Origin of the sequence: Streptomyces sp. NPDC005533 (assembly GCF_042871845.1) — a bacterium.
Lineage (GTDB): Bacteria > Actinomycetota > Actinomycetes > Streptomycetales > Streptomycetaceae > Streptomyces.
The window spans coordinates 167476-223882 of the sequence record NZ_JBIAJH010000005.1; the positions used below are offsets into that span (position 1 = coordinate 167476).

Below are 56407 nucleotides of genomic sequence, written 5' to 3' on the forward strand. Positions count from 1 at the left end.
CGCCGGTTGGCGTCGGCGAGGGATTCGCGGCCCATGCCGAGCCCGCGGTCCTCGACCTCCAGGACGTAGCCGGCGCCGACGGGTTCGCCGCTGACCCTGACCTTGGTGTGCGGAGGGGAGAACTGCGCGGCGTTCTCGATGAGTTCGGCGAGCAGGTGGGTGAGGTCGGCGACGGCGCCCCCGACCACGGCGGCCTCGGCGAGCTGGCGGACCTCGATGCGCGGGTACTCCTCGATCTCGGAGACCGCGGCCCGTACGACGTTCGTGAGGGGGACGGGCATCCGCCAGGCGCGGCCCGGCGCCGCACCCGACAGGATGATCAGACTTTCCGCGTGCCGGCGCATCCGGGTGGTGAGGTGGTCGAGGCGGAAGAGGTCGCCGAGCTCGTTCGGGTCGTCGGCGCGGCGTTCCATCGAGTCGAGCAGGGTGAGCTGCTTGTGCACGAGGACCTGGCTGCGGCGGGCGAGGTTGACGAAGACGCCGGAGACCCCGCTGGCCAGCTCCGCCCGCTCGACGGCGGCGCTGAGCGCGGCCCGGTGGACGGTGCCGAGCGCCTCGCCGACCTGGGTGATCTCGTCGTCGGCGGGCGGCCCGGGCGGGGTCTCGGCGGTGACGTCGATCTCCTCGCCGGCGCGCAGCCGTTCCATCGCCTGCGGGAGTTTGCGGTGGGCGATCTCCAGGGCGGTGTTGCGCAGGGAGACGAGTTCCACGACCAGTGCGCGGCCGATCCGCACGGAGATGACGAGCGAGGCGGCGACGGCCGCGAGGCCCAGCAGTACGGCGGCGCCGGCCGGGCTGAGTCCGCCTTCGGCGAGCGGGTCGGCGCGGTCGGCGGCCGCGGCGTGCGCGGTCTCCTCGATCTCCCGCATCGAGGCGCCGATGCCGGTGTGGGCGGCCTCCCAGCCGGCGGGCGCCCCCCGGCTGTCCTTGGAGGTGCCGGCGGCCAGGGCGCGGTCCTCGGCGCCGGTGAGGTCGGCGTAGGCGGCGCTCTTGGCCACGGACTCCCATGCGGCCTGCTGGGCGGCGGGGAGGTCGCGGGCCGCGGAGTCGGTGAGGGCTCGGCGGGTCTCGATGGCGCCGGTCAGCAGCCGAAGCGTTTCGGCGCTGCGCGGGCCCGGTACGGCGAGCAGGGCGTCCTCCCGCGACAGGAGTTCTCCGGCGCGGGCGAATTCGAGCAGGACCCGGGCGTCCGGGCCGAGTTCGGCGTCCTGGCCGCCGGTGAGTGCGCCGCCCACGGCGAAGGCGGAGTCGACCACGCGGGTGTAGATCTCGTACGCCGCCTCGGGGGTGGCTCGGCGGTCGGTGATGTCCTTGCGGGCCGATCCCAGGGCCTCGGCGGCGACCACGAACTCGCCCAGGCGGACCACGATGTCGGAGCGGTAGTCGCCGGAGTCGGCGACCGTGTGGCGGTCGCCGAGCCGCAGCCTTCGGACGGCGCTGTCGGTACGGCCGGCCTGCTGGTCGAGGGTGCCCGGGTCGGCGGCGGGGTCGGCGAGGAGGCGGACGGCGGCCCGCCGCTCGGCCTGGAGTTCGGTGACGGCGGCGGCGACGGGCGTGCGTATCTCCGCGTCGGCCTGGTGGATGCGGCTGAGGCGGGCGATGCCCTGGGCGGTGGTGACGGTGGCGAAGCCCCAGAGGGCGAGGAGCGAGACGACCGGGACCATCAGCAGGGAGACGATCTTCGCGCGGACGGTGGCGGGGCGCAGCCGTGGGCGGAACCCACCGGCGCGAGGGGCGGCCTGGGCACCCGGGAGGGGCTGGTGGTTCCGGTGCTCCGGCGTTTCCTCGGCCGGCGGTCCGGCGTGGGCCCGGCGGCCGCGTGCCGGGGGCGCGGGCAGCCGCGGCGCCGCTGCTTCCGGTTTTCTGCGGGGTGTTCGCATGGGCTCCTCGTTCCGGGCGGTGCCTACGGGTGCGGCGACGGTGGTTCGGTGCGGGTGAAGCGGCGGCGGGGCCTGCGGGCCGGTGCCCGCGGGCGTGCGCGGGGGCAGGAGAGCGGGAAGCCCGGCCCGTTCAGTGGGTGGTCACGGCGTGCTCCCCGAGATGCCGGGCGGCCGAAGCGGACGCGGCCCGTTCGTCGGCCGTCGGGGAGAGGGCGACGAAGGCGGCGGTGATGAAGAGGTAGGAGCCCAGGCCGACGGCGAGCGGGAAGATGAACTGCATGGCCGTGGCGCCGGGCAGGGCCGCGTCCGAGGGGCTGACGCCGACCGCGACGGCCATCATCCCGGTGTAGTGCATGCTGCTGACCGCGGCGCCCATGACGAGCGAGGCGACGGCGACGGCCACCGGTGACTTGATGTTGAGCGCGGCCCACAGGGCGGCGGTGGCCGCGATCACGGCGATGGCCACGGAGAGGGCCACGGTGAGCGGATCGTAGGAGACCTCGCCGTGCAGCCGCAGGGCCGCCATGCCCAGGTAGTGCATGCTGGCGACGCCCAGGCCGGTGGTGAGGCCGCCCAGGACGAGCGAACGGCCGCGGGCCTTGCCGTAGCCGACGGCGAAGACCCCGGCGCCGACGACCAGCACGGCGACGAGCAGGCTGAGGATGGTGAGCGGCACGTTGTAGTGGATCTCGGTGCCGTTGACCTCGAAGCCGAGCATCGCGACGAAGTGCATGGTCCAGATGCCGGTGCCGATGGCGGAGGCCGCGGTGAGGAGCCAGTTGCGGCGGGAGGCGCCCGTGGCGGCGAGCGCGCGGACGGTGCAGCGCAGCCCGAGGGCGGCGCCGATCGATGCCATCACGTATGACAGCACGGGTGTGAGCCACCCGTAGGCGGCGTGGTCCAGATGTCCCAGGTGTCCCATGGCCACCGGACGCTAGTCCGGGTGAGAGCGCGAACAGGGGGCGCATTTCGAAAGACGCTGTAACTGCTGGAATATGACAGAGCTACGTTCATCTTCGATCACACCACGTGCCACCTTGCGCACGGTCCGCAGGCACGCGGGCGCACGCCGGTGCGGGATCATGGGCGCATGAGCGAAGACCACACGCACGTGCAGGAGTTCTTCGGGGCGCGCGCCGCCGACTGGGACCGCAAGTTCCCCGGCGACGGGCCCGCGTTCACCACCGCCGTGGCCGAGTTCGGGCTGCGGCCCGGGGACCGCGTGCTCGACGCGGGCTGTGGCACCGGCCGGGCCCTGACCGCGCTGCGGGCCGCCGTGGGACCGGCCGGAACGGTCCTCGGCGCCGACCTCACCCCGCAGATGCTGGCCGCCGCGCAGCGGGCCGGGCGGGGCGCCGAGGGTGTCCTGCTGCTCGCCGACGTGGCCCGGCTGCCGCTGCGGGACGGGGTCCTGGACGCGGTGTTCGCCGCCGGGCTCATCGCCCACCTGCCCGACCCCGGGGCGAACCTGCGCGAGCTCGCCCGGGTGGTCCGCCCCGGCGGCCGGCTCGCCCTCTTTCACCCGATCGGGCGAGCCGCCCTCGCCGCGCGCCACGGTCGCGAGCTGACCCCGCAGGACATGCGGGCCGAGCACAACCTGGGCCCGTTGCTGGCGGGTTCGGGCTGGGAGATGACCTCGTACGCCGACGAGGACGACCGCTTCCTGGTGCTGGCCGTGCGCCACCCGTGACAGGCGTGCGTACGTCGCCTCCGCGCCCGGGACCTGCGGACGCCCCCGGGATCAGGTCGGAGGCTGTGCCTCCGCTCCGGCGGGCCGGCGGGGATGCGGAACGGGGCAGCCGCCCGAGCCCGGCACCGGGAACGTCCCGAGCTCACCGACGTCGTAGCCGTCGGGGTAGCCCTTGATCTCCGGGTTCTGGCGGGCGTAGTGCGGCTCCCGGCGCGGCGGCAGCAGCCGCACCGCGCGCCCGCGCAGCCGCAGGGCGCCGCGGACCAGCCGCCGGACCCGGGGGCGCGGCGCCTCGTACCGGAAGGCGCCCAGCAGCGGCTCGTCGAGGAGGGCGAGGCTCGCGCGGCGGACGGCGGGGGCGAGCGGGGCCGGGTACCACGAGGCCATCAGGTCCAGCGTGGAGTCGGCGACCTTGCGGGCCCCCTCGTCCCAGCCGAAGTGGGCCTCTTCGTAGGTGTTCAGGGCGTCCTCGAACTCCTCGTAGGAGTCCGGGATGTCCGTGATGCCCAGGTGGCGGCCGAGGGTGGCGTAGTAGTTCGCGCAGGCCCGGCGCTCGTGGTGGGTGAGGGGGCGCCAGCCGTAGGCGTCGAGCCAGCGCGCCGGGATCACCACGAAGGTGGACAGGACGTAGCGCATGTCCTCGTTGGAGATGTCGTAGCTGCGGTGCATCTGGTTGACGCGGCGGATCGCGGTGCGCGCGGTGTCGCTCTCGAAGCCGTGCTCGACGACCGCGTCGAGGAGCAGCGCCGTGTCGTCGTACCGCTTCTGGGTCCGGTCGGTGAACTCTGCGGTCTCGGCCAGCAGACCGCCGATGCTGGGCACGGCATATGTCCGGAAGAGGGCGAGTTCCAGGGCCCGGGTGAAGTCCCAGGGGAACTCGTAGGTGGCGGTGAGCCGGTAGATGGCGAGGAAGTCCTTGTCGGGGTCGAGACGGAGGATTTCCCTCAGCCGGTCGTAACGCTGCACCGGGTGTCCCTTTCTGTGGCGGGTTCCCAACTCTACGTGCAGGTAGCAGCCTTGGAAATCGACGCCCGCCAGCTCTCGACGCACGGGTTACCCGCTGGTTAAGGTGCGCCGACGAAAGAGCTACCAGGAGGCCAGGTGTCCGACGACGAGGGTGGCGGCTCCCTGTACGTGCTGACCGCCGTACTGCTGACGCCCGCGCAGTTCCCCAGCATCCTGGGCGACGACTTCCCCGAGGCCTGCTCCCTGCTGGGCGTGCCCCCGGGCGGGGACGGGTACGGGCTGGTGCTCGGCCAGGACGAGGAGGGCGCGCGCTGGACGGTCGTCGTGGACGACGTCTCGCTCGTGGCCACGGCCATCGCCTCCTGGGACTGCGGGATGGAGTACGACCTGTCCCCCGACGAGCGGTCGATCGTGGTCTCGCTGGCGGGCTGGCCGCTGGAGCTGTCGGTGGCGGCGGCCGGGATCCCCGAGCCGCACGATCCTGAGCAGGGTGCGGACGGCACGGGGCGGGTGCCGCTGGCGCCGCCCTCCGCCGAGGCCTGGGGGCCGGTGCAGCGCCGGATGGGCGCGGACCAGATCGCGCGGGAGTGGTCGGACTGGCGCGAGCGCGAGGCCACGGACGGCGGGGCGGCCGCCGCCGCGCACCCCGGGCTCGCCCGGGCACTGGAGGAGGCCCTGGAGTACACGCGGACCCCGCCGCCGCCGGGCCGGGTGCGGTCCTCCTTCGCCGGCGAGGGGGAGCGGACCCTGCGGGCGGACGGGCCGGGCTGGTCGCTGGTGGGGCGGACCGGCGGCGCGGCCTTCGTCCTGCTGGACGAGGAACCGAGCGAGGTGCTCGCGGTCCCCCGGGAGGGGGACCCCGGCCTGCCGGAGCTGCTGACGGCGCTGGACCGGGTCGCGGTCCGACCGTCCTGACACCGTTCGGGCGTCCACGTGGTGGGACCGGACGGGGTGGACGTCACCGGCCTCCGGCCCGAAGGGGTGCATGGACGAGTTCGGGCCACGGGGTGAACCGCGGCGGACGAAAGGGGGCGGCGGCCTTGATCCACGGCCCTTACCGGGCAGTTCGCCGACGCCGGGCGGCTCGGCGCCACCGCAGTAATGGACCATGACCGAAAAGATTCGGCCAGACAGGCCGAAAATCGCTCTGGATCCCCTCCCTCCGGAATGATCGAATCGGCCAGTCACGCGGCTCAAAGGGTGCGCACCTCACCCCTTCAGCCCATTCCACGACGGAGGCCGTTCTTGAATTCCATGTCGTACCTGGATCTGCACCGGGAAGTCGCGCAAGACATCGATGCGGAGATCGAAACCGCCCTGGAGCGGCTCGGCCCGCTGGCGGGCACCACACGGAACACGGTGGCCAAGCTCTTGGAGCAAAGGAAACTGAGACATCCCCTCTCGGTGCTGCCCCTGCTCACCCACGGCATCGAGACGGGAAATCCCGGGCCGGCCGTCCCGCTGTCCGCCGTGCACCTGCTGTGGTGGACCTCCGCCTGCTACCTCGACGACCTGGCCGACGCGGACGGCGCGTCGATCTGCGGCGAGCTCACCGAGAACGAGGCGCTCCTCGCCTCCGTCATCACCGGTAACGCGCTCCCCATTCAGATCGTCCTGGCCCAGGAACTCCCGGAGGAGGCGCGCAGCGCTCTGATAACGGAGATCCTGAACGGATGGATCATTGGCGTCGACGGCCAGATCGACGACATGTGCGGGGACATCTGCAGCGCCTCGCGCAAATCGGTGATCGAGACGTATCGCGGCAAATCCGGCGCACCTTTCGGAATGATCACGGCTATGGCCGCGATATTCTCGGGCGCATCCGCGGAGAAGGTGGAGCTGTGGCGTGAATTCGGCTATGTCTTCGGAATCCTGTGGCAGATTTTCAACGACCAGGAGGACATCCTGTCAGGTCGTGACGAGGACCTGCTCAACGGCACGGTGACGTACCTGCTCGCCTCCGTGCTCGAGGACGCCTCGCCCGCCACCCGCGAGCACATGCTGGGGCTGTGCTCCGCCGCCGGACGCTCGATTCCGGCCAGGGCGGAACTGGCGAGCCTCCTGCGGACGCCCGCCGCACTCGACCGCTACCGGGCGGAGATCGACGGCTTCCGCGCCGAGGCCCACCGCATCCTGGACGAACTGGGCGGCGACAGGACCTACTCGCAGGTGCTCCGGCACCTCGTGGACCACGCGTCGCAGATGCTGCTCGAAGCGGACCTCGCGCCGGCCACCGCGAGCGACGCCGCCTGATCCCGCCGCCCGGGCGGGCCACACCCGAACACCCGCCCCGCGGCCGCACCTGCCGGGCTCCGCAGCGCATCCGGAGCCCGGCCTCTTACCGGGGCGCCCGGGCGGGCCCGCGCGCCCCGAGCCGAGCGGTCCGTGCCGGCGTCAGCGGCCGATCTGCTTCCTGGACATACCGCGCAGACGACGGCGCTGGGAGGAGTCCAGCAGGAGGTAGGCCGCGGCCGGCACTCCGATCAGGACCAGCAGACCGGCCCAGAACCCCACGGTCCAGAACAACACGATGGCTGCCACGACTCCGGCAACCGCGACCTTTCCGCTCGTGGACATCTGCGGACACCTCCTTCTGCCGTCGACCACTACCCCCTCAACGCGCCGCCACGACAGCGCGTTCCCCGACACCCCGGCGGTCTTCGGAGTCGACCGGTTCACGGCCCCGCCCCCGCCGCCGGGCCTCCGCGGTGGGGTACTCTCGGCCGCCTCGCCCCCAGTAGTCAACTTTGAGGAATGCGTGCGCCCCTCCGAGATCTCCGGCTTCTTCCACCACTCCGCCCTCCACCACTCCGCGGTCTTCCTCCCCGGCGATCCGGCCCGCACCGGCCGGATCGCCCTCTGGTCGGTGGACGGTGAGTCCGCCGACGCCGCCCGCGTCGGGTCCGCGTCCGGCGGCGGGGGCGGTTCCGCGGGCGGTTCCGCGGGCGGTTCCGCGGGCGGTTCCGGGGCCGGGGCCGGGGCCGGCAGCGTCGAGGAACTCACCGTCCTCACGCCCGACCTGCGCCTGACCCCCGTCACCGCGCTCGTCCTGCCCGTGGCCGAAGCCCTGCCCCTGCTCACCCGCGCCCGGGCCGCCGCGGCGGCGGCGGACCCCCACACCGACGGCTCCGGCGCGGCGTTCTGGGGCGCCGCCGCGCTGCTCGCCCTGCGGTTCACCGCCCGCGGCCGGCTCCTGCCCGGGCTGAGCCCCGCCGGCCACGACGCCTGGCGGGTCGGCCCGTTGGAGGCGGCCGACCTCGACGAGGTCCGGGAACTGGCCGCCGCCATGCCGCCCGGCGCCCACTGCGTCCCGCTGGACCTGGACGGCCCGCCCCGGCTGCCCACCCCGGAGCCGCTGTTGCGTGCCTTCCTCGACGCCGTCGCCGACACCCTCCCCCGCTCCCCCGCCGCCGCCCTGGCCGCCGACGGACCCGCCTTCGCCGCCCGGCCCCCGCACCTCCACCCCGAGCTGCGCGACTGGGCCGCCGAGGTCGCCGCCGGCCATGACGCCGGAGTGCGGATCTCGCTGCGGATCGAGCTCGACCAGAGCCTCGGTCGAACCCCCGACGAAGCCCGCGACCAGGGCGGGGCCGACCGGGCCCCCGCCACCGGCGGACCCTCCTTCCGTGCCGTCCTCCAGATCCACGGCCTGGCCGACTCCGCCCTGGTCGCCGACGCCGCGGACGTGTGGGCCGGATCCGGAGCCGCCGCGACCGCCTTCCCGCCCGGCGCGCGGCTGGACGCGCTGCGCGCCCTGCGCCGCGCCGCCCGGCTGTGGCCCGCGCTGACCCCGCTGCTCGGCGCGGCCGTGCCGGACGCCGTCGAGCTCGCCGACGAGGAGGTCACGGAGCTGCTCGGCGAGGCCGCCGCCGCGCTGGCCGCCGAGGGGGTCCAGGTGCACTGGCCGCGCGGACTCGCCCGCGACCTGCGCACCCGGGCCGTCGTGGGCTCCCCCGACCCCGAGGGCTCCTACGCCCCCGCGGGTTCCCCTGACCACGCGGGTTCCCCCGACCCCGCGGGGCCCGGCCTCCCCTCCGGTCTGCTCTCCCCCGGCTCCCTGCTCTCCTTCAGCTGGCGCCACGCCCTCGGCGACCAGGGCGACCTCACCCGCGCCGAGCTGGACCACCTCGCCGAGTCGAAGCGGCCCCTGGTCCGGCTGCGCGACCAGTGGGTCCTGATCGACCCGGCCGAGGCCCGCCGGGCCCGCGCCCGCCAGGACCTCGACGTCGCGGCCGGGGACGCGCTGGCCGCCGTACTCACCGGGTCGGCGGAGATCGGGGGCAAGCGGGTCGACGTGGAGGCCACCGGTGCGCTGGAGCGGCTGCGTGCGCGGCTCACCGCCGACCCACCGGCCGACGACGACCTCGCCGCACCGCCCGAACTGCGGGCCACCCTGCGCGACTACCAGCTGCGCGGCCTGCGCTGGCTGGCCCGGATGACCTCACTCGGGCTCGGCGCCTGCCTCGCCGACGACATGGGCCTCGGCAAGACCGTCACCCTCATCGCGCTCCACCTGCATCGCAACCGGGAGGACCCCGCCACCGCCGGGCCCACCCTCGTGGTGTGCCCGGCCTCGCTGCTGGGCAACTGGCAGCGGGAGATCGAGAGGTTCGCGCCCGGCACCCCGGTGCGCCGCTTCCACGGTCCCGGCCGCAGCCTCACGGACCCGGCCGGTTCCGCCGACTCCGCCGACTCCGCCGGTTCCGGTGGGGGCTTCGTGCTCACCACCTACGGCACGATGCGCCTGGACGCGCCCGTCCTCGCCGCCACCGCCTGGGGCATGGTCGTCGCCGACGAGGCCCAACACGTCAAGAACCCGCACTCCTCCACGGCCAAGGCCCTGCGCACCCTCCCGGCGCGCGCCCGGGTGGCCCTGACCGGCACCCCCGTCGAGAACAACCTCTCCGAGTTGTGGGCCGTTCTCGACTGGACCATGCCCGGGCTCCTCGGCCGCCTCGGCACCTTCCGTTCCCGCTACGCCGAACCCGTCGAGAGCGGCCGTGACCCGCAGGCGGCCGCCCGACTGTCCGCGCTCGTACGGCCCTTCCTGCTCCGGCGCAAGAAGTCGGATCCCGGGATCGCGCCCGAGCTGCCGCCCAAGACCGAGACCGACCACAGCGTGTCCCTCAGCCGCGAACAGACCGCGCTCTACGAGGCCGTCGTACGCGAGACCCTCGCCGCGATCTCCGAGGCGGACGGAATGGAGCGGCGCGGCCTGGTGGTCAAACTGCTGACCTCCCTCAAACAGATCTGCAACCACCCCGCCCACTTCCTGGGCGAGCACGGTTCCGGGGAGCACCGGGACCGGCGAACCGCCGGCGCGGGCGCCCGCTCCGGCAAGCTGGAGCTCCTCGACGAACTCCTCGACACGATCCTGGCGGAGGGCGGCTCGGTCCTCGTCTTCACCCAGTACGTGGCGATGGCCAGGATCCTGGAGAAGCACCTCGCCACCCGCGGGATCGCCTCGCAGCTGCTGCACGGCGGGACGCCGGTGCCACGCCGGGAGGTGCTCGTCGACCGCTTCCAGGCGGGCGAGATCCCCGTCTTCCTGCTGTCCTTGAAGGCGGCGGGCACGGGCCTGAACCTCACCCGGGCCGGGCACGTCATCCACTTCGACCGCTGGTGGAACCCGGCGGTGGAGGAACAGGCCACCGACCGCGCCTACCGCCTCGGCCAGACCCAGCCCGTCCAGGTCCACCGGATCATCGCCGAAGGCACCGTCGAGGACCGCATCGCCCGGCTCCTGGAGCGCAAACGCGCGCTCGCCGACTCCGTCCTCGCGGGCGGCGAGGGCGCGCTGACCGAACTGACCGATGCCGAACTGGCCGAACTCGTGGCGCTCCGCGCGCCCCACGGGGAGTGAGCGATGAACACCCGCGACCGGCAAGGACGCCACGAGAAGACGTTCCCGGCGCTCCCGCCCGCCGCCGGCCGTGCCTTCGCCCGCACCTGGTGGGGCCACGCGTGGCTGCGCGCCCTGGAGGACAGCGCGCTCGACGGGCAGCAGGTCCGCGAGGGACGCCGGTACGCGCGCTCCGGCGCGGTGGGCGCGGTCTCGGTGCGCCCCGGCGGGCTCACCGCGGTGGTGCGCGACCGGGACGGTACGGCGCACCGCACGGACGTGCTGGTGCAGGAGTTCACCGAAGGACAGTGGGACCGGCTGCTGGGTCTGGCGGTCGCGGAGTCGGGGTACATCGCGGCGCTGCTGGACCGGGAGGTGCCGCCGGAGCTGGCCGAGGACGCGGCGGCCGCCGGGGTGGACCCGCTGCCCGGCATCGGGGACCTCGATCCGCGCTGCGACTGCGGCGAGTGGGACCACTGCCCGCACACGGCCGCGCTCTGCTACCAGGTGGCCCGGCTGCTGGACGAGGACCCGTTCGTGCTGCTGCTCCTGCGCGGGCGGGACGAGCGCGAGCTGGTGGACGAGCTGGCGGAGCGGAGCACGGCGGGCGCGGAGGCCGCGGCCGTGCCGGCCGCCGACGCGGGTGTGCCGGCGGCGCAGGCGTACGAGGCGCGGGGGCTGCTGCCGCCGCTCCCCCCGCCGGCCCGGCTGCCGGACGCGCCGGGGCAGCCGCCGACCCTGGACACCGAGGGCGGAGCCGAACCGGAACTCGACGTGGACGCGGTGGAGTTCCTGGCGCAGGCGGCCGCGGGTGAGGCGTACCGGCTGCTGGCGGAGGCGCTGGCTCCGGGCCACGCCGACCGCGTCGCGCCGGCACCGCTCACGGTCGCCGAAGACGCCGTACGCCTCACGGGCGAGGCCGATGACGTCCGGGTCCGCTCCCGCCTGGCCGCGGCTACCGGACGCAGCCGGGCCGACATGCGACTGGCCGTACTCGCCTGGGGCTTCGGTGCGGCCCCTGGCCTGGCGGCGTTGGAGGAGGACTGGACGCCGGACCGGACGACGCTGGCCCGCGCCCGGGCGGCCCTGGCCGCGGCCTGGGCGGACGAGGAGGCTCCGGTGTTCCGCCGGGTCCGCGCCCGCTGGACGGAGGCGGGTACCGGCCGTCAGCTCCGGCTGGGCCGCGAGGGGCGCTGGTGGCCGTACCGCCGCGAGGCGGACCGGTGGGTCCCGGCGGGCCCGTCGGCCCCGGACCCGGCCTCGGCGCTGGAGGCCCCCGCCGCCGGGTGAGGTTCCGTCGCGGACCGGCCGGTGTGGCGCGGAGGCGGTGGCCGACGTACGGCTTGCCGGGGCCCGGAGCCGGTACGACGATGGAGCGCTCCGGAGCGCTCCGGGTTCCGCGGCACGACGGGAGGGTGACATGGGCGATCCGTCGGTGGCGTTGCCGGGCGGGGCCGATCCGGCCGCGCGTACGCGCGAACTGCGGCGGGCCCATGCCGCGTTCACACGGGAGGGGCGGGTCGAGGCGCCGGTCCGGGCGGTCATCGCGCGGTCCTGGCGGCGGTGCGCGCGGGCCCGGCTCAGCCCGGAGTGCGCACCCCGGGTGGAGCTCGCGGAGGCGGAGCTGCGGTCGTACCGCGAGGAACATCCGTTGGCCCGGGCGATGCCGCTGTTCCGGGACCTCGTCGGGGCGTTCGCGGCGCACGGAGCGCATCTGCTGGCGGTGTGCGACGCGCGCGGCCGCCTGCTGTGGGTGGAGGGCGAGCCGGACACGCTGCGGCGCGCGGAGCAGCTCGGTTTCGTGCCGGGTGCACGCTGGGCGGAGAGGGCGATGGGCACCAACGCGCCGGGGACGGCAGTCGCGGTGGGCGAGCCGGTGCAGGTCTTCGGGGCCGAGCACTTCAGCCGCCGGGTGCACCCGTGGACCTGTGCGGCGGCCCCGGTACGGGATCCGCGGACGGGCAGGGTGCTGGGCGCGGTGGACATCACCGGCGGCGACGGCCTCGCCCACCCCCACTCCCTCGCCTTCGTGCAGGCGGTGGCCCGGGCGGCGGAGGCCCAGCTGACGCTGCTCGGCCCCGGGCCGCCGGCCGCCGGGGACAGTCTGACGGTCCTCGGCCGGGACGAGGCGCTGCTGGTCACGGGTGGGCGCAGGATCCGGCTCGGCCGGCGGCACAGCGAGATCATGGCCCTCCTCGCGCACCATCCCGAGGGCTTGTCGGGCGAGGAGCTGGCGATCGCCCTGTACGAGGACGAGTCGGTGTCACCGGTGACGTTGCGGGCCGAGATGTCCCGGCTGCGCGCCCTGCTCGGGCCCTCGGCGCCGCTCTCGCGCCCCTACCGGACGGCCGGTCCGCTGGCCGCCGATTTCACCGACCTGACCCGGCAGTTGGCGGCCGGAGCGGTCTCGGCGGCGCTCCACCCCTACCCGGGGCCGCTGCTGCCGGCCTCCACGGCGCCCGGCATCGTCCGGCTGCGCCGGCGGATCGAGGACCAGGCGCGGGCGGCCGTGATCGCCCGGGCCGATGCCGGGCTGCTGACCGACTGGGTGTGCAGCCCGTGGGGCGCGGACGACCCGGAGGCGTGGCGGGCGCTGGCGGCGGCGCTGCCGGCGGCGGACAGGTCGGCCGCGCTGGCCCGCGTACGCGCTCTGGACCACGAGCTCGGTGTGCGAGGGGAACGGGGGGACGGTGCGGCGGTGGCGGCGCGACGTCGTGGACGGCGTGCAACGTATCCGCAACCCGCCCGCTCCTAGCCTGCGTTCGAGCGCCGTCCGACGGTGGCCGGCGCCCGGCAAAGGGGAGGACACCATGGCCCGCTACGCTGCGCCCGGTACCGAGGGGTCGCTCATGTCGTACGCGTCCCGCTACGACCACTTCATCGGCGGCGAGTACGTCGAGCCCGCCCGCGGCCGGTACTTCGACAACCCCTCCCCCGTCAACGGGCAGCCCTTCACGGAGGTCGCGCGCGGCAGCGCCGAGGACGTGGAGCGGGCGCTCGACGCGGCGCACGCGGCCGCGCCCGCGTGGGGGCGGACCTCCATCACCGAGCGGTCGACGCTCCTGCTGCGGATCGCCGACCGGATGGAGCAGAACCTGGAGTCCCTGGCCCTCGCGGAGAGCTGGGAGAACGGCAAGCCGATCCGCGAGACGCTGGCCGCCGACATCCCCCTCGCGATCGACCAGTTCCGCTACTTCGCGGGGGCGCTGCGCGCGCAGGAGGGGGCGCTCAGCCAGATCGACGAGGACACGGTCGCCTACCACTTCCGCGAGCCGCTGGGCGTGGTCGGCCAGATCATCCCGTGGAACTTCCCGATCCTGATGGCGGTGTGGAAGCTGGCGCCGGCGCTGGCCGCCGGGAACACGGTGGTGCTGAAGCCCGCCGAGCAGACCCCGGCGTCGGTGCACTACTGGCTGGGCCTGGTGGCCGACCTGCTGCCGGCGGGCGTGGTGAACATCGTCAACGGCTTCGGCGAGGAGGCCGGCAAACCGCTCGCGTCCAGCCCGCGCGTGGCGAAGATCGCCTTCACCGGCGAGACCGCCACCGGGCGGCTGATCATGCAGTACGCGGCCGAGCACCTGAAGCCGGTCACCCTGGAACTCGGCGGCAAGAGCCCGAACCTCTTCTTCGACGACATCTGGTCGACGGACGACGACCTGCGCGACAAGGCCCTGGAGGGCTTCGCCATGTTCGCGCTCAACCAGGGCGAGGTGTGCACGAGCCCCTCGCGCGCGCTGATCGAGCGGGGCCAGTACGGGGACTTCCTCGACGCGGCCGTGGCCCGCACCGAACTGATCGTGCCGGGGCACCCGTTGGACACGGACACGATGATCGGCGCCCAGGCCTCCGAGGAGCAGCTGAAGAAGGTCCTGTCGTACGTGGAGATCGGGCAGCGGGAAGGCGCGAAGGTCCTCACCGGTGGCGCGCGCATCGACCACGGCGGCGACCTGGCCGGCGGCTACTACGTCCAGCCGACGATCTTCGAGGGCGACAACCGCATGCGGATCTTCCAGGAGGAGATCTTCGGCCCGGTGGTGTCGGTGACCTCCTTCCAGGACTTCGACGACGCCGTACGGATCGCCAACGACACGGCGTACGGCCTGGGGGCGGGCGTCTGGACCCGCGACATCAACACGGCGTACCGCGCCGGCCGCGCGATCCAGGCGGGCCGGGTCTGGACGAACTGCTACCACGCCTACCCGGCCCACGCTGCTTTCGGAGGGATGAAGCAGTCGGGCATCGGCCGGGAGACGCACAAGATGATGCTGGACCACTACCAGTCGACCAAGAACTTCCTGGTCAGCTACTCGCCGAAGAAGCTGGGTCTGTTCTGAGCCGTCGCACGACGTAGTCCGCGGCTGGTGCGGTGCCCCACCGGAGCGTGTCGGCCCGCCTAGGTGCTGCGCTGGTCGTGGGTGTCCTGGCGGAGCTGTTCGGTGTGCAGGGTGAGGGCGTCGATGCGTTCGGCGAGGTCGCCGGTCTCCGGCCGCAGGTAGGCCCGGGTCGCGGTCAGGGGGCGCACGAGGCGGGCGGCGTCGTTGTCGGCGAGCGCCAGGTTCAGCTCGCCGACCGCTTCCTCGGCGCTGGCGGGCAGGTCGGTGAGGGCGGTGATCTGACCGGCGAGACGGCGCAGGTCGGCCGCGTTGTCGCGGGCCCAGGCGGTGACGGTGCGGTCGGCGGCGCGGGTGTCGCGGGTGGCCTGGACTCGTTCTTCGCCGGTGGAGCCGGGGGTGCCGGGGCGCAGCCGCAGGTAGCGGCGTTCGGCTGCCTGGCGGCTGGCGACCCCGAGGGGGCCGGCGAGGTCGGCCCAGCTCGCGCCCTGCCCGCGGGCGGTTTCGATCAGCCCGCTCTCCCAGCCGGCGAGCTGTTCCCGGACCTCGCGCAGCATCAGCAGGGCCGCCAGGGCCGGGTGCGGGCCCGCGTCGGCAGCGGGTGGCTCCGCGGTGGTCGGCGTGGAGGCGGCGGACCGCTGCGCGTCCTTCACGCACTGGTTGATGGCTTCGAGCGCCGTGGCGGCGGCGAGGAAGGGGACCGGTCCGGCCGGCGTGGCGGCTTCGTTCATGGGACTCTCCGTGCTCTGTCATCCTCCAGATGACGACCTGCTTGTCATCGCTTCGATGACATGTTACAACGGATGCACGTTGAAGCGCATTGGCAGTTTCTGCCTGAACCAACTGGAGGTGTTTCGCGATGTTGATGCGCACCGACCCGTTCCGCGAGATGGACCGGATCGTCCAGCAGCTGTCGGGTACGTCCGGGACCTGGTCGAAGCCGTCGGTCATGCCGATGGACGCCTACCGCGAGGGCGACGAGTACGTGATCGCCTTCGACCTGCCCGGCGTGAGCACCGAGGCGATCGACATCGACGTCGAACGGAACATGCTGACCGTGAAGGCGGAGCGCCGCCCGGTCGCCAAGGCCGACTCCGTGAAGATGGAACTCTCCGAGCGGCCCCTGGGTGTCTTCTCCCGCCAGATCATGCTGGCCGACACCCTGGACACCGAACGCATCCAGGCCGACTACGACGCGGGTGTCCTGACCCTGCGCATCCCGATCGCCGAGCGCGCCAAGCCCCGCAAGGTCAGCATCAGCGCCGGATCCGGCCGCAAGCAGATCTCCGGCTGACCCCTCCCCCCTCAGCCGGTCGCGGAGGGCGGAAGAGTCGGCATCCCCCTCCGGCACCCGCCCTCCGCACCCTTCACCCCTTCACCGGAGGTGCCGTGATGTCGATCCGCAGGGAGTCGTTCCTGGCCCACGTCCGGGAACGCGGCGAGTACGCGACCACGGAGGAAGCCGACCGGGTTGCCCGCGTCGTCCTGGCCCTGCTCGGCGCACACCTGGTCGGCACGGTCCGGGCCGAACTCGCCGCCCGGCTCCCGGAGACGTACGCCCTGATCCTCCTCAACCCGCTGCAGGCCGCGGAGCCGCTCTCACCAGAGCGGTTCGTCCGTGCGACCGCCGCCTGGATCGAGGGCGCCACCGAGAAGACGGCCCTGTGGGACATCGGCGCCGTCCTGTCCACGGCCGCTGCCGCCGCGGGCGATGTCCTCACCCGCGAGGTCCTCCTCCAGCTCCCACCCGGCTACGACCTCCTCTTCGGCCACCCCCAGCCCATCTGACCACCGGCCCACGGCCGGACCCTCCGCACAGAAAGGCAACCGCAGCGATGTACGACCAGCCTCGACCGAACGCCTCCCGGACGGCCATGACGTTCGACCAGATGCTGGAACGCGTGCGCTACGAAGGCGCCTACCCCACCCGCGAACGTGCCGCGGAAGCCGTCCACCAGGTCCTCGCCGCCCTCGGCCGCCAGCTGACCGGCGACGAACGCGTCGACCTCGCGCAGTGCCTGCCGGTCGAGGCCGCCCTCGCCCTCACCGCCGCGGTGCCGGAGGGTGAGCCGCTCACGGGCTGGGGCTTCGTCAAGGACCTGGCCGCCCGTACCGGTGGCACCCCGGCGACAGCCCGCTGGGACACCGGCGCCGTGCTCGCCGCCGTCACCCGCCTCACCGGACCCGAGCTCCTCGCCCGCATCCTGCACCGGCTCCCCGAGGGCTACGCCCTCCTCTTCGGGCAGGCAGAACTGCGCCGCCCTGAGCATGCCGCCGCCTGACCGACCAGCCGACGCGTGACGGCGGCGGCGGTGCGCGGTGTCAGGCCGAGCACGACCGCGGGTACGTCCGTCAGGATGTCCAGCAACTGGCGTGCCGCCTCGCTCACGCGCTCCGGCGCGGGCCGCCGGGCCCGGTTCCGGGGCCGGTCCCCGTCGGCCTCGGCCAGGTCGTGCCGCCAGCAGAGCCGGCTCCTCGCACCGGAGCCCCGGCACCCGCACCGTGAGCTCCACCACCGGCGAACACGCCCCGCACACCGCACGCGAAACCCCGGATCCGCTCGCCTACGCGTTCACCAGACGGGCCTGGGTCGACGCCCCGCCCGCCCGCGTGTACGAACTGGTCGCCGACGTGTCCGCGATCAGCCGCTGGAGCCCCCACGCGACCCGCGCCGCATACGACCACAGCGCCGGCCCCCGGCCCGGCGCCTGGTTCAGCGGCCGCAACCGCAAGGACGGGAAGCAGTAAACCCCCCGCTCCCAAGTCGTACGCGCCGACCCGGCGATCGCGTTCGGCTTCGTCGTCGGTGGCGTCGAGGCCGACAGCGCGGAAGCCACCCTCACTTCCCTGGCGCAGTGGATCGCCGAGGACCACGAGCCGTCCACAGCGGTCCCCGACACCCACGCCTGACGACTCCGGACGTGAGAGGCCGGGGCCACCCTTCGGCAGCACGCCGCGCCCGCCGGCCGGGGAACACCTAGCATGCTGACTGTGCGACCCATTCTCCCGAAGATCGAGGGCGGCCGGCTCCAGGGCCTCCTCCAGTTCATCGAGGACGTCATCCACCTCGTCGTCGCGGCGCTCCTCGTACTGCTCGCCGGGATCCTGACCGTCGGGGTCGTCGACGACGTCATCACGTCGGTCCAGGGGCCGTACCGCGAGGAGACGGTCGTCCTCTCCGCCCTGGACAACAGCCTGGTGCTGTTCATCGTGGCCGAGCTGCTCCACACCGTCCGCCTCACCATCAGGAACCAGACCCTCGACGCGGAGCCGTTCCTCGTCGTCGGCCTGATCGCCAGCATCCGCAAGGTGCTCATCGTGACGGCCGAGGCGGAGAAGTCCTTCCGGTGGAACGTCGAGGGGATCGAACTGCTCATCCTGGCGGGTCTGATCCTCGTGATGGCGACAGCGGTGTACGTGTGGCGGCGCTCGACGCGGCCGGGAGACTACTTCCCGCTCCAGGAGGCGCAGCGCTCCCCGTCGCAGAAGCCGTCACCCGCCCCGGTGCGCGGGCCCTGATCCGGCACCTTCCGCGGCCACGGCCGCCCGCACCCGCCGCTCCTCGCGAGCGGAGCCGACGTCCCGTTCCAGGGGTGTGCGGCTCACGGCCGTCGCGAGGTCTTCCAGGGCCCGCTTCTGGAGTTCCGCCTCGCGCCGCACCACCGGGTTCCGGTCCCCGGCGCCGTCCCACGCCCGGAGCATCTCCTCCACGCGCCCCCAGTCCGGATTCCTGTGCTCGCGCACGTCGGTCGCCGCCTGCGCGGTGTCCGCCTCCAGGGCCTCGGCGAACCGCTCCGCCTCGGGCACGGAACGGCTGTCGGCCCGCGGGACATGGCTCTCCATGAGCATCGCCGCCCGGTCGAACCGCTGGAGCGCCTCCTGTGCCTCCTGCGCCTCGCGCGACGTCAGGCCTCTGGGGTGTACCGGCTCCTGCCTCGCCTGGTCGTAGGCCTCCTGCCAGGCGGCACGTGCCTCCCTGCTGGCCAGCAGGGCCCTGCGCGCGTCGGCGCGACGTTCCCGGGTCGGTTCGGCGTAGCTGCGGAGCACCGCGGCGGCGTAGCGGCCGTCGGCGGCGAGCCAGTCCGCGAGCCGGCCCGGCAGCCGGGAGGTCTCCCATGCGGGGTACACCACGTACGCCAGCATCGCCAGGGACCCGCCGAGCAGGGTGAGCACCACCCTCTCCTGGACCGTCTGCTCCCACGCCTGGCCGCCCATGCCGAGCAGGAAGACGACGTACGCGGCAGTGAAGCACTGGGAGTAGGCGTAGCCGGTTCGGATCAGCGTGTACGACACGGCCGCCGAGAGCACCGCCAGCGCGCCGAACACATGCGCGTCGGGGCCCAGGGCCCGCACGATCCCGGTGGCGAGCGCCACCCCCGCCAGGGTCCCGGCGAGCCGGCCCACCGCACGGGCGTACGTCCGGTGGAAGTCGGGCCGCATCACCATCACCGAGGCGATGGGCGCCCAATAGCCGTGGCCCACGGGGAGGCGGGAGGCGATGAGATAGCCCAGCGTGGCCACCGCCGCCAGCCGGACGGCGTGCCGGAAGACGGGCGAGTCCCGGCGGAGCTCACGGCGGACCGCCCGGACGACGACCGGGACCAGCCGGAACATGGTCGGGCGGACCAGGAACTGGCCGCTCGCGGGGCCGGACGGCGTAGGCGCCCTGCCGGGCGCGCCGCCGCTCCGGGCGATCTCCAACGCCTCGGCGAGCAGTTCCACGAGCCGTTCGGCGGCCTGCCGGGCGGGGCCCTCCAGCACCTCGTGTTCCTCGTCGACGCGCAGGACGTCCGCGCTCCCGGGCGGCACCTCGGCGGGAGTGCCGCAGCGGATCGAGCGGGCGGCCGCGTCCAGGACGTCCGCGGCCGTGGCGAGCAGCTCCCGTGCGCGGTCCCGCCCGGGTCCCTCCGCCGGGGCCCCGACGTCCGGGTCGGCGAGCGCGGCGACGACCGGCAGGATGCGCTCGGCGAGGCCACGGGGGCCGTGCAGGACCGGAGGACGGGTGCGGGCCTGTGACGGCGTCACGGCGGCCGCGTCCCGGGCCGTCATCAAGGGCTCCGGGTCGAACGGGGCGGCCGGGTCGTGCCGCAGCCGGCGGGCGTAGTCCGCCACGGCGGCCAGGGCATCGGCGAGGGCGTCCCGATGCGCCCCCCAACGGCGGATCGGGAACAGCAGGATCAGCAAGGCCTGCGCCACGCCTCCGAGCGCGATGACCGCGGCGTGTTCCAGGGCCCGCCCGACGCTCGTCGGCAGGGTGACGGTCACCAGCAGGCTGCCGACCGTCGTCGCCGCGACGATTCCGGCGGTCGACCCGAGGGACCACGCCATCCCCGCGGCGAAAGCCCATACGGCCAGCAGCGGGAGGAACGTCACGAGTCGCCCCGCCGCCAGGTAGCCCACGAAGGTGCTGAGCGCCAGACCCACGCCCGCGCCGAGCGCGATCACCTTGCGCGGACGCCAGGTGCGCTGGAAGGTGGCGGCGCCCGCGGAGTACGCACCGAGGGCGGCGGACGCGGCGTACGCGGGGGAAACCAGCCACAGCGCCGGCCCGACGACGATCGCCACCCCGGCCGCCGTGCGGAGTGCGAGCAGGGGCTCCAGCCGCGTCTCCTCGATCGTGAGCCCGGAGCGCACGACCTCCCCGAGGGTCCGCAGCCACCTCATGGCTGCGAGCCTAGCCGGAGCGCCCTGCCGGGGCGCGTCGGCCGCTCCGCCTCACTTGGAGGGCGGATCACCGCGGGCGTCCCGGAGCGTGTGACGGCGTTCCTGTTCGCGTTTGGAGTAGGCGGCCGCCCGGATCGCGTCGTCGCTCTCCAGGCCCGATCCCAGCGCGCCGCCCACGGTGGCGACCGAGGCGACGAACCAGGACAGCCTCACGTACTCCTCGGCGTGCAGGGGGGCCCGTGTCACGGAGGCGAACGCTTCGCCGTTGAGGATGAACAGCGCCCACACCCAGTTGATGACCATCAGGCCCGCGTAGCAGACGAGCACCCCGATGCCCACGGTCAGGACGGTCGAGGCGTTGTAGAGCCGCGCCCTCTGCCTCGCCTCCGGCGAGCTCTCCGCCGACCGGTGCCACAGCTCCGCGTCCACGATCAGCCAGCCGATCATGAGCGCGACGGATCCGACCATGGCGATCACGAGGCGCGGCACAGTCAGGGTCTCGGCCAGGGTCCATACGGTGGAGTTCACCGTGGCGGCCGCTCCCGTGGCGAGCGCGGCCGCCAGGGCTTTCGACAGGCCCGGCACCAGCCGCCACGGCCGGTTGGCGCGGACCATGCCGAAGAGCACCCGCAGGTACCCGCGCGGCCCGCTGACGACGTACCGGAGATCGGCGGTCTCCTCCTCACCGATGGGGCCCTGACGGATCGGCGCGAAGCGACTGACGAAGGGCCGCAGGGCGGGCGGACTTCGCGGAGGTCCCTCAGCCCCGGTGGTCTGCGGAGCCGCCAGGCCGAGCACGGCCTCTTCCACGACCCGTCGGGCCCTCGTCTGCAGGCGCAGGCCCCCCAGCGCGGGCAGGGACAGCAGCGCCAAGCCATGTTCGTGGCTCAGGTCCACGACGAGCCTGCGTCCGCCCGACTGCAGCGGAAGGTCGGTGAGGGCCACGACGACGTCCCAGTTCTCCGCTCTTCCACGGTCCATGATCCGCTGCATCAAGGTGGGCACGTCCTCCGCTTCCGCGGTGAAGGGCTCACTGATCACCTCGACCTCGAACCGTCGACCCGGGCCCGCCTTGTCGGCGAGCCGCGCGGGAAGCATCCGGGCCATGCGCCGCGCGATCTCCGTGGGCGCGTCCGGATCCGCCAAGAGGGCCACGACCGTCACGCCTTCGGGCGCCACACGCATGACCGGGCCCATCAGCTGCGGGACACGGGCCGACCCGTCACCGGCCGGGGACCCTCGGGTCCGGCGGTGCGGACGAGGTTGCCCGTCTTTCCCCGGTGCTCGTGTACGAGGCGGATCGCCATGGCACCCTCACCGGCCGCCGAGGCCACCCGTTTGACCGAGCCGCTCCTGACGTCGCCGACGGCGAAGACGCCGGGAAGGGTGGTCTCCAGGAGCAACGCCCCACGGCCGAGCGCGTCCCACCGGGTCTCGTCGGCCGCGGCCTGGGCGTCGGCGCCGGTGAGGACGAAGCCCTTCTCGTCCAGGGCCACCACGCCGCTGAGCCAATCGGTGCGGGGCCGGGCTCCGATGAACACGAACAGAGCCGCCGCTTGCAGCTCCCGGTGCTCGCCGCTCGCGTTGTCCTCCAAGACCAGCGACTCCAGCTTCTGCTCCCCGCCGACGCCCCTGACCTCGGTATGAAGCAGCACCTCGATCTTCGGATGCCGTTCCACCTGGTCCACCAGGTAGCGCGACATGTCCGCATTGAGGTCGTCACCCCGGACGAGGAGGTGGACCCGGGACGCGTGGTTGGCGAGGAACAGCGCCGCCTGCCCGGCGGAGTTGCCGCCGCCGACCACGGCCACCGGATCCGCCTGGCAGAGACTGGCCTCGTGGACGGTCGCCGCGTAGTAGACGCTGACGCCCTCCAGCCGGTCGATGCCGGGCACTTCCAGCCGGCGGTACCACACGCCCGAGGCGAGCACCACGGCGCCCGCCCGGGTGGTGGCCCCGTCGGTGAAGGTGACGACGTACTCGTCGTCCTGCGGGGTGAGCCCGCTGACCTGGGCCGGCACCATGAGTCGGGCACCGAACTTGTGGGCCTGGAGCACCGCGCGTTCCATGAGTTCGCCCCCGGAGATGCCGGAGGGGAAGCCGAGGTAGTTCTCGATGCGGGACGAGGTACCGGCCTGCCCTCCGGTGGCCACGGCCTCGACGGTGATCGTGGTGAGCCCGTCGGAGGCGCCGTACACGGCGGCGGCGAGTCCCGCGGGGCCCGCGCCGACCACCAGTACGTCGCATCGGTCGGCCTCCGGCGAGGGGGCGGGCATCCCGATGAGCCGGGCGAGTTCGGCGTTGCTCGGATTGCGCAGCACCCGCTCGCCCTTCCAGATGACCACCGGGGTGTCCTCGGGGCTGATGGCGAACCGACGCAGGAGCGCCTCCGCCTCCTTGTCCTGCTCCAAGTCCACCCAGCGGTGGGGAAGCCGGTTGCGCGCGGCGAACTCACGCAGCCGCAGCGTGTCCGGCGAATAACAGGAGCCCAGGATCCGGAAGCCGGCGCCGAGACCGATGAGCAGGTACCTGCGCCCCAGGTAGGCGCGGAGGATCAGGTCGCCGAGGACGGGGTCGCGGCCGACCAGGGCGCGCTGCCGCTCCACCGGTACGGCGAGGATCTCGCCCGCCTCGCGCACCACGGCGGTGTCGAACGCCGCCTCGCCCTCCAGCAGCGCGAGCTCGCCCAGGAACCTGCCGGGTCCGTGGACCGCCACCGTGCGCTCTTCGGGCCCGCCGTGGTCCTGGAGGACCTCGACGGTCCCGCTGAGGATCGCGAGGAACTCCCGGAACGGCTCGCCCTCGCGGTACAGGACCTCGCCCGCGGTGGTCGTGCGTCGCTCACCGTGCGCGGCCAGGTCCTCGAGCTGCGCCGGTGTCAGGCGGGGGAACGCCCCGTACAGGTCCGGTGTCTCGCGGACCGCGCCCTGCTCGTGCTCGGCCGCGCTCATCAGACCACGGCCTCGTCGACGTAGCACCAGCGCCAGTCCTCTCCGGGCTCGAAGGACTGCACGATCGGGTGACCGATGCTGCCGGCATGGCGCCTCGCGTGCTTGAGGGGCGAGGAGTCGCAGCAGCCGACGTGCCCGCAGGTGAGGCAGAGCCGCAGGTGCACCCACGGGGAACCCGCCTTCAGGCACTCCTCGCATCCTTGCGGGGTTAGCGGCGTCACCGGACGCACCATCGCCAGGTGCGGGTCGGGGGTCATGGCCATGAGAACTCTCCTTGCGTGGCGGAGGCCGATCGGACGCGGCCCGCGCCGGTCTCCTCGTCCGGCGGCGCGGCCGCGTCGGGGCCGGTGTCGTGGGCGTCCCGCGGTGGCCGGTCCATCGGGTTCAGCCTCCCGCAGCGGTCTGCCGGCCCTGCCGGCCCGCCATCGCCTGCTCGACCCAGGAGCGCAGGACGGGCGCGGGAGCCGCGCCGGCCTGCCGGGCGAGCGTCTCGCCCTGGTCGAGGACGAGCAGGGTCGGCACCGCCTGCACCTCGAACCGCGCGCTGAGCCGCGGGTTCTGGTCCACGTCGACCTTGACGAGCTTGATCCGTCCGGCCAGGTCGCGGGCGACCTGTTCGAGAGCGGGGCTGACCATGCGGCAGGGGCCGCACCAGGTGGCCCAGAGGTCGACGACGACGGGCTGGGTGGCGCGTTCGGCGACCTCGGCGAAGTCGTCGTCGCCCGCGTCGACGATCCAGGGCAGGGCCTGCTTGCAGTGGCCGCACCGGGGGCGTCCCTCGGCGGCCACCGGAATCCGGTTGCCGCGCCCGCAGTTCGGGCAGGTCACCGTCGTCGTCCGGGTGGTGTTCACGCCGCCCTCGCTTCCCGGGCGTCCTCCTGCTGGTCGTAGCCGACCTGCAGCTCTCCGTGTTCGGCGTCGACGCGGACCGTCGCGCCGTCCTGGACGTCTCCGCGCAGCAGGGCGCGCCCGACCAGTGTCTCGACCTCGTGGGAGATGTAACGCCGCAGCGGCCGCGCCCCGTACACCGGGTCGTAGCCCTGGTGTGCGATCAGCTCCAGAGCGGCCGGGGTGAGTTCGACGGCGATGCGGCGTTCGGCGAGCCGCCGGCGCAGCTCGTCGAACTGCAGCTCCACGATCCGCTCGATCTGCCGCTCGCCGAGCGGCTTGAACAGCACGATGTCGTCGACGCGGTTGAGGAACTCCGGCCGGAAGTGCCCGCGCAGCTCGCCCATCACCCGGGCCCTGGCGTCCGGCTTGATCTCCCCCTCTGCGGTGGCTCCGTCGAGGAGGTGTTCGGAGCCGATGTTGGACGTCATGATGATCACGGTGTTGCGGAAGTCGACCGTGCGGCCCTGGGCATCGGTGATGCGGCCGTCGTCGAGGACCTGCAGCAGGGTGTTGAAGACATCGGTGTGCGCCTTCTCGATCTCGTCGAACAGCACGACCGAGTACGGCTTGCGGCGCACGGCCTCGGTGAGCTGGCCGCCCTCCTCGTAGCCGACGTATCCGGGCGGTGCGCCCATGAGCCGGCTGACGGTGTGCCGCTCCTGGTACTCGCTCATGTCGAGGCGGACCATGTTCTCCTCGGAGTCGAACAGGGCCCGGGCGAGGGTCTTGGCCAGCTCGGTCTTGCCGACGCCGGTGGGACCGAGGAAGACGAACGAGCCGATGGGGCGGCGGGGGTCGCGGATGCCGGAGCGGGCGCGGATGATGGCGTCGGCCACCAGCTTGACGGCCTCGTCCTGGCCGATGACGCGTTCGCGCAGGATCTCGTCGAGGCGCAGCAGCTTCTCGCGTTCGCCCTCCTGGAGGCGGGTGACGGGGATGCCGGTCCAGGCGGCGACGATCTCGGCGATCTCCTCCTCGGTGACGACCTCGCGCAGCAGCCGGTTCTGTCCTTGTTTGGAGGCCAGTTGCTCCTCCTCCGCGGCGAGCCGGCGCTCCAGTTCCTGGAGGCGGCCGTAGCGCAGTTCGGCGGCGCGGTTGAGGTCGTAGGCGCGTTCGGCCTCCTCCGCTTCGTGGCGGACCTGCTCCAGTTCCTGGCGCAGTTCCTGCACGCGGCGGATGGCCTGCCGTTCGGCCTCCCACTGGGCGTGTTTGGCGTCGGCCTCGCCGCGCAGGTCGGCCAGTTCCTTGCGCAGTTCCTCCAGGCGGGCCTTGCTGGCGGGGTCGGTCTCCTTGGACAGGGCCGCTTCCTCGATCTCCAGTCGGGTCACGCGTCGGGTGATCTCGTCGAGTTCGGCGGGCATCGAATCGATCTCGGTACGCAGCCGGGCGCAGGCCTCGTCGACGAGGTCGATGGCCTTGTCCGGCAGGAACCGGTCGGTGATGTAGCGGTGGCTGAGGGTGGCCGCGGCGACCAGTGAGGTGTCCTGGATCTTCACGCCGTGGAAGACCTCCAGGCGTTCGCGCAGTCCGCGCAGGATCGAGATGGTGTCCTCCACGCTCGGCTCCTCGACGAGGACCTGCTGGAAGCGGCGTTCGAGGGCCGCGTCCTTCTCGATGTGCTTGCGGTACTCGTCCAGGGTGGTGGCGCCGATCATGTGCAGTTCGCCGCGCGCGAGCATCGGCTTGAGCATGTTGCCCGCGTCCATGGCCCCTTCGGCGGCGCCCGCCCCGACGACGGTGTGCAGTTCGTCGACGAAGAGCAGGATCCGTCCCTGGGCGGCTTTGACCTCGCTGAGCACGGCCTTGAGGCGTTCCTCGAACTCGCCGCGGTACTTGGCGCCGGCGACCAGCGAGCCCATGTCGAGGGCGAACACGATCCTGTCGCGCAGTCCTTCGGGCACGTCGCCGCGGATGATGCGCTGGGCGAGACCCTCGATGATGGCGGTCTTGCCGACGCCCGGGTCGCCGATCAGGACGGGGTTGTTCTTGGACTTGCGGCTGAGGATCTGGGTGACGCGGCGGATCTCGGCGTCCCGGCCGATGACGGGGTCGAGCCTGCCGTCCCTGGCCTCGGCGACCAGGTCACGGCCGTACTTCTCCAGGGCCTCGTAGGCCACCTCGGGGTTGGCGGAGGTGACGCGCTGGTTGCCGCGGACCTGGGTGAGCGCGCCGAGGAAGGAGTCCCGGGTCACGCCGTGCTCCTTCAGCAGGCGCCCGGCGACGGTCGCCGAGCCCTCCTCGGCCAGCGCCAGCATCAGGTGTTCCACGGACACGTACTCGTCCTTGAGGCGTTTGGCCTCCCGCTCCGCCGTGTCCAGCAGCCGGGCCAGACGCTGGGTGACGAAGACCTGGCCCGGGGCCGCGCCGGGGCCGGTCACCTTGGGCCGGCGGGAGAGCTCCTCGCGTACGGCGGTGCGCAACTCCTGCGGATCGGTGCCCGCCTGCTGCAGCAGCCGCGGGATCAGGCCCTCTTCCTGGTCGAGGAGGGCGAGCAGCAGGTGTTCGCCGTCGACCTCGGTATGGCCCAGGCGGCCGGCGGCGCTCTGGGCCTCCTGCAGGGCTTCCTGGGACTTCTGGGTCAGGCGGTTCATGTCCATGGTGGTAGATCACTCCTCACGCCTGCACGCCGTAGCGCGGCTTCGAGCAAGCTGATGCGGTCGAGCAGGTCGAGCACCAGAGCGATGGATGCGTAGTTCAGGCACAGCCCGGCACGCAACCGCTGAACGCGGGCCAGGGCGGCCGGGGCCGTGGGGGCGAACACCAGCCGCCCGGAGGCGTCACGACCGGCGTCCACCAGTCCGAGGGCGACGAACCGACGGATCAGGTCGGGATGGAGGCCCGAGCGGCGGGCCACGGTGTCCAGGGAGAGGCCGGGCACGGGCACGATCGCGTACTGCACTCCCACCTCGGTCATGCGTGCGTGGGACGGGCGGGCCTCGGCTGGGTGGTCGGTCATCAGGTCCTCCTGGGGTCGAAGGAGGAGACAGCGGCGAGTTCCTCCATCAGCTCGCGCTCCCGGTCGTCCAGCCGGGGCGGCACCATGATCCGCAGCTCCGCGTACAGGTCTCCGTTCGCGCCGCGCCGGCCCGGCATGCCCTCGCCGCGCAGCCGTAGGCGCCGTCCGCTGGAGGACCCGGCGGGCACGGTCACCTTCGCCGTGGCACCGCTCGGCGTGCGCACCGGCACGGTCGCGCCCAGCGCCGCCTCCCACGGTGTGACCGGAAGCTTCACGTGGACGTCCCGGCCCTCGAGACGGAATTCGGGATGCGGCAGGATCCGCACCCTCAGGTACAGGTCCCCGGCGGGAGCGTCCTCGCCGCTCCCCCGGCCGCCCTCACCGGCCAGCCGGATGCGCTGCCCGTCGGTGGTGCCGGGCGGGACGTCGACCTCGTAGCGCCGCGGCCCGGCCGGCCCGGCGAGGGTGACCGAACGGCGGCCACCGCGATACGCCTCCTCGACGGTGAGCGGCAGCTCGGCCTCCTGGTCGGCGCCGGGCACGCGGGTCCGCCCGGCGCCGCCGAACAGCGAGCCGAACAGATCCTCGACGTCGACCCCCTCGCCCCCGAAGCCCGACGTGGAGTACCGCACCCGGGGACCGCCACCGCCACCGCCGGCCCACCCGGAGCCGCCGCCCGCGCCCGTCCACCCGGAGCCGGCGCCGGCGCCGGCGCCGACCCGCTCCTCCCAGTCGTCCGGGATCTGCCGGAAGTCCTCGCCGAAGCGGTCGTACTTGGCTCGCTGCTTCGGATCGGACAGGACGCTGAAGGCCTCGTTGATGTCCTTGAACCGTTCCTCCGCCTGTGGGTCCTTGTTGACGTCGGGGTGGTGTCTGCGGGCCAGGGTGCGGTAGGCCCGCTGGATCTCGTCCCGGTCAGCGGTGCGCGGAACGCCGAGCACCTCGTAGAAGTCGCGTGCCATGGACGGTCACTCCCGCTTGGCGACGGTCACGGCGGCAGGCCGCAGCTGCTGCTCGGCCTCCCCGTAACCGGGTCGCAGCACCTGGACCACGGTGTTCGGATCGGCGTCGGGATCCTGGACCACTCCGACCACCTCGTGCCGGGCCGGGTCGAACGCCACGCCCGTCTCTGCGTGGCGCGGGTAGCCCAGCCGCTCCAGGACGTGGACGGCCTGGTCACGCACGGCTCGGACACCCTCGACGACCGCCCCGGGGTCGGCGGCTCCCGCGTGGCTCAGGGCGAGTTCCAGGTTGTCGATGACGGGCAGGAAGGCCGCTGCCGTACGGGCGCGTTCGGCCTCGGCCACCCGCTCCAGCTCCCTGACATGGCGTTTGCGCGCGTTGTCCAGGTCGGCCAGGGCGCGCCGCCAGCGGTCCTCGACCTCACGCAGCGCGGCTGCGTAGGCGTCGTCGGGTGCGGCGGTGGCGACTGCGGCGTCGGGCCCGGGCTCCGCCTCATCGGTCGGCGGACCGGGCTGCGGAAGGTCCCCGCGCGGGGGCTGTACGGCGCCTTCCGGTTGCGGGTCGGGCTCTTCGCCCCGGGGTGGGATCGGCATGGCGGGCACCTCAGCCCTTGTCGAACTCGGCGTCGATCACGTCGTCGTCGCCCTCGGCGCCGCCCGGCGCGGCCCCGCCGGGGCCGGATCCGTCCGGTGAGCCGGTGCCCGCCGGGCCGCCTGCGGCAGCTCCCGTCTGGTGGGCGGCGAGCCCCGCGTAGACCTGCTGGAGTTCGGACGTCAGCGGCCGGACCTTGTCCAACCCGGCCTCGTTCTTGACGGCCTCGCGGGCGTCCGCCACCAGCATCTCGGCGCGGGCCTTCTCGTGTGCGGGCGCGGCGTCGCCGAGCTCGCCGAGGCGCTTCTCGACCTGGTAGGCGATGGCGTCCAGCTCGTTGCGCGCGTCGACCGCCTCGCGCAGGGCCTGGTCCTGGCCGCGGTTGCTCTCGGCCTCCTGGATCATCCGTTCGACTTCGCTGCTGTCCAGGTTGGAGCTCTCGCTGATGGTGATGCTCTGTTCCTTTCCGGTGTCCTTGTCCCGCGCGGTGACGTTGAGGATGCCGTTGGCGTCGACGTCGAAGGTGACCTCGATCTGCGCCTCGCCGCGCGGCGCCGGGCGGATGTCGGTGAGTTGGAAGCGGCCCAGGACCCGGTTGTCGGCAGCCAGCTCGCGCTCGCCCTGCAGGACGACGACGTCGACGGCGGGCTGGTTGTCCTCGGCGGTGGAGAAGGTCTCGGTACGGCGCACCGGGATGGTGGTGTTCCGCTCGATGATCTTCGTCATCACGCCGCCGCGCGTCTCCACGCCCAGCGACAGTGGGGTGACGTCCAGCAGCAGGACGTCCTTTACCTCGCCCTTGAGGACCCCGGCCTGGATCGCGGCGCCCTTCGCCACGACCTCGTCGGGGTTGACGCTCATGTTGGGGTCCTTGCCGCCGGTCAGCCTGCGCACCAGGGTCTGGACGGCGGGGATGCGGGTCGAGCCGCCGACGAGGATGACCTCGTCGAGGTCGTTCTCACTGACCTTGGCGTCCTCCATCGCCTGCCGCACCGGGCCGAGGCAGCGCTCCACCAGGTCGGCGGTGATCTGTTCGAACGTGGACCGCATGATCGTCGTGGTCAGGTGCTTGGGCCCGGAGGCGTCGGCCGTGATGAACGGCAGGCTGACCTGCGTCTGGGTCACCGAGCTGAGCTCGGTCTTGGCCTTCTCGGCAGCCTCGAAGAGGCGTTGCAGCGCCTGGGGGTCCTGGCGCAGGTCGATGCCGTTCTCCTTCTGGAACCCGTCCGCGAGCTGGTCGACCAGCCGGCGGTCGAAGTCGTCGCCGCCCAGATGGCTGTCGCCCGCCGTGGACCGTACCTCCACCACGCCGTCGCCGACGTCGAGGATGCTGACGTCGAAGGTGCCGCCGCCCAGGTCGAAGACGAGCACCGTCTCGTGCTCCTTCTTGTCCATGCCGTAGGCGAGGGCGGCCGCGGTCGGCTCGTTGATGATCCGGAGCACTTCGAGGCCGGCGATCCGTCCGGCGTCCTTGGTGGCGGTGCGCTGGGCGTCGTTGAAGTAGGCGGGCACCGTGATGACCGCCTCCGTGACCCGCTCGCCCAGCTGCTTGGAGGCGTCGTCGGCGAGCTTGCGCAGCACCTGCGCGCTGATCTCCTCGGGAGCGTAGAGCTTGTCGCGCACCTTGATGCGGGCCGCGCCGCCTTCTCCCTCGACCACGTCGTACGCGACGGCCTTGGCCTCTTCGGAGATCTCGTCGAAGTGTCGGCCGATGAACCGCTTGGCCGAGTAGATGGTGCCCTTGGGGTTGAGGATGGCCTGGCGGCGGGCCAGCTGGCCCACCAAGCGCTCGCCGGTGTCGGTGAAGGCCACCACGGACGGCGTCGTGCGGTTGCCCTCGCTGTTGGGTACGACCGTCGATTCGCCGCCCTCCCAGACGGCGATCACCGAGTTCGTGGTGCCCAGGTCAATACCTACTGCCTTGGCCATGAGGAACTCCTTCCGCGAAGGGCGGCCCCCGTTCGCCTCGGAGTCGCGCCCGGTCTTCCGCACTCGCTCAGGTGACGGCGGGACCGCCCTTCCAAGCCCCGCTGCTGGTGTCGGTGCCGGTCCCGCCGGGCAGCCCGGCCAGCAGCCGCACCGCCTCGTCGGCGACCGCTTCGTCGGCGACGACCTCGTACCGGCTGGGCTGCATGGAGCTCACCGAGGCGAAGTCCCGGCGGCCCCCCTGGGCCACGTGCGCCAGCAGGCCGAGCAGCGCGCCGACGAGTGCTCCGAAAACCAGCCCGTACAGGGCGAGGAGCAGTCCCGACACGATCGGGTCCAGCCAGTTCAGCAGCCCGAAGATCCACCCGATCAGTGCGCCGGGCAGGGCGCCGCTCGCCGCGCCGCGCAGCGCGGCCCCGCCCTTGCCCATGCGACCGGTCACCTGTTCGACCAGACGCAGGTCCTGCCCGATGATGGCCACCCTCTCCACGGGAAAGCCCTGATCGGAAAGGTGATCGACGGCGCGTTCCGCCTCTTGGTAAGTGGTGTAGGAGGCGATGGTCCTGCGGGCCTGCTCGTTCATCAGCCACTCCTTCCACGGCCACCGGTGTGCCCGGCGAGCCCTGACATGCCCAGGGTGGCAAGAGAGCAGGGCGCTCCGCCTGCGCCCGGCAGGTCAGAAACAAGGAGGGTCGGTCGCCCTGAGAGAACAGGGCCAAAATCTGACAAGTAGGATGGTTCTGCCTAGGTGGGGTGCTCAGCCCCGCCCTGGCGTGGATCCCACGCATCGCCCGATCGCCTCTGCTGACCGGAGGCGGAACGGAGTGATCTATGGCCCCCCGTCCGTCACACAGGCTGTCCCCCCTCGTCTCCGACCAGGAGGGGACCCGCCACCCGAGTGACACCGCGGGCCCCGAACAGCACGGCCCCCGTCCGCTCGCGGCGCTGGACCCGAACGGGCTGCTGGTGCTGTCCCACACCCTGTTCACCTGCGCGCAGCAGGGGGAGGTCGTGCGGTTGGCCATGCGGCACGTCAGTGCCCTCGGTCCCTACCACGCCGAAGCCGGGTACCTGGCGACGGGCCACGGCTTGTCCCGCGTCCCCGGCCAGGAAGCGAGAACGCCGACGGTCGACGACGCGCTCATGAACGAGTTCGGGGAGGCCGACGGCTCCGTATCCCTTCCGGAGCGGTCCTGGACCTGGGCGTTCGGCCTGCGCGAGGCCGGCGCTCTGCTCGGCTTCATCCTGGTCTCCGCCCGCTCCGAGCCCGACGAACAGGGGCGGTTCCTCCTCTCGACCCTCATGGGGCTCACCTCGGCGGCCCTGTCACTGACGGCCAGGCGCGCCACGCAGCACGAGAACGCCGGCGAACTGAGCCATCTGCGCACCGAACGCGACACCGCACTGCGGCAGCTGGACACGACGCGCTCCGAGCTGAACCTGCAGAACGCCGTGCACGAGACCTTCGCCCGTGTCGCCGCCCGGGGCGGTGGTGAGGACGCCCTCACCCAGGCGCTGTACGAGCTCACCGGACTGTCGGCGCTCATCGAGGACCGGTTCGGGAACCTGAGGTCCTGGGCCGGTCCCGACCGGCCCGACCCCTACCCGGTGCGGTCCTCGACCGACCAGGAAGAGATGTTGCGGCGGGTCGGGCGCGAGCCGGGCCCGGTCAAGGTCAAGGGCCGGCTGGTCGCCCTGGCCCGGCCACGCGGCGACCTCCTCGGCGTGCTCGCCCTCGAGGACCCCGAGGCGACGGCCGACGAGTACACCCTGTTCGCCTTGGATCACGCCCAGCGGTCGCTCGCCCAGGAACTGATGCACATGCGCGAGCTCACCGAGGTCGAGCTGCGGCTGCACCGTCAGCTGATAGACGACCTGCTGGAAGGCGCGGACGAGACGAACGCCTGCGCCCGGGCCGAAGCCGTCGGGCATGACCTGCGCAACACCCACTACGTGGTCGTGGCGCACTGGCCGGGCAACGCCGCGAACAGCTTCACCCGTGCCGTCGAGCAGGCGACGGCCACCTCGGCGGCCCGGCCGCTGATCACCCGTCGCGGCGACCGGATCGTCCTGCTGACCGAAGCGAGGCCCGAGGACGATGCCGTGTACACGGCGCTGGCCCATGCGCTGGGGACGCCCGACGCAGCGATCGGGGTGAGCACCCGCTGCGACTCCCCGGACGGCATTCCCCGCTGTTATCAGGAGGCACTGCGGGCCCTGGAGGTGCGGCAGAACTCCCGCCAGCGCAGCGGGACGACGTTCTTCGCCGACCTCGGCCTGTACCGGATCCTGGGGCCCGGAAACGATCGCCGGGAGCTCGAGGACTTCGTGCGGGAGTGGCTCGGCCGGCTGATCGACTACGACGCACGGCACGACACGGAGTTGGTGGAGACGCTCTCGCGCTACTTCGACTGCGGAGGCAACTACGACGACGCGGCCGCCGCGCTCACAGTCCACCGCAGCACCCTGCGCTACCGGCTGCAGCGCATCCGTGAGATCAGCGACCGCGACCTGGCGGATGTGGACACCCGGCTCAATCTGCAGGTGGCCACACGCGTCTGGAAGATCATCCTGGGCGGGCGGCGCTGACCGCGCACACCCTGCGGGCCGACACGGCCGGTCAGCGCGAGACCGCCCGGCGGCCCCCGGGCCGTGCCTCCGGCAGCGTGGGCGAGACCCGCATGGCGCGTCCCCGGTCGCCGGGACACCCTGGAAGAGGGCCACGCCGGCCGCACCCGAGCGAAGCGAGGCAGTCATGACTGCGACCACCCGGCAGGACACACCGGTCGTGATCGAGGGCGAAGGAGTCGAACTCCGTACGCAAGAGGTCGGAGGGGACCTGTCCGTCGCCTTCGTACGCCTGCCCCAGGGCGCCGACCTCCGGCCGGCGGTGAAGGGCCTGCCCGATGACCTCTGCCCGTGCCCGCACTGGGGGTACATGCTCAAGGGCCGCCTGAAGATGGTGACCAAGGACGGGGAAGAGGTCTACGAGGCCGGGCAGGCGTTCTACTGGCCGGCCGGGCACGCGCCCGTGGCGCTCGAGGACTGCGAGTACGTGGACTTCTCCCCCACGGACGCGTTCACGACCGTCATGCAGCACATCGCGTCACAGGGCTGACCCGCCCCCCTGAGCTAGTCGCGCCGGGCGGGTCCGAAGGCGGGTGGCCCCTGGTCGTCCCCGGGGAGGCCGACGTCGCCGTCCTTCCACTGCGGATCGTAGGCGCAGGGCATGCCGGCGCTGCCGGTGAAGTACTCCCGGTCCGGGTACCAGACGAAGGACATCCGCTCGTCGCCGCCGGCCCGCCGGACGAACAGCTCCCAGTCCCTGCCCTGCCCGCCCTCGCCGTACGACGTGATCTTCCAGCCGTTGTCCTTGAAGTACTGGTGGAGCCGGCGGAGGCCGGGGACCGCCTGGCTCGCCGGCACGTGGTCCAAGGCCCAGTTGTGACTCATCGCGTAGGCGCCGTCGACGGTCTTGTCCTCCAGCCCCAGCAGGCCGCCGTCGTAGCAGTGGTCGGAGCCGAGCGTGTTCTGCGTGCTGACGCCGATGTCCTCGACCCCGGGTTCTATGGTGCGCTCGAACCCCATGACCTCATAGGCCTTCTGGGAGCGCTGGAAGGCGCGGTCCGCCATCTCCTCGGGTGCGACGCGCGGGAAGTCCGTCGACCCCCGTGCGCCCCAGGCGAGCGCCGCGACCAGAACGAGGACGCCGACGAGCGCCGCGCCGCCGCATCCCAGGACGCCGAAGAGGCAGGAGGAGGCCTTGGACCTGCTCGAGTCGGGCATGTCGGCGTTCGGCTCGCTCTCGTGGGGCATGTGAGGACGCTATGCCGGCGCGCTGCGCGGCGGATGGGTGCGGCTACCCGTCTCGCCGTGAGTACGCGTACTCACACGACGTGCGCCGTCGAGGGTGTCAGGTGGGGGTGGGGGCGGTCTTGCTCGTCGCGCCGCCCTCGTCCTGGGCCTCCGACGCACCGGGCTGCGGCGGAGCGGGCGGGGTGCGGATCAGCAGGGCGACCAGCACGGCCAGGGCGCCGAGCACGGCGCCGACGCCGAATCCCCACCGGATGCCGGTGGCGAGGGCGCCGGTGGCGTCGGCGCCGTCGGCTGCCGCCGTGGCGGCGTGTCCCGACATGACACTGATGACCAGGGCGGTGCCGGCGGCGGCCGCGACCTGCTGGAGCGAACCCAGGATGGCGGAGCCGTGCGGGTAGAGGTGCGGCGGCAGTACGGACAGGCCCGAAGTGAACACGGGGGTGAAGACGAACGCCATGCCCGCACTCAGGGCCACGTGAAGGACGAGCACCAGCCACGGCGGGGTCTGTTCGCCCGTGAGGGCGAACATCGCGAGGCAGAGCGCGGTCAGTACGGCTCCCGGTACGACCAGGCGTGGTGCGCCGAGTCGGTCGTAGAGCTTGCCGACCTGGGGTCCGAGCAGGCCCATGGTCAGGCCGCCGGGGATGAGGAGCAGCCCGGTCTGCAGTGAGGTCAGGCCGCACACCTCCTGGAGGTAGAGCGGCAGCAGGATGAACGCGCCCATGAGGGCCATGAAGGACAGGCACATCAGGGCCAGCGCCACAGAGAAGTGACGGAACGTCAGCGCGCGCAGGTCCAGCAGCGGCGCGGACGAGCGCTGCAGGGCCAGCTGCCGCCACACGAACAGACCCACGAGCACCGCCCCGGCCAGGGTGGTGGCCTCCGGGGGCACGAGGGCCTGGGCGGCGTTCTCGGCGCCGAGCCCGCTCAGGCCGTAGACGAGGGCGCCGAAGCCCGCTGCCGCCAGGGGAACGGACATCCAGTCGATGGGGGTGGCCTGCGGCTCGCCGATGTCGACGAGGTTCCGCCGACCGAACACGGCCATGGCTCCGGCAATGGGAAGCACGGCCAAGAACAGCAGGCGCCATGACCCCAGTTGGAGCAGCACACCGGAGACGGCGGGGCCGAGGGCGGGTGCGACGGAGATGACGAGGGTGATGTTGCCCATGACACGGCCGCGGTCGTGCGGGGGCACGAGGGTCATCAGCGTCGTCATGAGCAGCGGCATCATGACGGCGGTGCCGCCGGCCTGGACGACGCGGGCGGCGAGCAGTACGGGGAAGGCGGGCGCGGCCGCGGCCAGAGCCGTGCCGGCGAGGAACAGCGCCATGGCCAGACCGTAGGCGGTTCGGGTCGACACGCGCTGGAGGAACCACCCGGTCACCGGGATGACGACGGCCATGGTGAGCATGAAGGCCGTGGACAGCCACCCTGCGGCGGCGGCGGTGACCTCGAATTCGCGCATGAGCCGCGGGATCGCGTTGACCATGATCGTCTCATTGAGGAGGACGACGAACGTGGACAGGACGAGAATCCGCAGCACGGCGGTGACACGGGCGGGCGAGGTGGTGGGGGCTTCGTGTGGTGCGGGCATGGCGCCTTCCGTCGTGTGAGTGTCCTCCGCGCGTGGCGGTCACCCTGACAGACTGCGGCGCCGGGAAGAACTCATCGGTCTTCCCCGATCCTTTCGGTGCCGCAGCCCGAGCTCAAACGATTTTCACCGGCCCGGAAGGGCCCCGCACGGAGGAGTTCGGCGCCTGGTCCCCCGCCGGCGGGAACCAGGCTCAGCCGTCGTTCAGTCGCAGCAGTCGCAGCAGCACTTGCACGGATTGCAGCAGCCACCGCCACCGCAACCGTCACCCGAGCCGCATCCGTCACCCGAGCCACCGCCGGAACCGCCGCTACCGCCGGAGCCACCGGATCCGTGTCCGCCGCCCCAACCGCCGGAGCCGCCCGAGTTGCCGCCCGAGCCGCCGCCCCCCTGGCCGCCGAACCAGCCGTCGCCCCGGGAACCGTCCCGCTCCGAACCGCCGTTGCGGTTGCCGTCGCCGAACTGCCATGACTCACCGTCATCCTGGCCGCCGTCGTCGTCGCAGCGACAGCATCTGGAGCACGACCCGCAGGCGCCGCACAACCGGCCCCACGCCCCACACCGCCGACACTGCCCCTCCGACGGCCTGCCCGACGCCGTCATCCCACCCACCGGGGCCGCGCCCGCAAGCTCCCCCACGCCGCAGGCCGCGTCCGTGCCCGCGCCGGTCCCCGAGGGTGATCCCGCCTCGGTACGGCGTCCCAGCCAGGGCAGCATGCGCGGGCCGCGCACCTGCCGGGGGCGCTGATGGTGACGATGCCGAGGGTCGAAGACCCGCTCCACGGCACGCTCCAGCTCGCCTTCCAGCAGCGCCCGCACCAGCCGCCCGTCGACGAACTCCGCGTCCGACAGGGCGAGTCGGATCCCACGGACGGCGTCGTCGCAGAGCCGACGCACCTCGGCGCGATCCGCGCCGGTCACGGCGATCGGGTTCCACGCGCCGGACGCCTCGTCCGCGTCCAGGTCCTCCACCGCGTCCAGCAGGTGCGCCAGCCGACCGAACAGCCGGCCGGCTTCCGCCAGCGGTTCGGCGTTGCCCGGCCGGTTCGTGAGCACCGCCGTGTGCGCGAACGCGGCTGCGGTCGCCGTCTCCGCGGGCTCCGTGACCGTCAGCAGCGAGCCACCGGGACCGGTCGACCGCTCGATGTCGGGCTGGCGCTCGACCGCCCCGAGCAGCAGCGCGGTGTCGAAGCCGAGTCGTTCGCCGCCCGCGAGGCCCGCACGGTCCCAGTTGTCGGCGATCCGGCGTGCCGCCAGCGCCACCGGGCGGCGCCCCACCAGGCCGTCGCCGTCGGCCACATGGTCACGCATCTTCGCCGCGGCCAGCACCAGCGACACCGTGGCCGCCAGCCGCGCGCCCTCGCCCTGCGCCACGTCCGCCGACCGCATCCCGCGCAGCGGGCACGGACCGGCGCCCCGCCGCCAGTCCCCGGTACGCTCCGACTGCGCTTCGGTCAGCACCGAGACGATCAGGCCGTCGTAGTTGGTGGCCACCCTCGCGAACTGCCCGTACTCGCCGCGCAAGGCCAGGCACAGCCCGCACAGGTGCGCCATCCACTCGGTACGCAAGCCCTCGCCCAGGCGATGACGGCATGGCCTGATGATTCCGAACACCGAATTCTCCCCCGTAGGAACAGCCCGCCGGACGCGGCCGGTCGCACGGCTCGCGGACGCCAGAGCGCCCGTGAGCACGACCCGGCGCGACGTCAACCGCATGTGACGGCCACGCGCGGCCGACATCTTAGATGGTCCTTTTCGCTCCGTGGGTTTGATGTACTTCAGTCGACCAGCGTTGATTCCGGCAGAGAGCGATGAGACTGCGATGAGTGAACCGACGAAGCCCGTGGTCGAACGTCCGGCGGGTGAAGCGCCCCAGGAGCTGACCGTCCGGGACCTCGTCGTCGGGGACGGTCCCGAGGCGAAGCCGGGCCGGGTGGTCCGGGTGCACTACGTCGGGGTCACCTTCGAGACCGGAGTGGAGTTCGACGCCTCCTGGGACCGGGGTCAGCCCTTCAAGTTCGCCGTGGGCGGTGGCAGGGTCATCAAGGGCTGGGACCGGGGGCTCAGGGGGATGAAGGTCGGCGGCCGGCGCGAGATCGTCATCCCCCCGCGCCTCGGCTACGGCAACCAGTCCCCCTCGCCGTTGATCCCGGCGGGTTCCACGCTCGTCTTCGTGGTGGACCTGCTCTCCGTGGTCTGAGGAAGGTGACCGGGCCGCACCGGCACGCGGGTTCCGTTCCCCGACGGCCCGGCCGGCCCGGCCGTCCGCCGGGGCCGGTGTCCGCGGCGTGGCGGACCGATCCACCAACTGCCGCAGCCGACCTGGTGGTCCGGGGCGGGGGTGGTCCGGGCATTGGGTACGCTCTCCGTTGACTTCGGGGCGCCGGCAGGTGCTGAATCGCCGCAATCAGAGACGGATCCCATGGGCAGCGCACCTTCCGCCGACTTCTTCCAGCCGCTCAGGGCGGACGACCCGGCCGTCGTGGGCGGTTACCGCCTGGCGGCCGTGCTCGGCTCGGGCGGCATGGGCAAGGTCTACCTCTCCTACACGCCGGGCGGCCGGCCCATCGCCATCAAGGTGATCCGGCCCGAGTTCAGCGAGGACCCCGAGTTCCGCCGGCGCTTCCAACAGGAGGTGCGGGCCGCGGAGCGGGTCCAGGGGCTCTACACCGCACCCGTCATCGACTCGGACACCGAGGGCCCGCAGCCCTGGCTGGCCACCGCGTACGTGCCCGGCCCCTCGCTCGCCCACGCCGTCGGCCGGCACGGCGCGCTGCCGGTGCGCAGCGTGCTGCTGTTGACCGTCGGGGTCGCCGAGGCGCTGCACGTCATCCACGGCGCGGGCATCGTCCACCGCGACCTGAAGCCCGCCAACGTCCTGCTCGCCTCCGACGGCCCGCGCGTCATCGACTTCGGCATCGCCCGGGCCGCCGACTCCACCGCTCTGACCAACACCGGCGTCAGCATCGGCACCCCGGCGTTCATGGCGCCCGAACAGGCCTCGGCCGGCACGGTCACCCCGGCCACCGACGTCTTCGCCCTCGGGCAGATCGCGGCCTTCACCGCGATCGGGGCCTCCGTCTTCGGCGACGGGCCCTCGCACGCGGTGCTCTACCGGATCGTGCACGAGGACCCCGACCTCAGCGCCCTGCCCGAGGAGTTGCGGCCGGTGGTGACCCGCTGCCTCAGCCGTGATCCGGCCGACCGCCCGACGCTGACCGAGGTCATCGAGCTGTGCAACGCGGCCTCGCAGGCCCCGCTGCGCCAGGGCGAGGACTGGCTGCCGCAGGCTGTCGCCGGTTCCATCACCGAGCGGCTGCAGTTGCCCGCGCCGGCGCCCACCCCGCCGCCGCAGCCGCCGACGGCCGCGGCGGCTCCGAGCCCGACTCCGACTCCGACCGAGGTCTCGCCGCAGCCACCGGCGGCGGGGACGCCTGCGGCGCCCGCCGCCGCGTCCGGGCACACGCCGACCGGTGTGGCCGCCGCGCCGACGCAGACCGCTCCGGCGGCGCCGGGGGCTCCGGGAGCCGTGCCGCCCGGTTACCCGACGCCGCCCCCGTACGCGCAGCCTCCGTACCCCCAGCCGCAGTACAGCCGACCGCCGTACAACCAACCCCCTTACACGCAGCCCTCGTACGCCCCGGGCCACAGCGCGCCGCAGCCGTTCCACACCCAGGGCTTCGTGCCCGTTCCGTCCGCGCAGCGCCCCAAGCGCACGGCGCTGATCGTCGTCGGGGCGGTCGCGGCGGCGGTCATCGGGCTCGCGGTCATCGGATCCCTGCTGCCGGACGGCTCCGGGAAGGGCGGGGGCGACAAGCCCTCGGGCGGCTCCAGCGCGCCGCAGAAGGCGCCCGACCCGCAGCCGGTCTCGTACCAGGGCATCGACGTGCCCCAGAACCACCAGGTGATGTTCGCCGACAATCCGCCCCGCCCGGCCGAGGAGCCGACCGGCGCGGGGGTGCTCTACGGGCACGCCGACCTCTTCTTCTACCGGGACACCCTGTTCGGGGACGAGAAGTTCGGCACCACGAACGGCAAGCTCGTCCTGCTGAACAACTCCGAGAAGGGCTCCCTGGAGACCTGCCGCGCCGTGACCCGCTTCACCGAGAAGGTCGGCCTCGACCAGCTGACGGACGGGTCGCAGGTCTGCGTGCTGAGCAAGGCCGGCCACATCGCGCTGGCGACCTTCCGCGGCAGGTCGGGCGGAAAGAACGAGACCGCCTACATCACCCTCGACCTGACGGTCTGGCGCAATGCCGAGGCCGCGGCGAAGAACTGAGCCGTCCCGCCGCCCGCGCCCTCGACGACCTCGCGCAGCCCATGTCCTTGCAGGGGCGGTCGAACTCGTCGACGATGCTTTCGAGCCCCGGCCTTCCGGATCCCACCGGACCCGGCTCGGGCAGGGGAGAACAGGGGAGACAGTGACAACGAACAGCAATCCGAAGAAGCCCCGCGCGAGGGTCGCGGCCGCGATCGTCCCGCTCTTCGTGGTCGCCGGGCTGCTTCTGGGTCCGGCGGCAGCCGCCTCGGCGGCCGCTCCGGCCGCCCGTCAGGCTCCTGCGGCCGCGGCGGCGGCGCAGGGCGGTCTCCGGGCCGGCGCCGGGGTGGCAACGGGTCTCCAGGCACCGGCGTCGTCCCAGGTGCGGGCCACCACCGGTACCAAGAAGGGCAAGAAGAAGAGCAAGAAGAAGGGCGGCCTGTTCAAGAAGCTCTTGATCGTCGTGCTCGTGGTCATCGTGCTGCTCGTCGTCCTGTACGGGGTCCGCCGGGCGCTGCGCCGCAGGTCCGCCTAGGAATCGGCGCCGGGCCGGGGCGTCACCGCCCGGCCCGCCCGAGCGGTCCGGGCGTCCTGCCCTCGCGGGAGGAGGGCCGGCGCGGGCGTTACCGGGCCGGCGGCTCGTCGGCGGGGGTGGGCGGCCGCCGCAGTTCGAGCAGAGCCACCGCGATCTTCACTCCGGTGGAGATGGTCAGGGCCTGGAGGAACGGCATCCCCATCAGCCACAGGGCCACCGTCATGGCCGTGAGCACCAGGAACGCCGGTAGCAGGTTGGTCCGCCGGAGGGCGGTCCGCAGGTGTCCGACTCGACCGCGACGCCGGTGCGCCGTGCCGATCGGGCGGTCGGCGACGCCCTCCTCGTTGGCCTGTGGCATTGGCTGGTGCCCCTTCCTCGCGCTCGCCCCCGGTACCCGAGCCTCGGCCGCGTCCCGGCGGGCTGCCACTGCTGCCACCGGCCCCGCCGCCGTCCGGCGTACAGGTTCACCTCACCGGCCCCGGGCCGGCGGCTCAGGCCGCCGTCGGGGCCTCGGAGATCGGGTGCACCTCGACCGGGTCGGTGCCGGGCTTCCCACCCGGCCCGGGGCAGGCCGACGCGCGGGCGGCGACCTCCAGGGCCCGCTCCTCGCTCGTGACGTCGACGACCCAGTACCCGGCCAGGATGTCTCCCTGCCGGGCCGGCCCGTCGGTCACCTGCGGCCGGCCGTCGCTCCCGGCCCGCACCGTCTTGACCTGCGCGGGGCCTCCGAGGCCCTGTCCGTCCACCCATTCCCCGGCGGAGGTGAGGTCGCTGTTGAGGGCCGCCATGTGGGCGAACATGGCCTGCATGTCCTCGTCGGAGTACGACGACATGACGGCGTCCCACTCGGCTACCGGTACGTTCATCTGGATCATGTACTTCATGTTCCTCACCCTTCCGGGGCCACCGTTGCGCGCTGCGTGCTGACGAAGGGGTAGACCGGCGGCCGCCGCGAAACTCATCGGTGGCGGCGGATCCGGATCGGACCGCGGGCCGTGCCCGGATCGACGGGACGCCCGCCCTGGGTGATGTCCACCTCTCCGGCCTCGACCAGCCGCCGGGCCGCGGCCCGCGCCGGTTCCATGAGCGCGCGCCACCCGTCGCCCTGCCCCGAGTACGCCGCCCGCGCGGCATCCGAGGGGCAGATCGTCGCGGTCGGCCCGCGACGCTCCAGCAACTCCAGGATGATGCGCTCCAAGCGCTGCTGCGCATGCCGTTCGCTGTCGCCCACTCCGCCAGTGTCGCCCCGGTCGCGCCGGACCGCCCGAGCGTCCGGGCAGGGCTACGCGGCGTTGCGCATCCCGTCCGTTTCGGGGGCCACGACGAGGAAGGCGTCCTTGTCCAGGTCCATCACAACGGTCGCCCGCTCACCCCGCTCCCGGCACCGGGCGGCGTACTCCTCGGCGGGCCAACTCCCGTACGGGTCACCGGCGGGAAAGGAATCGAGGACCTTGGTACCGAGCACCGTCACCACCTCCTGGGACACGAACCGTCCCCACGCCGTGTGCCCCGGGTTCCCGGCCTCATGCCGCCCCGGCGCCGAGCACCGCGACGGCAGCGGCAAGCGCGGAAGTGGAACGGCCCCCTCCCGGCGCGGGGCCGTGTGCCCGCAGGGTCGTGCCCACTGTGCGGACGGTCACCTTGACGTCCGTGGACGCTTAGGCCAGCCTTACCTTCGCTTGCTCCTCGCTGGTGTGAGCACACCCCGCAGAAGATCTCTGGAGCAGCATGTCCACCGCCGACGCCACCGCGACCCCCCGAAGACCAGGACGGGAAGCAGAGCTTCTGCGGCTCCCCTCCTGGTGCGGGCCGGCGGCGGCTTACCTCGCGGTGTGTCTCGGGTGGGCGGCCACGACGTGGATCGCCGTACACCTGCGCGCCGACGTCACCCTGCACACCGCGGCGCTGTTCGCCCACCTCGCCTCCCTGGTCCTGGGCTTCGGCGCCGTGCTCGCCATCGACTACTACGGCGTCCTGTGGCTCACGGGCCGCAAGACCCTCCGTGAGGTCCTCGACTACACCGCCCCCCTGCACGTGCCCGTGTGGGCCGGTCTGGGCGGCCTGCTGTTCAGCGGCGCCTTCCTGCACCCCGATCTCACCTCGCCGCTGACGTGCGTCAAGCTCGGTCTCGTCCTGGTGCTCTCGCTCAACGGTGTCCAGGCGTCGACCCTGCACCGCCATCTGGCCGCCGTCGACCGCGGCCCCGTCCCCCGCCCGCTGTTGATCCGCGGCGCCGTGACGGCAGCCGTGTCGCAGGCGGCCTGGTGGGGCGCGGTCGCGATCGGCTTCCTGAACAGCCGGCACTGATCACCCCGCCGAGGTCCCCTCAGCCCGCGGTCCCGCCCTTGACGCCGGAGCCGGCGCCCGCGCCGGGCCCGAAGCCCCTGGCGATCAGCCACCCGGCCAGCCCCAGCTCCCAGGCGAACACCGGGAGCGCGGCGACGGACCCCGCCACGGAGAGCTGCGCGTAGGCCCCGAACATCACGGCGACGGCCGAGGCGCAGATCAGCGGCCCGCCGATCAGCCCGAGCACGGCGATGAAGCGCGGCACGAGCCGGGCGCGGTAGGCCAGGTACGCCAGCACGACGGTGTTCAAACCGAGGGCGATGTTGGGCCCGAGCAGGAACGTCCAGTCGTGCAAGGCCACCAGCACGGCGTCGGCGGCCGCCGACGCCCCCGCGTCCCGCCGCAGGGTGACGAGCGCCAGGACGGCGACGATCCCGAGGGCGATGACGGCCGCCTCCAGCAGCCGCCCGAAGGCGTACCCGAGCGCGAGCCCCTCGCCGTGGCGCCGCAGGACGGGGAACAGCGCCGCCCCGGTGCCGGCCACCGCCACCACCAGCACCACCTCGCAGAGCGCACCGAGCAGCGCCTGCGTGTCGGCGCCCCGTGCGAGCCGCCCGTCCGCCGCGCCGAGCAGGGGGCGGTACAGAACCGCCCCGGCTATCGCGGCGACCTCGGTCAACAGGAACAGCGACCCGGCGGCCACCGCGGTTCTCCGGTCCGGATTCATCTTCTCGGCACCCCTCGTTCAGTCGTGGTGTACACCGTACACTCGACGCCAACCTAGGTGTACGGCGTACACTCGTCAAGGAGAACGGGCCGTCGAGAAGGGAAGGGGCCGAGCCGGAATGACCCGGGAGGAAGCCACGCACACGCAACGCATGCCCCTGAGCAAGGACCGCGTCCTGCGCGCCGCCGTCGCACTGGCCGACGCCGTCGGCATCGACGCGCTCAGCATGCGCAGGCTCGCGCAGGAGCTCGACGTCGTACCAATGGCGCTCTACAAGCACGTGGCCAACAAGGAGGAGCTGCTCGACGGGATGGCCGACGCCGTCGTCGGCGAGATCGACCCGCCGGCCGCGGGCCCCGACTGGCGGCGCGTGGTGCGCGGGCGGATCCTCTCGGCCCGGCGGGTCCTGCTGCGCCACCCCTGGGCGGCCCGGGTCATCGAGTCCCGGACCGGGCCCACCCCGGCCGTGCTGGGGTACCTGGACTCGATGGCCGGCAGCTTCCGGGCCGGCGGCCTCTCCGCCGACCTCACGCACCACGTCATGCACGCGATGGGCAGCCGCCTGCTCGGCTTCAGCCAGGAACTCTTCGACACCTCCGGCCCCTCCGGCCCGCCGGACCCCGCACTGGCGGCGCGCTACCCGCACATCGCGGAAGTGGCCGCGACGGCGGCACACGACGGGGGCTCCACGGTCGGTGGCGGCTGCGACGACCAGTTCGAGTTCGAATTCGCCCTGGACCTCCTCCTGGACGGATTCGAAAGCCTCCGCCTCCAGGGCTGGACCTCGGCACGGAAGGCGTGACAGGTGCGGCGCGGGGCGCGCCGCCTTGTCAGTCGGCGGCTCGGCGCCTGCCCCGTGGGCGGCGGGGGTACGGGAACAGCCGTGGCGAGCGCTTGGCGGCCACGTCCTCGATCCAGCCGAAGGTCAGCACCAGCAGGGCGAGCAGCGGGATCGCCACCAGCAGCAGGAACCACGGGCCGCCCACCAGCCACCGGAGGTGCGTGGAGACGAAGTCGACGGTCCACAGGGGGTCGATCAGCGGGACGGCGAGCACCAGCGCGACCTCGTGCCACAGGTAGACGCTGACGGCGCGTGCGTTGAGCAGGCTGACCAGGCCGTTCCAGCGTTCCAACCGTCTGGGCCACTGGTCCCAGGACGGGCTGACGTGGAGCAGGATGGCGACGAAGCCGAGGGACCACAGGGCCTGGGCGATCGGCCAGGACTCGATGTCGGTCGATTCCGTCGGATCGGCCGGCCGGGTCTGCAGGTACCAGAGGCCGGCCACCATGGCCAGTGGTGCGATGGACGGCAGTACGTACTGCGGGATCTTCTTGAGCAGCCCTTCCTGGTGGGCCATGCCGAGGATCCAGCAGGCGCCGAAGGTGGCGAAGTCGTTGGCGGTCTCCCAGACCCGGCTGTAGACGAACTCCTGGTCGGCGAAGAACGCGTTCATGACGATCACCATCGCCAGCGGCGTCGACAGCGTCAGCACCGGGAACCGTCGAAGCGCCCGGAGCATCAGCGGTGACAGCAGGACGTACCAGAGGTAGGCCCGGAGGTACCAGAGCGGGACGATGATCTGCGCGGCCCAGGTGTGTTCCACGTGCTGCTGGAAGCCGCCCAGCTCGTCCGCGAACGGCGGAGTGCTCAGCGGCAGGATCCAGAACACCAGCTTCGCCCACCACCAGGTGGAGTGGCCCTCGGAGTCGGGGCCCCAGCCGTCGAGGATCTGCAGGGTGATCATGATGGCGCCGAACAGCCACATCGGCGGCAGCAACCGGCGCAGTCGGCCGCGGATCACGCCGAGCGCGGGACGGCTGAGCGAGCGGGCCATCAGCGAGCCGGCCAGCGCGAACATCACGCCCATGGACGGGAAGACGAGGGGCAGCCAGAACCAGCCGAAGTTGTGGTAGAGCACCACGCGGCCCAGTGCCAGCGCGCGCAGCAGGTCGAGATAGCGGTCCCGGCCGCCCTTGCGCTCCGGCGGCGCCTGCGGCCCGGACTCCGCTTCCGGTTCCGGCTGCGGCTCCTGGCGCAGGACGGCGGGGATGCGCAGTTGGACGGTGTCGTACGTGCGCCCGAACTCGATGGGTGCGGTCATGGTCAGGCCTCCACCGGGACAGCGACCTCGCCGGTGCGCCGCAGCTTCTGCCAGCGCAGTCGGCCACCCGTCATCGCCGTGATCGCGGACTGCAGCAGGACGATGTACATCAGCTGCCGGTAGACCAGTTGCTGGATCGGCAGGCTGATCAGGTGCCAGGGCTTCTCGCGGTCGAGCCGGAAGGCGTACCAGGACAGGGCGGCCTGGAGCAGGATGAAACCGCCCCAGCTGGTGAGGGTGATCGGGGCGTCCGCGAACAGCACGCCGTACAGGAAGAACATGTCGACCAGCGGCGCCAGCAGCGGGGCGACGACGCCGAACAGCACGACGAGCGGCAGCCCGAGGCGGCCGAAGCGGCCGGCCGGGCCGCGGGAGGTCACCGCGCCGCGGTGCTTCCACATCGCCTGCATGCTGCCGTAGCTCCACCGGTACCGCTGGGACCAGAGCTGCTGGAGGCTGGCGGGAGCCTCGGTCCAGGCGCGCGCGTGCTCGGCGTAGACGACCCGCCAGCCGTCGCAGAGCACCGCGATGGTGATGTCGGTGTCCTCGGCGAGGGTGTCGTCGCTCATCCCGCCGACCTGCTGGAGGGCCTCCTTGCGGAAGGCCCCGACCGCCCCGGGGATGGTCGGGATGACGCCCAGCATGTCGTACATCCGGCGGTCCAGGTTGTGGCCGAGGACGTACTCGATGTGCTGCCAGGCGCCGATCAGGCTGTCGCGGTTGCCGACCTTGGCGTTGCCCGCGACCGCGCCGACGGACGGGTCGCCGAAGGGCTGGACCAGCTCGCGCACGGTGGACGGCTCGAAGACGGTGTCGCCGTCCATCATCACGACGATGTCGTACGAGGCGGCGGCGATGCCGGTGTTGAGCGCGCTGGGCTTGCCGCCGTTGACCTGGCGGATCAGCCGGACGAACGGCAGGTCCATCTCCTCGACGATCTCCGCGGTCTCGTCCGAGGAGCCGTCGTCGATGACGATCACCTCGATCGGATGGTCACTGGCGGCGAGGGAGTTGAGGGTGTTGGCGATGCACTCGCGCTCGTTGTAGGCCGGGACCAGCACGGTGACCGGCTCCGTGACGGGCACGCCCCAGGCCTCCCGCCGCTTGGAGCGGCGGGCGTGCAGGGGTGCGAGGACGAGCATCAGCGCGAACCGGCCGAAGTTGAGGAAGCCGACGACGGCCAGCATCCCGATCAGCACCGGCAGGGTGAGCACGGCGAACTGGGTGGCCCAGATGTATCCCTTGCCCGCCCACAGCGGGAAACCGTGCACCGGCGTGGTCGCGCTGGTGGCGCCCAGTGCCTCGGAGACGGTGGCGAAGCGGTAGCCCTGCGCCTGCAGCCTGTCGATGATCTGGACGAGCGCGGTGAGGGTCTGGCTGCGGTCGCCACCCGCGTCGTGCAGCAGGATCATCTCGCCCGCACCGGGCTCGGTCGGCATCGCCGCCTTGACGATCTCCTCGACGCCGGGACGCTTCCAGTCGTCGGTGTCGCGGTCGATGAACGCGGTGAGGTAGCCGCGCGCGCCCACGTACTTGATCACCGGATAGGTCCAGTCGTCCAGCGCCGCGGCGTTGGAGGAGTACGGCGGGCGGAACAACGAGCTGTGGACACCTGCGGCGCCGGCCAGCGCCAGCTGCGTCTGCGCCAGCTCCCAGCTGATCCGGGTGTGGGACTGGTACACCAGGTCGGGGTGGGTGAAGGTGTGCACGCCGAGTTCATGGCCGTCCGCGACGATCTGCCGGATCAGCTCGGGATGGCGCGCGGTCATCCCGCCGGTCACGAAGAACGACGCACGGATGTCGCGGGCCTCCAGCAGCTCCAGGATCTTCGGGGTCCACTCCGGCGAGGGACCGTCGTCGAAGCTCAGCACCACGGTCCGGTCCGGGATGCGGTAGCTCACGGGGTGCTCGTTCTTGGCGCCCCGCGCGTCGATGACCGGTCCACCCTTCAGCAGGTTCTTCGGCACGGTCGTCTTGTCGACCGAGTCCGCGACCCGGGAGTCGTGGAACGCCTCGTTGGTGGCGAGCCCGCGCAGGACGAGGAGCGCGAGCAGGAAGGCCAGCAGGGACAGCGGCATGAAGAAGCGCAGCGGCGGCGCGGCCAGTCGGCGCGGCCTGCGCATGGACTGCCGGCGGCGCTGGTGGCGGGACAATGACGCTCCTGAAGATGGGTGGTGCGGACGGTCAGCTGCGCTTGGCCGGCCGGCCCGAAGGCGTTGCCCCGCGCGGCGCGGTGGTCGTGGGCTTCGATGTGGTCGTCGTCGGCTTCGACGCGCCGGCCGCCGGTCTCGACGCGCCGGCCGTCGGCTTCGACGCGTCGGCCGAGGTCTTCGCCTGCGGTGCGGCGGACCGCGTGGCCGCCCGAGGTGGGGACGACGCGGCCGGCCGGCCCGGCGACGGCGACGACACGGGTGAGGGCGGCGGGGCGGGCGATCCCGCGGGCTGCGCGGGTATGCCCATCGCCGGGGCGTCCGCCTGCCCGCCGATCAGGCTGCTGCCCATGGCGACCGCCAGGATCGCGCCGACCACGGAGACCGGCCAGGCGACGCCGCGCAACAGGCGGCCGCGCAGACCCGACTGGTCGACGAACACCGGTGCGGGAGCGGGATCCGGGAAATGCGGCTCAGGCGTGTCGGGGTCTGCCGGGTACGCCGATCCGCGGTCGGGGGAGGTGATGACTGGGCGCACCTTGCGGGGCCTTTCAGAGCAGGGTACGTAGACCGCGGATGGCAGGGCGAACGCTAGTGCACCGACCTGAATCGAAATTGTCTCGATGTGTGCATTTAGCAGGATCTGCTCAGGTGTCGTAATCGGATTGGAATACCAATTGGACGTACTGGCCAGTAGTCGGGATCCGGGGGCGCCACGCCCTCGCACTTCGTTTGGCTAGGATGCCCACCTCGTGGGATCAGTCATTTGATCCTCATGCAAAAGGGCGTGTCCACGTACCGCCTCAACGCCCCAAGGAGCCCGTGTGAGTCAGCCCCGCCGCACCTCTCGTCGCCGTGCGTGGACTGCGCTCACGCTGCCCGCCCTCCTGTGCGCCCTCGCCGCGTGCTCCGGCGGCCCCGCCGACGATGCCGCCGCGTCCGGCCCCGGTGCGTCGCCGACGCCGTCCGGACCGCCGGGAACCCTGTTCGACACCTTCCACTACAGCGGGGCCGACGACCCCTCGCTCGCCGCGCACGGCTGGGAGATCCGTACCGGCGAGGGCGGCCCGGGGATCAAGGACTCCTGGTCCGCCGCGGGCGCCGGCTTCCCCTCCGACACGACCGCCCAGGGGGGCAGGGTCCTCCAGCTGCAGTCCTCCACGGACGGCACCAAGCAGGGCACCAGGCAGGTCGAGGTGCAGAGCACCGGCAACAACCTCTTCACGGGGACCTTCGCCGCCCGGATCCACTTCAGCGACAAGCCCACGAGCGGCCGGGGCGGCGACCACGTCGTCCAGACGTTCTTCCCGATATCCGCCTCGGACTCCTCGGTGAACTACAGCGAACTCGACTGCGAATACCTGCCGAACGGCGGCTGGGGTTCGGTGGGTCCGCGCCTCGACAACGTCAGCTGGTACAAAGCCGATCCGCCGGACCGGGTCAGCCACACCCTCAAACAGTCCCTCGAGGGTTGGCACCTCATGATGATCACCGCCCTTGACGGAAAGGTCACTTACTCCATGGACGGCAAGGAGCTGTTCACCAGCTCCGGCAAGTACGTCCCGCGCGAGAAAATGGACGTCCACTTCAGCAATTGGCTCATCGACCTTCCCTTCGCGGGTGGTACCCGCACGTGGGACATGAAGGTCAACTGGTTCTACTACAAAGCCGACCAGGCCGTTTCCCTGGCGGACGTCCAAAAGACCGTGGACGGCTTTTACAGCGCCGGCACCGACTACGTCAACACCGTGCCGAAGTCCTGAACCCGAGGCGGGACCGGGCCCGCACGCGGCTCACGGCCCGATCTCGAACTCGGGCGCCTCAAGGCCGTTCAGGCACGCGGTCTTCGGCGCGGCCGGGTCGTCGAAGAACGAAACGGCGATCTCCTGGGCGCACTTCGAGGTGGCGAACACCACGTGCGGCTCGAACGGCACCGTGACCACCTTGGCGTTGGGCAGCGTGCGGGCGACGTACGGCCCGTTGTCCGCCCCGGTCTGCGAGTCGAACCCGCCCGACAGGGCGAGCGTCGGGATGTCGCCTCGCGTGGCGTCCCGGATCGAGGGCGGCGCCGCGGGGACGTCCCAGACGGCGCAGTCCGGGTGCAGGAAGGCGAGCTGCGGGGCCTGGGCCTGTACCGAACGGGGGAACGACGGGAAGGCCTCCTGTCCGCCCTTGAGCGCCGCGGACTCGCTCTCGTACGGCGTCCACTCGCTGCAGAAGACGCCGTAGACCAGCCCGTGCGCGACCCTTCCCATGGCCTGCGGGCTGAGCTTACCGCCCGCCCACTGGCGGGCGATCCGCTGCGGTTTGCCGTGCGCCAACTCGTCGAGGGCGGCGGGGACCTGGGGCGCCACGTGCGTGGCGGAGGTCATCCAGTTCACCAGGGCCGCGCCGTCCAGGACGACCTTCACCGGCTTGTCGCTGCCCGGGAGGGTGACGGTGGTGGTGACCGGCTTGGCCTCGAGTTCGCGGACGAGCCGCTCGAAGGTGGCCGACAGGTTCGGATAGCGCTTGTTGCATGCCGGTTGCTCCGCGCAGGCCTTGAAGAGGCCGTCGAAGCCCTGCCGGGCGCTGCTCCAGGTCGCGGCCGAACCGGCTCTGGACGGGGGCAGTATGCCGTCGAGACCCACCGAGCGCAGCCCCTCGGGGTGCAGGCGCATGTAGACCAGCGCCAGGTGGGTGCCGTAGGAGATCCCGTAGACGTTCCACTGGCCGATGCCGAGCGCGTTGCGCAGGTCCTCGTAGTCGGCGGCGCTCTCGATGTCGTTGTAGGCGGCGAGGTCGAGCCCGCGGGCCGCCAGTTGGTCGCGGCAGGCCTTCGTGGCCTCGACGTGCAGGCGTTCGGTGGAGGGTGCGTCGTGGACGAGGCCGACCGCCCGGGCGTTGAACTCGTCGATGTTGGGGCAGAGGGCGTTCGGGTCGGCCGAGTACGTACCGCGCTGGGACATGAAGATCACGTCACGGTCGCGGTTCAGGCCGCCGTCGATGGCCATCTTCGCCTCGCCCACGGCGTCGTCGCCGGGTCCGCCGGCGAGCCACACGATGGGGTCGGGTTTCGGGGTGTCGGACGCGGCGGGCACGATCGCGACGCCGAGTCTGATCATCCTGCCCGTCGACTCGGCGCGGTTCTCGGGCACGGTGAGCGTGCCGCAGCGGGCCCCTTCCAGCTCCTCGACCGGTTCCGGCGTCTTCGGGCAGGGACCCGGCTCGAAGCGGGCGTCGCCCGCCGTCCGCGCGACCGTGCCGATCGGCGCTCCGGGGCCGGGGGTGGCGTCGGTGCGGGACCACGCCGCGGCGGGCGCCGCGAGCAGGCCGGTGACGAGGACACCGGTCGCCACGGCGGCCGAGGTGGCGCGCAGTCGTCGTACGGTGCGGCGGCGCAGGGGCGGTTGCCGGCGTGTCATCAGGCCTCCCGGTCACTTCGGGACGATGGTGAACGGTGCGGGCTCGAGGTCGTCCACGCACGCCGTGTCGGGCGCGGTCGGACGGGCGAAGAACGAGGCCAGCACGCGCTGCGCGCATGGGGACTGCGGGACCACCCAGTGGCCGATTCCGGGGACCTGGACGGCAGTCGAACGGGACAGGTCGCGGGCCACGCCCTTCGCCCAACTCGCCCCGGTCTTCACGTCGAACGTGCCGGAGACGACGAGTGCCGGCACCGAGCTGACCGTGGCCACCCGCTGGACCTCCGCGCGGTCCGGTACGTTCCAGATCCCGCACACCGGGTACTGGAAGGGCAGTTGCGGCACCTGGGCCAGGACCGTGTCCGGCCATCCGGGGAAGGCCTTCTGCCCCGCCTTCAGCACGTCGGACTCCGAGTACCCCGGAGCCCACTCGCCGCACGCTATCGAGTTCGTCAGACCGTGTGCGAACTCGCCGACCTTCTGGACCGAACCGGCCGCGCGGGCCTGCGCGAAGCGCTCCGGGTTCCCGCGGCTGAGTTCGTCGAGCGCCGCCGGGATGTCCTTGGGCCGGGGGGTGAAGGCGACGATCAGGTTCAGCAGCGCGCCCCCGTCGAGGACGACCTTGACCGGCTTCCCGCCGTTCGGCGGCGTGACGTTCAGCGTCAGGGGGTGGGCCTCCAGCTTGCGCACCTGCTCCGTCAGCAGGCCGGGGAGGTCCGGGTACCGCTCCTTGCAGGCGGGTTGCGCGGCGCACGCCGCGAAGATGTTGTGGATCCCCTCGGCGGTGCTGGTCCATGTCCACGGCAGGGTCACGACCTGGGGAGGGGTGATCGAGTCGATCGCCACCGCGCGGATTCCCTCGGGGTGCAGGCGCAGGTACGTGAGGGCCAGGTTGCTGCCGTAGGAGTACCCGTAGACGTTCCACCGGGGGATGCGCAGCGCCTCGCGCAGGTCGGCGAAGTCCGCGGCGTTCTCGGTGGTGTTGTAGGCGCCCAGCTCGACGCCGTCGGCCGTCAGGCGGGCCCGGCAGTCCTTCACCGCCTTCAGCATGAGCTGCTTCGCCCGCTCCGCGTCGTAGCCCAGGCCCACGGCCTGCTCGTTGAACCGGTCGACCTCCGGGCAGGCGAGGTTCGGCTGGTCGTAGAGGTTGCCGCGCTGGGCCATGACGATCAGCTCGCGGTCCTTGTTGAGGCCGGAGTCGACGAGGAAGGGAATGTCGTCGAACGTGTCGGCTCCCGGGCCGCCCGCCATGAACACCACGGGGTCCTGGGCCGGCTTCGCCGGGCTGGCGGCCGCGATGACCGCCACGGCCAGCCTGATGGTCCGGCCGCCGGGGCGGGAGCGGTTCTCGGGGACCTCCAGGACGCCGCACCGGGCGTTCGCGAGCGCTTCGATCGGCTCGGGCGTCCTCGGACAGGGGCCGGGCACGAACCGGGACGGGGCCGCGGTGCCGGACCGGCCGACGGACGGGGCGGCTGGTGACGCCGCGCCGCTCGGTGCGGGGCCGAGCGCCGCGACGCAGACGAGAGCGGCCGCGGCGGTCGCCGCGTGGATGCTGTGCTTCGGCATGTGATCCCGTTCCTCTGCCGACATCGGCGGCGGCCCCACCGGGCCGGGCCGCAGCGGTATGGACGGAACGCTCCCTCTCGACGCTACTCGGTGGGACGTACGCACGCACGCGGAGCGATCAGCACCCCGGGGTGGCCGGCCGGCCGTTGGTCAGGCGGCCTGGCGTCCGGCCGCGGTCCGGCCCATCGTCAGCGCCAGACGTCGTACGCGGCGCCAGTCCATCGGGGGCGCGGTCGGCGGGACGCCGGGCCGGTGGCGGGGCACGCGCACGCGCAGGGCGCCGGGTTCGAGGCGGCAGCGCACCGGAGTGGCCAGGGTCAGGGCCTCGCCGTCGACGCCGACCGGGATGACGGGAGTGTCCGCGTCGACGACGACCTCCCGGGCGGTGGCCTCGGTCAGCCCGCGGCCCTGCCCGCCGCGCAAGAGGAGTTCCGTGGCTTCGGCGGCGTTGCCGACGCCGACGCACAACACCCCCAGCTCGCCGGAGTCGAGCCGCCCTCGGCGTCCCAGTCCGGCCGAGTCGCCCCTCTCGTAGGGGTTGTTGCTCACGAGCACGGCCTGCGGACCGTCCTTGGTCAGCGGACCGGCACGGACCGTCAGCCGTGCGCCGCTGTGGTGGGTCAGCAGGTCCGGCAGCATCTCCAGGATGGTGCGGGCCTTGTCGTCGCGGTAGGCGGGGCTCTGCACCACTTCCGCGTACACGCCGAACGACGCGTTGTTGAGGAAGACGCGCCCCGCGCTCCGGTCTGCGGGATCCCCGGCGTGGAGACGGCCCACGTCGATGCGCAGTTCGACGCCGTCGGTCAGTGCCTCCAGGCACGTGGAGGGGTCCTGCCGGTCCAGGCCGAGATCCATGGCGAAGTGGTTGCGGGTGCCCGCGCTGATCACCACGAAGGGGAGGTCGTGCTCCATGGCCACACCGGCGACCAGGGCCTGCGTGCCGTCGCCGCCCGCGACGCCGAGCAGGTCGGCGCCGTCCCGTACGGCCTGGCGGGCCAGCTCGGCCACGTCCTGCCGCCGGACCGGATCCAGTACGACGACCTCCGCGCCCAGCGCCCGGGCGCGCTCCGCCAGGTGGAACTTCTCGACCTTCCCGCCGCCCGAGCGCGGATTCATGATCAGGAACGGCTGTGCCGCCCGGTCCGCGGAGTGCTCCGGCATGCCGGGCGGGGCGTCGCCGACCAGCGCGGCCCTGCCCGCGGAGAAGGCCAGCGCCCACAGGCCGACCGAGACCAGCACGACCCAGAGCAGCCCGGCGGCCGTGTACAGGATCAGGACCCCGAGCGGCGCGGCGACCGCCAGCAGGGCGGCCAGCGCCCGGATCCAGCCGGTGTGGGTGAGCAGCCACCACCCGCCGGCCGCCGTGAGCACCAGCCCGGCCCAGCCCACGGCCATGAGCAGCAGGCTGCCGAGCCCGGCGAAGACCACCAGCACCGCGATCGCCGCGGCGCCCGCCACCAAGGCCAGTCGCGCGGCCCAGCGCCTGCTCATGGGGCGACCTCCCACCGGTCCACGGCTGCCGGACAGGGCATGCGACCTCCTCTTCAGGCTACGGGCGGTCACCCTGCGCAGCACGTCCGCCCGGGGCGCCCGCGCGCGGACCGGGGGCCGCGGCCCTCTTCGGACCGGCGGCCGGGAGGACGCCGAGGCCGACGGTGGAAAGCGCCCTAGAAGGCCGAGTGGGCGAACCAGTGGGCGAGCAGGTCCTGGTCGCCGAGCAGCCGGAAGGCGTCGCTGCGGCGGTCGAGGCGGCCGTAGAGGAGGAGCAGGAGGTCGGCGGCGGTTCCCCGGACCGTGGCGTCCGCCGGGCGGGATTCGGCGTCGTCGGCCACCAGGGCGAAGCCGTCGGGGCGCAGGCCGACGAGCCAGTCGCCGTCGCCTTCGCCGTCGCCGTCCGTGCAGCTGAAGCGAATCGTCCGGTCAGCGGCGCGCAGTTGGGCGGTCAGCGGCGCGAAGGAGGACGCGAACGGCAGGTTGGTCAGGAACTCGTCGATGCCGTCGACCGCCAGTGCGCGGTCGACCTGCGGCGGGAGTCCAAGGGCGAGTTGGGCGTCGACCCGGTGGACGAGCGTCTCGAAGAGCATGCGCCGGACCCAGAACCGGGCGTGCTGGTCGACTCCCCAGGCCCACATGGGGGCGTCCAGGTCGGTGGCGGCGAACACCTCGGCGGCCTCCGCCGCGCTCGCGGCCAGCCAGTCGGGCAGGCCGTCGGGTCGCTCCGGCAGCCGCAGGTCCACCTCGCGGCTGGTCGGGGGCTGCTGGATGCGGCGGCGCAGCAGCTCGGTGAACCAGCGGTGCACGCTGCCGACGTGCCGGGTGAGGTCTTCGAGGGTCCAGCCGGGGCAGGTGGGTACCGGGGTGGAGAGGTCGGCCGCCTCGACCGCGGCGACGAATGCGGCGGTCTCGGCTGCGACGGCCGCTCCGTGCTGGGCGGGGTTCATGTCCGTGCCCTTCCTCTGCTGGTGCTGCCCCAGGCGGCAATGATTAAGAGGGTGGATGGTTTAGCTCTTCAAGTAATACGGGACGGTAATTCCGCACCGTTGAGGATGTCAACTTTCCGCCCGCCGGGCCGCCCCCGGCCCGTCAGCGCAGTTGGCGGCGGACCAGGTCGTGGAAGAGGCCGCTCGTGTCGGCGAGCAGTTCGGCCGGTGGACCCTGCTGGACCACGCGGCCGTCCGCCATGGCGATCACCCGGTCGGCGTCCATGATCGTGCTGAGCCGGTGGGCGATCACGATGCGGGTGGCGTGCAGGGCCCGGGTGGATTCGATGACGACGCGCTGGGCCTCGTTGTCCAGCGCGCTGGTGGCCTCGTCGAAGAACAGGAGGCGCGGTTTGCGGATGAGGGCCTGGGCGATCATCAGCCGCTGCCGCTGGCCACCGGAGACGGTGCCGCCGCCGTCGGACAGCATGGTGTGCATGCCCATCGGCATGGCCTTGATGTCCTCCGCCAGACCCGCCATCGCGGCGGCCTCCCACGCCTCCTCCGGCGAGTACGTCCCGGCGCCGCAGATGCAGTCGAGGATCGAGCCGGTGAAGGGCTGGGCGTTCTGCAGGACGACACCGCACTGGCGGCGCACGGCCGCCTGGTCGAGCGCGGCCAGGTCCTGGCCGTCGTAGAGCACGCTGCCGGAGAGGGGTTTGTCGAAGCCGATGAGCAGTCGCAGCAGTGTCGACTTGCCGCAGCCACTGGCGCCGACGATCGCGACGAACTCCCCCGGGCGGACGCGGAAGTCGACGCCGTCGAGCACGAGCGGGCCGTCGTCGGCATAGCGGTACGACAGGTCCCTGGCCTCGATCGCGCCGGTCAGTTCCCCCGG

At 72.7% G+C, this 56407-nt stretch carries 52 protein-coding genes (2 of these 52 running past the window's edge); 21 read left to right on the forward strand and 31 right to left on the reverse strand.

The genetic code is table 11. From position 1 onward, the window contains the following. Positions 1–1880 carry the 5' portion of a nitrate- and nitrite sensing domain-containing protein gene (locus tag ACFYP3_RS07210; protein ID WP_388828087.1) on the reverse strand. Its footprint begins 760 nt before the window's first position, so 1880 of the gene's 2640 nt are visible here — the first part of the coding sequence; it begins with the start codon at positions 1878–1880; its stop codon lies off the left edge, out of view. Positions 1881–2010: 130 nt separating this feature from the next. Next, on the reverse strand, positions 2011–2793 hold the full coding sequence (locus ACFYP3_RS07215; RefSeq protein WP_388828358.1) for an MHYT domain-containing protein: 783 nt from the start codon (positions 2791–2793) through the stop codon (positions 2011–2013). A 177-nt stretch (positions 2794–2970) separates the two neighbouring features. Here ACFYP3_RS07215 and ACFYP3_RS07220 point away from each other — a divergent pair, with 177 nt between their 5' ends. Next, positions 2971–3570: a class I SAM-dependent methyltransferase gene (locus ACFYP3_RS07220; RefSeq protein ID WP_388828090.1), complete on the forward strand. Its 600-nt coding sequence runs from the start codon at positions 2971–2973 to the stop codon at positions 3568–3570. A gap of 51 nt (positions 3571–3621) precedes the next feature. Here the strand turns inward: ACFYP3_RS07220 and ACFYP3_RS07225 are convergent, their stop codons facing one another. Next, positions 3622–4536: an oxygenase MpaB family protein gene (locus ACFYP3_RS07225; RefSeq protein ID WP_388828093.1), complete on the reverse strand. Its 915-nt coding sequence runs from the start codon at positions 4534–4536 to the stop codon at positions 3622–3624. 135 nt (positions 4537–4671) lie between these two features. Between ACFYP3_RS07225 and ACFYP3_RS07230 the strand changes: the two genes are divergently transcribed. Together ACFYP3_RS07230 and ACFYP3_RS07235 are read left to right on the forward strand one after the other, a co-directional pair. Next, positions 4672–5451: a hypothetical protein gene (locus ACFYP3_RS07230; protein ID WP_388828095.1), complete on the forward strand. Its 780-nt coding sequence runs from the start codon at positions 4672–4674 to the stop codon at positions 5449–5451. Positions 5452–5703: 252 nt separating this feature from the next. Then, positions 5704–6789 carry a polyprenyl synthetase family protein gene (locus tag ACFYP3_RS07235; RefSeq protein WP_388828098.1) on the forward strand — a complete coding sequence of 362 codons (1086 nt, stop codon included), beginning with the start codon at positions 5704–5706 and terminating at the stop codon, positions 6787–6789. A 141-nt stretch (positions 6790–6930) separates the two neighbouring features. Here ACFYP3_RS07235 and ACFYP3_RS07240 read toward each other — a convergent pair whose 3' ends face one another. Then, positions 6931–7113: a hypothetical protein gene (locus tag ACFYP3_RS07240; protein WP_365481252.1), complete on the reverse strand. Its 183-nt coding sequence runs from the start codon at positions 7111–7113 to the stop codon at positions 6931–6933. A 181-nt stretch (positions 7114–7294) separates the two neighbouring features. On the opposite strand from ACFYP3_RS07240, the gene ACFYP3_RS07245 reads away from it, so the two are divergent. The 4 genes from ACFYP3_RS07245 to ACFYP3_RS07260 all read left to right on the forward strand — a co-directional run bounded on the left by ACFYP3_RS07245 (position 7295) and on the right by ACFYP3_RS07260 (position 14712). Continuing rightward, the gene (locus ACFYP3_RS07245; RefSeq protein WP_388828102.1) at positions 7295–10399 is read left to right on the forward strand and encodes a DEAD/DEAH box helicase; all 3105 of its coding nucleotides are present in this window, start codon (positions 7295–7297) and stop codon (positions 10397–10399) included. A gap of 3 nt (positions 10400–10402) precedes the next feature. Then, positions 10403–11668, forward strand: coding sequence for an SWF or SNF family helicase (locus ACFYP3_RS07250; RefSeq protein ID WP_388828105.1), 1266 nt, complete (start codon positions 10403–10405; stop codon positions 11666–11668). A gap of 130 nt (positions 11669–11798) precedes the next feature. Continuing rightward, complete coding sequence (locus ACFYP3_RS07255; RefSeq protein WP_388828108.1) at positions 11799–13133, forward strand: GAF domain-containing protein; 1335 nt, start codon at positions 11799–11801, stop codon at positions 13131–13133. Between the two features lie 55 nt (positions 13134–13188). Beyond that, the gene (locus ACFYP3_RS07260; protein WP_388828111.1) at positions 13189–14712 is read left to right on the forward strand and encodes an aldehyde dehydrogenase family protein; all 1524 of its coding nucleotides are present in this window, start codon (positions 13189–13191) and stop codon (positions 14710–14712) included. A gap of 59 nt (positions 14713–14771) precedes the next feature. On the opposite strand, the gene ACFYP3_RS07265 is transcribed toward ACFYP3_RS07260, so the two are convergent. Beyond that, on the reverse strand, positions 14772–15440 hold the full coding sequence (locus ACFYP3_RS07265) for an HSP18 transcriptional regulator (protein WP_388828114.1): 669 nt from the start codon (positions 15438–15440) through the stop codon (positions 14772–14774). Positions 15441–15568: 128 nt separating this feature from the next. Between ACFYP3_RS07265 and ACFYP3_RS07270 the strand changes: the two genes are divergently transcribed. The 5 genes from ACFYP3_RS07270 to ACFYP3_RS07290 all read left to right on the forward strand — a co-directional run bounded on the left by ACFYP3_RS07270 (position 15569) and on the right by ACFYP3_RS07290 (position 18228). Then, positions 15569–16003: an Hsp20/alpha crystallin family protein gene (locus tag ACFYP3_RS07270; RefSeq protein ID WP_388828117.1), complete on the forward strand. Its 435-nt coding sequence runs from the start codon at positions 15569–15571 to the stop codon at positions 16001–16003. A 98-nt stretch (positions 16004–16101) separates the two neighbouring features. Continuing rightward, positions 16102–16497, forward strand: coding sequence for a DUF2267 domain-containing protein (locus ACFYP3_RS07275; RefSeq protein WP_388828120.1), 396 nt, complete (start codon positions 16102–16104; stop codon positions 16495–16497). Positions 16498–16544: 47 nt separating this feature from the next. Then, the gene (locus ACFYP3_RS07280) at positions 16545–16991 is read left to right on the forward strand and encodes a DUF2267 domain-containing protein (RefSeq protein ID WP_388828122.1); all 447 of its coding nucleotides are present in this window, start codon (positions 16545–16547) and stop codon (positions 16989–16991) included. 220 nt (positions 16992–17211) lie between these two features. Then, a complete protein-coding gene (locus ACFYP3_RS07285; RefSeq protein WP_388828125.1) occupies positions 17212–17457 on the forward strand; it encodes an SRPBCC family protein in 246 nt (81 codons plus the stop codon). Positions 17458–17691: 234 nt separating this feature from the next. Beyond that, the gene (locus ACFYP3_RS07290; protein WP_388828127.1) at positions 17692–18228 is read left to right on the forward strand and encodes a phosphate-starvation-inducible PsiE family protein; all 537 of its coding nucleotides are present in this window, start codon (positions 17692–17694) and stop codon (positions 18226–18228) included. Here the strand turns inward: ACFYP3_RS07290 and ACFYP3_RS07295 are convergent. From ACFYP3_RS07295 to ACFYP3_RS07345, 11 genes are all read right to left on the reverse strand, one after another. Continuing rightward, positions 18202–20373 (reverse strand): FUSC family protein, encoded by a 2172-nt coding sequence (locus ACFYP3_RS07295; protein ID WP_388828130.1) that lies wholly within the window; start codon positions 20371–20373, stop codon positions 18202–18204. The genes ACFYP3_RS07290 and ACFYP3_RS07295 overlap by 27 nt on opposite strands. Before the next feature lie 51 nt (positions 20374–20424). Further along, positions 20425–21558 (reverse strand): hypothetical protein, encoded by a 1134-nt coding sequence (locus ACFYP3_RS07300; RefSeq protein WP_388828133.1) that lies wholly within the window; start codon positions 21556–21558, stop codon positions 20425–20427. 11 nt (positions 21559–21569) lie between these two features. Continuing rightward, positions 21570–23324 carry an FAD-dependent oxidoreductase gene (locus tag ACFYP3_RS07305; RefSeq protein ID WP_388828136.1) on the reverse strand — a complete coding sequence of 585 codons (1755 nt, stop codon included), beginning with the start codon at positions 23322–23324 and terminating at the stop codon, positions 21570–21572. Beyond that, positions 23324–23587, reverse strand: a complete 264-nt coding sequence (locus ACFYP3_RS07310) for a UBP-type zinc finger domain-containing protein (protein ID WP_388828139.1) — start codon at positions 23585–23587, stop codon at positions 23324–23326. Before ACFYP3_RS07310 ends, ACFYP3_RS07305 begins: the two co-directional genes overlap by 1 nt. Before the next feature lie 121 nt (positions 23588–23708). After that, a complete protein-coding gene (gene trxA, locus ACFYP3_RS07315) occupies positions 23709–24176 on the reverse strand; it encodes a thioredoxin (protein WP_388828142.1) in 468 nt (155 codons plus the stop codon). Further along, positions 24173–26812, reverse strand: coding sequence for an ATP-dependent chaperone ClpB (clpB, locus tag ACFYP3_RS07320; protein ID WP_388828145.1), 2640 nt, complete (start codon positions 26810–26812; stop codon positions 24173–24175). Before clpB ends, trxA begins: the two co-directional genes overlap by 4 nt. After that, positions 26803–27171, reverse strand: coding sequence for a chaperone modulator CbpM (locus ACFYP3_RS07325; protein ID WP_388828148.1), 369 nt, complete (start codon positions 27169–27171; stop codon positions 26803–26805). The genes clpB and ACFYP3_RS07325 overlap by 10 nt, the downstream gene beginning before the upstream one ends. Further along, positions 27171–28133, reverse strand: a complete 963-nt coding sequence (locus tag ACFYP3_RS07330; protein ID WP_388828151.1) for a DnaJ C-terminal domain-containing protein — start codon at positions 28131–28133, stop codon at positions 27171–27173. The genes ACFYP3_RS07325 and ACFYP3_RS07330 overlap by 1 nt, the downstream gene beginning before the upstream one ends. A gap of 6 nt (positions 28134–28139) precedes the next feature. Beyond that, positions 28140–28727 (reverse strand): nucleotide exchange factor GrpE, encoded by a 588-nt coding sequence (locus tag ACFYP3_RS07335; RefSeq protein ID WP_388828154.1) that lies wholly within the window; start codon positions 28725–28727, stop codon positions 28140–28142. 10 nt (positions 28728–28737) lie between these two features. Then, the gene (dnaK, locus tag ACFYP3_RS07340; RefSeq protein ID WP_388828157.1) at positions 28738–30654 is read right to left on the reverse strand and encodes a molecular chaperone DnaK; all 1917 of its coding nucleotides are present in this window, start codon (positions 30652–30654) and stop codon (positions 28738–28740) included. 67 nt (positions 30655–30721) lie between these two features. After that, on the reverse strand, positions 30722–31234 hold the full coding sequence (locus ACFYP3_RS07345; RefSeq protein WP_388828160.1) for a general stress protein: 513 nt from the start codon (positions 31232–31234) through the stop codon (positions 30722–30724). 248 nt (positions 31235–31482) lie between these two features. On the opposite strand from ACFYP3_RS07345, the gene ACFYP3_RS07350 reads away from it, so the two are divergent. Continuing rightward, a complete protein-coding gene (locus ACFYP3_RS07350) occupies positions 31483–33240 on the forward strand; it encodes a PucR family transcriptional regulator (protein WP_388828163.1) in 1758 nt (585 codons plus the stop codon). Positions 33241–33406: 166 nt separating this feature from the next. Then, positions 33407–33769, forward strand: coding sequence for a hypothetical protein (locus ACFYP3_RS07355; RefSeq protein WP_388828166.1), 363 nt, complete (start codon positions 33407–33409; stop codon positions 33767–33769). Between the two features lie 14 nt (positions 33770–33783). On the opposite strand, the gene ACFYP3_RS07360 is transcribed toward ACFYP3_RS07355, so the two are convergent. The 3 genes from ACFYP3_RS07360 to ACFYP3_RS07370 all read right to left on the reverse strand — a co-directional run bounded on the left by ACFYP3_RS07360 (position 33784) and on the right by ACFYP3_RS07370 (position 37672). Further along, positions 33784–34467 (reverse strand): hypothetical protein, encoded by a 684-nt coding sequence (locus tag ACFYP3_RS07360; protein WP_388828169.1) that lies wholly within the window; start codon positions 34465–34467, stop codon positions 33784–33786. A 97-nt stretch (positions 34468–34564) separates the two neighbouring features. After that, positions 34565–36061 (reverse strand): DHA2 family efflux MFS transporter permease subunit, encoded by a 1497-nt coding sequence (locus tag ACFYP3_RS07365; protein ID WP_388828172.1) that lies wholly within the window; start codon positions 36059–36061, stop codon positions 34565–34567. A 201-nt stretch (positions 36062–36262) separates the two neighbouring features. Next, on the reverse strand, positions 36263–37672 hold the full coding sequence (locus tag ACFYP3_RS07370) for a DUF5685 family protein (RefSeq protein WP_388828175.1): 1410 nt from the start codon (positions 37670–37672) through the stop codon (positions 36263–36265). A 208-nt stretch (positions 37673–37880) separates the two neighbouring features. On the opposite strand from ACFYP3_RS07370, the gene ACFYP3_RS07375 reads away from it, so the two are divergent. From ACFYP3_RS07375 to ACFYP3_RS07385, 3 genes are all read left to right on the forward strand, one after another. Beyond that, complete coding sequence (locus tag ACFYP3_RS07375; RefSeq protein WP_388828178.1) at positions 37881–38258, forward strand: FKBP-type peptidyl-prolyl cis-trans isomerase; 378 nt, start codon at positions 37881–37883, stop codon at positions 38256–38258. A 222-nt stretch (positions 38259–38480) separates the two neighbouring features. Further along, positions 38481–40337, forward strand: a complete 1857-nt coding sequence (locus tag ACFYP3_RS07380) for a serine/threonine-protein kinase (protein WP_388828181.1) — start codon at positions 38481–38483, stop codon at positions 40335–40337. A 142-nt stretch (positions 40338–40479) separates the two neighbouring features. Next, the gene (locus tag ACFYP3_RS07385; protein WP_388828185.1) at positions 40480–40851 is read left to right on the forward strand and encodes a hypothetical protein; all 372 of its coding nucleotides are present in this window, start codon (positions 40480–40482) and stop codon (positions 40849–40851) included. 88 nt (positions 40852–40939) lie between these two features. Here ACFYP3_RS07385 and ACFYP3_RS07390 read toward each other — a convergent pair whose 3' ends face one another. From ACFYP3_RS07390 to ACFYP3_RS07405, 4 genes are all read right to left on the reverse strand, one after another. Then, the gene (locus ACFYP3_RS07390) at positions 40940–41209 is read right to left on the reverse strand and encodes a hypothetical protein (RefSeq protein ID WP_388828188.1); all 270 of its coding nucleotides are present in this window, start codon (positions 41207–41209) and stop codon (positions 40940–40942) included. 133 nt (positions 41210–41342) lie between these two features. Then, the gene (locus tag ACFYP3_RS07395; RefSeq protein WP_388828191.1) at positions 41343–41735 is read right to left on the reverse strand and encodes a YciI family protein; all 393 of its coding nucleotides are present in this window, start codon (positions 41733–41735) and stop codon (positions 41343–41345) included. 74 nt (positions 41736–41809) lie between these two features. After that, positions 41810–42082, reverse strand: a complete 273-nt coding sequence (locus ACFYP3_RS07400; RefSeq protein ID WP_388828194.1) for a DUF3253 domain-containing protein — start codon at positions 42080–42082, stop codon at positions 41810–41812. Between the two features lie 51 nt (positions 42083–42133). Then, a complete protein-coding gene (locus tag ACFYP3_RS07405; RefSeq protein ID WP_388828197.1) occupies positions 42134–42337 on the reverse strand; it encodes a hypothetical protein in 204 nt (67 codons plus the stop codon). Between the two features lie 242 nt (positions 42338–42579). On the opposite strand from ACFYP3_RS07405, the gene ACFYP3_RS07410 reads away from it, so the two are divergent. Beyond that, complete coding sequence (locus ACFYP3_RS07410; protein ID WP_388828200.1) at positions 42580–43158, forward strand: hypothetical protein; 579 nt, start codon at positions 42580–42582, stop codon at positions 43156–43158. 19 nt (positions 43159–43177) lie between these two features. Here the strand turns inward: ACFYP3_RS07410 and ACFYP3_RS07415 are convergent, their stop codons facing one another. Beyond that, positions 43178–43864 carry a DUF4386 domain-containing protein gene (locus tag ACFYP3_RS07415; RefSeq protein WP_388828203.1) on the reverse strand — a complete coding sequence of 229 codons (687 nt, stop codon included), beginning with the start codon at positions 43862–43864 and terminating at the stop codon, positions 43178–43180. Positions 43865–43982: 118 nt separating this feature from the next. On the opposite strand from ACFYP3_RS07415, the gene ACFYP3_RS07420 reads away from it, so the two are divergent. Then, on the forward strand, positions 43983–44666 hold the full coding sequence (locus ACFYP3_RS07420) for a TetR/AcrR family transcriptional regulator C-terminal domain-containing protein (RefSeq protein WP_388828206.1): 684 nt from the start codon (positions 43983–43985) through the stop codon (positions 44664–44666). A gap of 28 nt (positions 44667–44694) precedes the next feature. Here the strand turns inward: ACFYP3_RS07420 and ACFYP3_RS07425 are convergent, their stop codons facing one another. Beyond that, positions 44695–45966, reverse strand: coding sequence for an acyltransferase (locus tag ACFYP3_RS07425; RefSeq protein WP_388828209.1), 1272 nt, complete (start codon positions 45964–45966; stop codon positions 44695–44697). 2 nt (positions 45967–45968) lie between these two features. Further along, a complete protein-coding gene (locus ACFYP3_RS07430; protein WP_388828360.1) occupies positions 45969–48089 on the reverse strand; it encodes a bifunctional polysaccharide deacetylase/glycosyltransferase family 2 protein in 2121 nt (706 codons plus the stop codon). A gap of 29 nt (positions 48090–48118) precedes the next feature. On the opposite strand from ACFYP3_RS07430, the gene ACFYP3_RS07435 reads away from it, so the two are divergent. Together ACFYP3_RS07435 and ACFYP3_RS07440 are read left to right on the forward strand one after the other, a co-directional pair. Then, positions 48119–48685: a hypothetical protein gene (locus tag ACFYP3_RS07435; RefSeq protein ID WP_388828212.1), complete on the forward strand. Its 567-nt coding sequence runs from the start codon at positions 48119–48121 to the stop codon at positions 48683–48685. 255 nt (positions 48686–48940) lie between these two features. Beyond that, positions 48941–49879, forward strand: a complete 939-nt coding sequence (locus ACFYP3_RS07440) for a glycoside hydrolase family 16 protein (protein WP_388828215.1) — start codon at positions 48941–48943, stop codon at positions 49877–49879. Between the two features lie 30 nt (positions 49880–49909). On the opposite strand, the gene ACFYP3_RS07445 is transcribed toward ACFYP3_RS07440, so the two are convergent. From ACFYP3_RS07445 to ACFYP3_RS07465, 5 genes are all read right to left on the reverse strand, one after another. Then, complete coding sequence (locus ACFYP3_RS07445; protein WP_388828218.1) at positions 49910–51520, reverse strand: alpha/beta fold hydrolase; 1611 nt, start codon at positions 51518–51520, stop codon at positions 49910–49912. Positions 51521–51532: 12 nt separating this feature from the next. Then, complete coding sequence (locus tag ACFYP3_RS07450; protein ID WP_388828221.1) at positions 51533–53089, reverse strand: alpha/beta fold hydrolase; 1557 nt, start codon at positions 53087–53089, stop codon at positions 51533–51535. A 150-nt stretch (positions 53090–53239) separates the two neighbouring features. Further along, positions 53240–54580: a diacylglycerol/lipid kinase family protein gene (locus tag ACFYP3_RS07455; RefSeq protein WP_388828224.1), complete on the reverse strand. Its 1341-nt coding sequence runs from the start codon at positions 54578–54580 to the stop codon at positions 53240–53242. A 176-nt stretch (positions 54581–54756) separates the two neighbouring features. Continuing rightward, positions 54757–55530, reverse strand: a complete 774-nt coding sequence (locus ACFYP3_RS07460; protein WP_388828227.1) for a maleylpyruvate isomerase family mycothiol-dependent enzyme — start codon at positions 55528–55530, stop codon at positions 54757–54759. Between the two features lie 142 nt (positions 55531–55672). After that, positions 55673–56407: the 3' portion of an NHLP bacteriocin export ABC transporter permease/ATPase subunit gene (locus ACFYP3_RS07465; protein WP_388828230.1), read on the reverse strand. It continues 2193 nt past the right edge of the window; 735 of the gene's 2928 nt are visible here — the last part of the coding sequence; its start codon lies off the right edge, out of view — the gene reads right to left on this strand; it ends in the stop codon at positions 55673–55675.

Coding starts and splice junctions, on each gene's coding strand:
- ACFYP3_RS07430 (WP_388828360.1), bottom strand. CDS start 48,089: ATGCGCAGGCCGCGCCGACTGGCCGCGCCGCCGCTGCGCTTCTTCATG.
- ACFYP3_RS07325 (WP_388828148.1), bottom strand. CDS start 27,171: ATGACCGACCACCCAGCCGAGGCCCGCCCGTCCCACGCACGCATGACC.
- ACFYP3_RS07445 (WP_388828218.1), bottom strand. CDS start 51,520: ATGACACGCCGGCAACCGCCCCTGCGCCGCCGCACCGTACGACGACTG.
- ACFYP3_RS07330 (WP_388828151.1), bottom strand. CDS start 28,133: ATGGCACGCGACTTCTACGAGGTGCTCGGCGTTCCGCGCACCGCTGAC.
- ACFYP3_RS07415 (WP_388828203.1), bottom strand. CDS start 43,864: ATGAATCCGGACCGGAGAACCGCGGTGGCCGCCGGGTCGCTGTTCCTG.
- ACFYP3_RS07460 (WP_388828227.1), bottom strand. CDS start 55,530: ATGAACCCCGCCCAGCACGGAGCGGCCGTCGCAGCCGAGACCGCCGCA.
- ACFYP3_RS07355 (WP_388828166.1), top strand. CDS start 33,407: ATGACTGCGACCACCCGGCAGGACACACCGGTCGTGATCGAGGGCGAA.
- ACFYP3_RS07395 (WP_388828191.1), bottom strand. CDS start 41,735: ATGAAGTACATGATCCAGATGAACGTACCGGTAGCCGAGTGGGACGCC.
- ACFYP3_RS07435 (WP_388828212.1), top strand. CDS start 48,119: ATGACGCTCCTGAAGATGGGTGGTGCGGACGGTCAGCTGCGCTTGGCC.
- ACFYP3_RS07310 (WP_388828139.1), bottom strand. CDS start 23,587: ATGGCCATGACCCCCGACCCGCACCTGGCGATGGTGCGTCCGGTGACG.
- ACFYP3_RS07295 (WP_388828130.1), bottom strand. CDS start 20,373: ATGAGGTGGCTGCGGACCCTCGGGGAGGTCGTGCGCTCCGGGCTCACG.
- ACFYP3_RS07270 (WP_388828117.1), top strand. CDS start 15,569: ATGTTGATGCGCACCGACCCGTTCCGCGAGATGGACCGGATCGTCCAG.
- ACFYP3_RS07360 (WP_388828169.1), bottom strand. CDS start 34,467: ATGCCCCACGAGAGCGAGCCGAACGCCGACATGCCCGACTCGAGCAGG.
- ACFYP3_RS07280 (WP_388828122.1), top strand. CDS start 16,545: ATGTACGACCAGCCTCGACCGAACGCCTCCCGGACGGCCATGACGTTC.
- ACFYP3_RS07375 (WP_388828178.1), top strand. CDS start 37,881: ATGAGTGAACCGACGAAGCCCGTGGTCGAACGTCCGGCGGGTGAAGCG.
- ACFYP3_RS07425 (WP_388828209.1), bottom strand. CDS start 45,966: ATGACCGCACCCATCGAGTTCGGGCGCACGTACGACACCGTCCAACTG.
- ACFYP3_RS07265 (WP_388828114.1), bottom strand. CDS start 15,440: ATGAACGAAGCCGCCACGCCGGCCGGACCGGTCCCCTTCCTCGCCGCC.
- ACFYP3_RS07260 (WP_388828111.1), top strand. CDS start 13,189: ATGGCCCGCTACGCTGCGCCCGGTACCGAGGGGTCGCTCATGTCGTAC.
- ACFYP3_RS07305 (WP_388828136.1), bottom strand. CDS start 23,324: ATGAGCGCGGCCGAGCACGAGCAGGGCGCGGTCCGCGAGACACCGGAC.
- ACFYP3_RS07380 (WP_388828181.1), top strand. CDS start 38,481: ATGGGCAGCGCACCTTCCGCCGACTTCTTCCAGCCGCTCAGGGCGGAC.
- ACFYP3_RS07350 (WP_388828163.1), top strand. CDS start 31,483: ATGGCCCCCCGTCCGTCACACAGGCTGTCCCCCCTCGTCTCCGACCAG.
- ACFYP3_RS07240 (WP_365481252.1), bottom strand. CDS start 7,113: ATGTCCACGAGCGGAAAGGTCGCGGTTGCCGGAGTCGTGGCAGCCATC.
- clpB (WP_388828145.1), bottom strand. CDS start 26,812: ATGGACATGAACCGCCTGACCCAGAAGTCCCAGGAAGCCCTGCAGGAG.
- ACFYP3_RS07275 (WP_388828120.1), top strand. CDS start 16,102: ATGTCGATCCGCAGGGAGTCGTTCCTGGCCCACGTCCGGGAACGCGGC.
- ACFYP3_RS07255 (WP_388828108.1), top strand. CDS start 11,799: ATGGGCGATCCGTCGGTGGCGTTGCCGGGCGGGGCCGATCCGGCCGCG.
- ACFYP3_RS07345 (WP_388828160.1), bottom strand. CDS start 31,234: ATGAACGAGCAGGCCCGCAGGACCATCGCCTCCTACACCACTTACCAA.
- ACFYP3_RS07390 (WP_388828188.1), bottom strand. CDS start 41,209: ATGCCACAGGCCAACGAGGAGGGCGTCGCCGACCGCCCGATCGGCACG.
- ACFYP3_RS07290 (WP_388828127.1), top strand. CDS start 17,692: ATGCTGACTGTGCGACCCATTCTCCCGAAGATCGAGGGCGGCCGGCTC.
- ACFYP3_RS07455 (WP_388828224.1), bottom strand. CDS start 54,580: ATGAGCAGGCGCTGGGCCGCGCGACTGGCCTTGGTGGCGGGCGCCGCG.
- ACFYP3_RS07300 (WP_388828133.1), bottom strand. CDS start 21,558: ATGCGTGTGGCGCCCGAAGGCGTGACGGTCGTGGCCCTCTTGGCGGAT.
- ACFYP3_RS07365 (WP_388828172.1), bottom strand. CDS start 36,061: ATGCCCGCACCACACGAAGCCCCCACCACCTCGCCCGCCCGTGTCACC.
- ACFYP3_RS07220 (WP_388828090.1), top strand. CDS start 2,971: ATGAGCGAAGACCACACGCACGTGCAGGAGTTCTTCGGGGCGCGCGCC.
- dnaK (WP_388828157.1), bottom strand. CDS start 30,654: ATGGCCAAGGCAGTAGGTATTGACCTGGGCACCACGAACTCGGTGATC.
- ACFYP3_RS07450 (WP_388828221.1), bottom strand. CDS start 53,089: ATGCCGAAGCACAGCATCCACGCGGCGACCGCCGCGGCCGCTCTCGTC.
- ACFYP3_RS07420 (WP_388828206.1), top strand. CDS start 43,983: ATGACCCGGGAGGAAGCCACGCACACGCAACGCATGCCCCTGAGCAAG.
- ACFYP3_RS07410 (WP_388828200.1), top strand. CDS start 42,580: ATGTCCACCGCCGACGCCACCGCGACCCCCCGAAGACCAGGACGGGAA.
- ACFYP3_RS07235 (WP_388828098.1), top strand. CDS start 5,704: ATGATCGAATCGGCCAGTCACGCGGCTCAAAGGGTGCGCACCTCACCC.
- ACFYP3_RS07250 (WP_388828105.1), top strand. CDS start 10,403: ATGAACACCCGCGACCGGCAAGGACGCCACGAGAAGACGTTCCCGGCG.
- ACFYP3_RS07335 (WP_388828154.1), bottom strand. CDS start 28,727: ATGCCGATCCCACCCCGGGGCGAAGAGCCCGACCCGCAACCGGAAGGC.